Source organism: Geomonas oryzae (assembly GCF_004117875.1).
GTDB lineage: Bacteria > Desulfobacterota > Desulfuromonadia > Geobacterales > Geobacteraceae > Geomonas > Geomonas oryzae.
Window position 1 is genome coordinate 114,811 of the sequence record NZ_RAHW01000003.1, and the last position, 56,573, is coordinate 171,383.

General features: G+C 62.5%; 50 protein-coding genes and 2 riboswitches (2 of these 52 only partly in view). Of the genes, 18 read left to right on the plus strand and 32 right to left on the minus strand.

Annotated elements, in window-relative coordinates; all coding sequences use genetic code 11:
* From D6Z24_RS08695 to D6Z24_RS08710, 4 genes are all read right to left on the minus strand, one after another.
* Positions 1–2,071, minus strand: partial view of a glycogen/starch/alpha-glucan phosphorylase gene (locus tag D6Z24_RS08695; protein WP_129126200.1) — the 5' portion only. 428 nt of this gene lie to the left of the window's left edge; only the first 2,071 of its 2,499 coding nucleotides appear in the window; its start codon is at positions 2,069–2,071; its stop codon lies beyond the left edge, outside the window.
* A gap of 215 nt (positions 2,072–2,286) precedes the next feature.
* On the minus strand, positions 2,287–4,266 hold the full coding sequence (locus tag D6Z24_RS08700) for a monovalent cation:proton antiporter family protein (protein WP_129126201.1): 1,980 nt from the start codon (positions 4,264–4,266) through the stop codon (positions 2,287–2,289).
* 125 nt (positions 4,267–4,391) lie between these two features.
* Entirely contained in the window at positions 4,392–7,133 is a 2,742-nt protein-coding gene (locus tag D6Z24_RS08705) for a cation-translocating P-type ATPase (RefSeq protein WP_246014615.1), read from the minus strand.
* 54 nt (positions 7,134–7,187) lie between these two features.
* Complete coding sequence (locus tag D6Z24_RS08710) at positions 7,188–7,667, minus strand: DUF3124 domain-containing protein (RefSeq protein WP_129126203.1); 480 nt, start codon at positions 7,665–7,667, stop codon at positions 7,188–7,190.
* Between the two features lie 485 nt (positions 7,668–8,152).
* Between D6Z24_RS08710 and D6Z24_RS08715 the strand changes: the two genes are divergently transcribed.
* From D6Z24_RS08715 to D6Z24_RS08725, 3 genes are read left to right on the plus strand one after another with little or no spacing between them, the layout of a single operon-like run.
* Positions 8,153–9,529, plus strand: coding sequence for a sigma-54-dependent transcriptional regulator (locus D6Z24_RS08715; protein ID WP_129126204.1), 1,377 nt, complete (start codon positions 8,153–8,155; stop codon positions 9,527–9,529).
* Positions 9,529–11,529 (plus strand): cache domain-containing protein, encoded by a 2,001-nt coding sequence (locus D6Z24_RS08720; protein ID WP_129126576.1) that lies wholly within the window; start codon positions 9,529–9,531, stop codon positions 11,527–11,529. The genes D6Z24_RS08715 and D6Z24_RS08720 overlap by 1 nt, the downstream gene beginning before the upstream one ends.
* 60 nt (positions 11,530–11,589) lie before the next feature.
* On the plus strand, positions 11,590–12,000 hold the full coding sequence (locus tag D6Z24_RS08725; protein ID WP_129126205.1) for a bacteriohemerythrin: 411 nt from the start codon (positions 11,590–11,592) through the stop codon (positions 11,998–12,000).
* Between the two features lie 121 nt (positions 12,001–12,121).
* Here D6Z24_RS08725 and D6Z24_RS08730 read toward each other — a convergent pair whose 3' ends face one another.
* Together D6Z24_RS08730 and D6Z24_RS08735 are read right to left on the minus strand one after the other, a co-directional pair.
* The gene (locus D6Z24_RS08730; protein WP_129126206.1) at positions 12,122–12,997 is read right to left on the minus strand and encodes a hypothetical protein; all 876 of its coding nucleotides are present in this window, start codon (positions 12,995–12,997) and stop codon (positions 12,122–12,124) included.
* A 429-nt stretch (positions 12,998–13,426) separates the two neighbouring features.
* Positions 13,427–13,783 (minus strand): response regulator, encoded by a 357-nt coding sequence (locus tag D6Z24_RS08735; protein WP_129126207.1) that lies wholly within the window; start codon positions 13,781–13,783, stop codon positions 13,427–13,429.
* 460 nt (positions 13,784–14,243) lie between these two features.
* Between D6Z24_RS08735 and D6Z24_RS08740 the strand changes: the two genes are divergently transcribed.
* Positions 14,244–14,423 carry a putative signal transducing protein gene (locus D6Z24_RS08740; protein ID WP_129126208.1) on the plus strand — a complete coding sequence of 60 codons (180 nt, stop codon included), beginning with the start codon at positions 14,244–14,246 and terminating at the stop codon, positions 14,421–14,423.
* A 15-nt stretch (positions 14,424–14,438) separates the two neighbouring features.
* On the opposite strand, the gene D6Z24_RS08745 is transcribed toward D6Z24_RS08740, so the two are convergent.
* Complete coding sequence (locus tag D6Z24_RS08745) at positions 14,439–14,972, minus strand: pyridoxamine 5'-phosphate oxidase family protein (protein ID WP_246014616.1); 534 nt, start codon at positions 14,970–14,972, stop codon at positions 14,439–14,441.
* A 124-nt stretch (positions 14,973–15,096) separates the two neighbouring features.
* Here D6Z24_RS08745 and D6Z24_RS08750 point away from each other — a divergent pair, with 124 nt between their 5' ends.
* Positions 15,097–16,137, plus strand: a complete 1,041-nt coding sequence (locus D6Z24_RS08750) for a rhomboid family intramembrane serine protease (RefSeq protein WP_246014617.1) — start codon at positions 15,097–15,099, stop codon at positions 16,135–16,137.
* Between the two features lie 4 nt (positions 16,138–16,141).
* Here the strand turns inward: D6Z24_RS08750 and D6Z24_RS08755 are convergent, their stop codons facing one another.
* From D6Z24_RS08755 to D6Z24_RS21500, 6 genes are all read right to left on the minus strand, one after another.
* Entirely contained in the window at positions 16,142–16,582 is a 441-nt protein-coding gene (locus D6Z24_RS08755) for a hypothetical protein (protein WP_129126209.1), read from the minus strand.
* A gap of 235 nt (positions 16,583–16,817) precedes the next feature.
* The gene (locus D6Z24_RS08760; protein ID WP_129126210.1) at positions 16,818–17,237 is read right to left on the minus strand and encodes a PaaI family thioesterase; all 420 of its coding nucleotides are present in this window, start codon (positions 17,235–17,237) and stop codon (positions 16,818–16,820) included.
* Positions 17,238–17,500: 263 nt separating this feature from the next.
* Positions 17,501–17,896, minus strand: coding sequence for a response regulator (locus tag D6Z24_RS08765; protein WP_129126211.1), 396 nt, complete (start codon positions 17,894–17,896; stop codon positions 17,501–17,503).
* A gap of 236 nt (positions 17,897–18,132) precedes the next feature.
* A complete protein-coding gene (locus tag D6Z24_RS08770) occupies positions 18,133–19,569 on the minus strand; it encodes a dihydrolipoamide acetyltransferase family protein (protein WP_129126212.1) in 1,437 nt (478 codons plus the stop codon).
* A gap of 9 nt (positions 19,570–19,578) precedes the next feature.
* Complete coding sequence (locus tag D6Z24_RS08775) at positions 19,579–20,565, minus strand: alpha-ketoacid dehydrogenase subunit beta (protein WP_129126213.1); 987 nt, start codon at positions 20,563–20,565, stop codon at positions 19,579–19,581.
* Positions 20,566–20,659: 94 nt separating this feature from the next.
* Positions 20,660–20,809, minus strand: a complete 150-nt coding sequence (locus D6Z24_RS21500) for a hypothetical protein (protein ID WP_162605099.1) — start codon at positions 20,807–20,809, stop codon at positions 20,660–20,662.
* A gap of 589 nt (positions 20,810–21,398) precedes the next feature.
* On the opposite strand from D6Z24_RS21500, the gene secF reads away from it, so the two are divergent.
* The 5 genes from secF (at position 21,399) to D6Z24_RS08800 (ending at position 28,347) form a co-directional block, all read left to right on the plus strand.
* Positions 21,399–22,340, plus strand: a complete 942-nt coding sequence (secF, locus tag D6Z24_RS08780) for a protein translocase subunit SecF (protein WP_129126214.1) — start codon at positions 21,399–21,401, stop codon at positions 22,338–22,340.
* A gap of 13 nt (positions 22,341–22,353) precedes the next feature.
* The gene (locus D6Z24_RS08785) at positions 22,354–24,111 is read left to right on the plus strand and encodes a cation:proton antiporter (RefSeq protein WP_129126215.1); all 1,758 of its coding nucleotides are present in this window, start codon (positions 22,354–22,356) and stop codon (positions 24,109–24,111) included.
* Between the two features lie 382 nt (positions 24,112–24,493).
* A riboswitch (cyclic di-GMP riboswitch) is annotated at positions 24,494–24,576 on the plus strand.
* Positions 24,577–24,700: 124 nt separating this feature from the next.
* On the plus strand, positions 24,701–25,291 hold the full coding sequence (locus tag D6Z24_RS08790) for a rhodanese-like domain-containing protein (protein WP_129126216.1): 591 nt from the start codon (positions 24,701–24,703) through the stop codon (positions 25,289–25,291).
* A 186-nt stretch (positions 25,292–25,477) separates the two neighbouring features.
* Positions 25,478–27,553 (plus strand): methyl-accepting chemotaxis protein, encoded by a 2,076-nt coding sequence (locus tag D6Z24_RS08795; RefSeq protein ID WP_129126217.1) that lies wholly within the window; start codon positions 25,478–25,480, stop codon positions 27,551–27,553.
* Between the two features lie 14 nt (positions 27,554–27,567).
* Positions 27,568–28,347 carry a rhodanese-like domain-containing protein gene (locus D6Z24_RS08800; protein ID WP_162605100.1) on the plus strand — a complete coding sequence of 260 codons (780 nt, stop codon included), beginning with the start codon at positions 27,568–27,570 and terminating at the stop codon, positions 28,345–28,347.
* Positions 28,348–28,449: 102 nt separating this feature from the next.
* Here the strand turns inward: D6Z24_RS08800 and pdhA are convergent, their stop codons facing one another.
* The 4 genes from pdhA to D6Z24_RS08820 are packed head-to-tail and all read right to left on the minus strand — an operon-like array spanning position 28,450 to position 32,605.
* The gene (pdhA, locus tag D6Z24_RS08805) at positions 28,450–29,427 is read right to left on the minus strand and encodes a pyruvate dehydrogenase (acetyl-transferring) E1 component subunit alpha (protein ID WP_129126219.1); all 978 of its coding nucleotides are present in this window, start codon (positions 29,425–29,427) and stop codon (positions 28,450–28,452) included.
* Entirely contained in the window at positions 29,411–31,357 is a 1,947-nt protein-coding gene (locus tag D6Z24_RS08810) for an aconitate hydratase (RefSeq protein WP_129126220.1), read from the minus strand. Before D6Z24_RS08810 ends, pdhA begins: the two co-directional genes overlap by 17 nt.
* Before the next feature lie 33 nt (positions 31,358–31,390).
* Positions 31,391–31,747 (minus strand): DUF488 domain-containing protein, encoded by a 357-nt coding sequence (locus tag D6Z24_RS08815; RefSeq protein ID WP_129126221.1) that lies wholly within the window; start codon positions 31,745–31,747, stop codon positions 31,391–31,393.
* A 3-nt stretch (positions 31,748–31,750) separates the two neighbouring features.
* The gene (locus D6Z24_RS08820) at positions 31,751–32,605 is read right to left on the minus strand and encodes an AtaL-like protein (RefSeq protein ID WP_129126222.1); all 855 of its coding nucleotides are present in this window, start codon (positions 32,603–32,605) and stop codon (positions 31,751–31,753) included.
* 260 nt (positions 32,606–32,865) lie between these two features.
* Here D6Z24_RS08820 and D6Z24_RS08825 point away from each other — a divergent pair, with 260 nt between their 5' ends.
* Complete coding sequence (locus tag D6Z24_RS08825) at positions 32,866–33,621, plus strand: SDR family oxidoreductase (protein ID WP_129126223.1); 756 nt, start codon at positions 32,866–32,868, stop codon at positions 33,619–33,621.
* 90 nt (positions 33,622–33,711) lie between these two features.
* On the opposite strand, the gene D6Z24_RS08830 is transcribed toward D6Z24_RS08825, so the two are convergent.
* The 6 genes from D6Z24_RS08830 to fdnG form a co-directional block, all read right to left on the minus strand.
* Positions 33,712–34,179: a bacteriohemerythrin gene (locus D6Z24_RS08830; RefSeq protein ID WP_129126224.1), complete on the minus strand. Its 468-nt coding sequence runs from the start codon at positions 34,177–34,179 to the stop codon at positions 33,712–33,714.
* Between the two features lie 171 nt (positions 34,180–34,350).
* Positions 34,351–34,524, minus strand: coding sequence for a twin-arginine translocase TatA/TatE family subunit (gene tatA / locus D6Z24_RS08835; RefSeq protein ID WP_129126225.1), 174 nt, complete (start codon positions 34,522–34,524; stop codon positions 34,351–34,353).
* 41 nt (positions 34,525–34,565) lie between these two features.
* Positions 34,566–35,966, minus strand: coding sequence for a formate dehydrogenase accessory sulfurtransferase FdhD (gene fdhD / locus D6Z24_RS08840; RefSeq protein WP_129126226.1), 1,401 nt, complete (start codon positions 35,964–35,966; stop codon positions 34,566–34,568).
* 135 nt (positions 35,967–36,101) lie between these two features.
* Positions 36,102–37,304, minus strand: a complete 1,203-nt coding sequence (gene nrfD / locus D6Z24_RS08845) for an NrfD/PsrC family molybdoenzyme membrane anchor subunit (protein WP_129126227.1) — start codon at positions 37,302–37,304, stop codon at positions 36,102–36,104.
* Complete coding sequence (locus tag D6Z24_RS08850; protein WP_129126228.1) at positions 37,305–38,144, minus strand: 4Fe-4S dicluster domain-containing protein; 840 nt, start codon at positions 38,142–38,144, stop codon at positions 37,305–37,307. It lies immediately after the preceding gene.
* Positions 38,141–41,170: a formate dehydrogenase-N subunit alpha gene (gene fdnG, locus D6Z24_RS08855; RefSeq protein WP_129126229.1), complete on the minus strand. Its 3,030-nt coding sequence runs from the start codon at positions 41,168–41,170 to the stop codon at positions 38,141–38,143. The genes D6Z24_RS08850 and fdnG overlap by 4 nt, the downstream gene beginning before the upstream one ends.
* Positions 41,171–41,438: 268 nt before the next feature.
* Here fdnG and D6Z24_RS08860 point away from each other — a divergent pair, with 268 nt between their 5' ends.
* Positions 41,439–42,806: a sigma-54-dependent transcriptional regulator gene (locus D6Z24_RS08860; protein WP_129126230.1), complete on the plus strand. Its 1,368-nt coding sequence runs from the start codon at positions 41,439–41,441 to the stop codon at positions 42,804–42,806.
* Positions 42,803–44,791, plus strand: coding sequence for a cache domain-containing protein (locus D6Z24_RS08865; protein WP_129126231.1), 1,989 nt, complete (start codon positions 42,803–42,805; stop codon positions 44,789–44,791). Before D6Z24_RS08860 ends, D6Z24_RS08865 begins: the two co-directional genes overlap by 4 nt.
* A 147-nt stretch (positions 44,792–44,938) precedes the next feature.
* Here the strand turns inward: D6Z24_RS08865 and D6Z24_RS08870 are convergent, their stop codons facing one another.
* Both D6Z24_RS08870 and moaA read right to left on the minus strand, forming a co-directional pair.
* Entirely contained in the window at positions 44,939–45,373 is a 435-nt protein-coding gene (locus D6Z24_RS08870; protein ID WP_129126232.1) for an MOSC domain-containing protein, read from the minus strand.
* Positions 45,374–45,388: 15 nt separating this feature from the next.
* A complete protein-coding gene (gene moaA / locus D6Z24_RS08875) occupies positions 45,389–46,369 on the minus strand; it encodes a GTP 3',8-cyclase MoaA (protein ID WP_129126233.1) in 981 nt (326 codons plus the stop codon).
* Positions 46,370–46,703: 334 nt separating this feature from the next.
* Positions 46,704–46,822, plus strand: a riboswitch (molybdenum cofactor riboswitch).
* Positions 46,823–46,895: 73 nt separating this feature from the next.
* Between moaA and D6Z24_RS08880 the strand changes: the two genes are divergently transcribed.
* The 4 genes from D6Z24_RS08880 (at position 46,896) to pta (ending at position 50,207) form a co-directional block, all read left to right on the plus strand.
* Positions 46,896–48,107: a molybdopterin molybdotransferase MoeA gene (locus tag D6Z24_RS08880; protein WP_129126234.1), complete on the plus strand. Its 1,212-nt coding sequence runs from the start codon at positions 46,896–46,898 to the stop codon at positions 48,105–48,107.
* 1 nt (position 48,108) lies between these two features.
* Entirely contained in the window at positions 48,109–48,585 is a 477-nt protein-coding gene (moaC, locus tag D6Z24_RS08885) for a cyclic pyranopterin monophosphate synthase MoaC (protein ID WP_129126235.1), read from the plus strand.
* 32 nt (positions 48,586–48,617) lie between these two features.
* The gene (gene mog, locus D6Z24_RS08890; protein WP_129126236.1) at positions 48,618–49,115 is read left to right on the plus strand and encodes a molybdopterin adenylyltransferase; all 498 of its coding nucleotides are present in this window, start codon (positions 48,618–48,620) and stop codon (positions 49,113–49,115) included.
* Positions 49,116–49,205: 90 nt separating this feature from the next.
* Entirely contained in the window at positions 49,206–50,207 is a 1,002-nt protein-coding gene (gene pta, locus D6Z24_RS08895) for a phosphate acetyltransferase (protein WP_129126237.1), read from the plus strand.
* A gap of 118 nt (positions 50,208–50,325) precedes the next feature.
* Here pta and D6Z24_RS08900 read toward each other — a convergent pair whose 3' ends face one another.
* Positions 50,326–51,591, minus strand: coding sequence for an acetate kinase (locus D6Z24_RS08900; protein ID WP_129126238.1), 1,266 nt, complete (start codon positions 51,589–51,591; stop codon positions 50,326–50,328).
* 229 nt (positions 51,592–51,820) lie between these two features.
* Here D6Z24_RS08900 and D6Z24_RS08905 point away from each other — a divergent pair, with 229 nt between their 5' ends.
* A complete protein-coding gene (locus D6Z24_RS08905; RefSeq protein ID WP_129126239.1) occupies positions 51,821–51,991 on the plus strand; it encodes a DUF362 domain-containing protein in 171 nt (56 codons plus the stop codon).
* Between the two features lie 151 nt (positions 51,992–52,142).
* Here D6Z24_RS08905 and gltX read toward each other — a convergent pair whose 3' ends face one another.
* The 6 genes from gltX to D6Z24_RS08935 all read right to left on the minus strand — a co-directional run.
* Positions 52,143–53,549, minus strand: coding sequence for a glutamate--tRNA ligase (gene gltX, locus D6Z24_RS08910; RefSeq protein WP_129126240.1), 1,407 nt, complete (start codon positions 53,547–53,549; stop codon positions 52,143–52,145).
* A gap of 74 nt (positions 53,550–53,623) precedes the next feature.
* Positions 53,624–53,812: a DNA gyrase inhibitor YacG gene (locus D6Z24_RS08915; protein WP_129126241.1), complete on the minus strand. Its 189-nt coding sequence runs from the start codon at positions 53,810–53,812 to the stop codon at positions 53,624–53,626.
* Positions 53,813–53,893: 81 nt separating this feature from the next.
* Positions 53,894–54,679 (minus strand): SPOR domain-containing protein, encoded by a 786-nt coding sequence (locus D6Z24_RS08920; protein ID WP_129126242.1) that lies wholly within the window; start codon positions 54,677–54,679, stop codon positions 53,894–53,896.
* Positions 54,680–54,689: 10 nt separating this feature from the next.
* The gene (gene argS / locus D6Z24_RS08925; RefSeq protein WP_129126243.1) at positions 54,690–56,354 is read right to left on the minus strand and encodes an arginine--tRNA ligase; all 1,665 of its coding nucleotides are present in this window, start codon (positions 56,352–56,354) and stop codon (positions 54,690–54,692) included.
* Positions 56,351–56,521, minus strand: a complete 171-nt coding sequence (locus tag D6Z24_RS21625; RefSeq protein ID WP_129126244.1) for a hypothetical protein — start codon at positions 56,519–56,521, stop codon at positions 56,351–56,353. Before D6Z24_RS21625 ends, argS begins: the two co-directional genes overlap by 4 nt.
* A 49-nt stretch (positions 56,522–56,570) precedes the next feature.
* A protein-coding gene (locus D6Z24_RS08935; protein ID WP_129126245.1) for an FtsB family cell division protein crosses the window boundary here: on the minus strand, positions 56,571–56,573 show its end. It continues 402 nt past the right edge of the window; only the last 3 of its 405 coding nucleotides appear in the window; the start codon falls outside the window, past its right edge; it ends in the stop codon at positions 56,571–56,573.

The following is a 56,573-nucleotide window of genomic DNA, read 5'->3' on the forward strand; positions in this document are numbered from 1 at the left end:
CCAGGGTGCCGATGGTGATGGCCCCGTTCATCATGAACTTCATGTTGCCGGTGCCGGAGGCCTCCTTGCCTGCGGTGGAGATCTGTTCGGAGAGGTCGGTGCCCGGGCAGATCACCTCCATGGCGGTGACGCGGTAATTCGGGAGGAAGGCTACCTTCAGCCGGTCGCCCACCTCGGGGTCGTCGTTCACCACGCGCGCGACGTTGTTGACCAGCTTGATGATCAGCTTCGCCATGTAATAGCCGGGTGCGGCCTTCCCGCCGATCAGCACGCAGCGGTTGGTCCAGTCCGCGGTGTCGCCACGCTTGATCCGGTCGTAGAGGTGTATCACGTGCAGTACGTTCAAAAGCTGGCGCTTGTACTCGTGGATGCGCTTCACCTGGACGTCGAAGAGCCCTTCCGTGTTGAAGGCGACGCCGCACTGTTCACGCACGAGGGCGGCCAGCCGCTCCTTGTTTGCCTGCTTTACCGCGTGCCACGACGCGCGGAATTCAGGATCATCGGCAAGGGGAGCGGCCCCGGAGATTTTGGCAAGGTCGGCCACGAAGCCGTCACCGATTCGAGAGGAGAGGAGCGTGGTGAGGCCCGGGTTGCAGCGCGCAAGCCAGCGGCGCGGCGTGACCCCGTTGGTCTTGTTGTTGAACTTCTCGGGCCAGAGTTCGTGGAAGTCACGGAAGAGCCCCTGCACCAGCAGTTCCGAGTGCAGCGCGGCGACGCCGTTCACCGAGAAGCTCCCGACGATGGCGAGATAGGCCATGCGGACCTGCTGCACCTCCCCTTCCTCGATGATGGACATCCTGGCCAAACGTTCCCCGTCGCCCGGCCAGCGCGCCGCAACCTCGGCGAGGAACCGGGCGTTGATCTCGAGGATGATATCGAGAAGCCGAGGCATGAGCTGGCGGAAAAGCGGCACCGACCACTTCTCCAGCGCCTCTGGGAGCAGGGTGTGGTTCGTGTAGGCCATGGTGTGCGTTGTGATGTCCCAGGCCTCGTCCCAGCCGAGCCCCTGCTCGTCCATGAGTAGCCGCATAAGCTCGGGCACGGCGCAGCTTGGATGGGTGTCGTTCAATTGGAAGCAGTTGCGCTCGGCGAAGTGGTGGAAGACCTTCCCCTGCCGGTAAATCCAACGCTCCATGACGTCCTGCAGGCTCGCGGAGGCGAGGAAGTACTGCTGCCTCAGGCGCAGGGCCTTGCCGTTCTCGCTCGCGTCGTTTGGGTAGAGCACCATGGTGATGTTCTCAGCCTCGTTCTTCATCGCCACCGATTCGGTGTAGCTTCCCGCGTTGAATTCGTCGAGGTCGAAGACGTCGGTCGCCGCAGCCTTCCATAGTCTAAGCGTGTTGACGGTCCCGTTTCGGTACCCGGGAATCGGGATATCGTAGGGGACGGCGAGGACGTCGTGGGTGTCGAGCCAGCAGTAGCTCACCGTACCGTCCTCGTTGCGCCGTATCTCGCAGCGACCGCCGAAGCGCACCCGTTGTGTGTACTCGGGGCGTTCCATCTCCCAGGGGTTGCCGTCTCTAAGCCAGTGATCGGGCTCCTCGACCTGGCGGCCGTCCTTGATGTCCTGGCGGAACATGCCGTATTCGTAGCGTATGCCGTACCCCATTACCGGCAACTGCAGCGTGGCGCAACTGTCCAGGAAGCAGGCGGCGAGGCGCCCGAGGCCCCCGTTGCCGAGCCCCGCGTCCACCTCCTCTTCGGCAAGTTCCTCGAGATCCATCCCGAGTTGCTGCATCGCCTCGCCGGTCGGACCGCAGATGCCTAGGTTCAAGAGGGCGTTCCCCATGGCGCGCCCCATCAGGAACTCGAGGGACAGGTAATAACCGGTTTTGCAGTCGGCGTTTATGTAGGCGTAGCGCGTGTTGTTCCAGCGTTCGATGAGACGCTCTCGGATGGTGTGGGCTATGGCCTGGTAACGGTAGCGCATGCTGCTGCAGTACTTGTCGCGCCCCAGGTGATGGCAGTAGTGGTGTATGAAATCATCCACGAGCCCCTGCCGGTCCATTGAAAGAGGGGAAAGGTCGCAGAAATCTAGCGAAGAAAGCGCCTTGGATTTCTTCTGTTTCATGTTGGATACTCCTTTTGCTGAGAACGCTGGTCCGAAAAAACGGTCCGGCACGTGATACTTCATTCGGCTTTATGGGGACAAACTTGAAGTTGCCAGTCACCCCCTCCCTTGACGGGAGGGGGGCCGGGGGTGGGTGAAGCAGCAAGCCGACGGAAATAATGGCACCGTCCCCCATCCCCTACCCCCCTCCGGGGGGAGGAGATGGACCGACGGGATTACCCCGGTTCGAAGAGCCTCGCGGCGACGCGCATCTGCTCGGGAGTGGCAAGGAGCAGTGCGATGTCGTCCGCTTGGAACTCCCATATCGGATCGGGGTTGGCGGTGATCTGGTCTCCCCTCTTGATGGCGACCACGGTGGCACCGGAGTGGGTGCGCAACAGCCCTCCACGCAGGCTCTCTCCTTCAAGCGGGGCATTCTTGCGCACCCGGAAGCTGCCTATCTCGGCACCGGAGAGAAAGCCCGCAATGCCGACGGCGTGGCTGTGGCGCTTGGAAGCGCTGCGCAACATATCGTAGCCGTCGCGCCTCACGTCCGCAATGCACTCCTCGATGACATCCTGCGGAATCAGGAAACGTTTGAGCACGCGGGACAGGATCTCCACCGAGGTTTCGAACTCCTCCGGAATCACCTCGTTCGCCCCAAGTTTGAAGAGCGGCTCCATCTCGAGGAGGTAGCGCGTGCGCACGATGACGTGAATGGAAGGGTTCATCTGGCGGACCAGGGCGGCGATGCGTCGACTGGCGGCGGCGTCGGAGATGGCGATGACGACGATGCGGGCGTCCCCTATCGCTGCGTGCTCGAGGATCTCCGGCTTGGAGGCGTCGCCGAAGATGATCGATTCCCCCTGGTTGCGAAGCCTGCGCACCGTGAAGGGGTTGGTCTCAATGATGACGCGGGGTATCTCCAGGTTCTTAAGCACGCCCGCCAGGTTCTTGCCGTTCACGCCATAGCCTACGACGATGACGTGGTCTTGAAGAGCAACCTTGTCGCCGTTTTGCGCCAGGCTGCTCCGACCGCGGGTCCAGTGGTGCGGCAATACTCCGATGAGAAAGTCCGCGACCGGTCCGGAGATCTTAAGGCAGAGCGGAGTCAAGGCCATGGTGGCGATCGACGCCCCTAGAAAGAGCTGGTACGTCTCGCGGGTAAGCAGGCCGTAGGAGAGCCCGCTTCTGGAAAGAACAAAGGAGAACTCGCCGATCTGGGCGAGGGAAAGCCCGGCGATCACCGCGATGCGCATGGGAAGCCCGAGGGCGAAACCGACCGCCGTGGTGAGCACGGCCTTGATGAGGATGATCGAGACGACGAGGCCGATCAGTAGGAGCGGGAACTTGAGCAGGATGACCGGCTTCAAGAGCATCCCGACCGAGATGAAAAAGAGGCTCATGAAGGCTTCCCGGAACGGCATGATGTCGCTTAGCGCCTGGTGGCTGTACTCGGACTCAGAGATGGCGAGACCCGCGATGAAGGCACCAAGGGCGAGCGATAGCCCCACCTGGGCGGTGAGCCAGGCCGTCCCCATGCCGATGAAGATGATGGAGAGGACGAAGAGCTCCCGGCTTCTCGTCTTCACCACCTGTTCGAAGAGCCACGGCACCACGAAGCGGGAGCCGTAGTGGGCACCGAGGACGACGGCGCCCGCCTTGGCCGAAACGACGGCGATATCGGCAAGCCCTTCCCCACCTCCGGCCAGAAACGGGGTGAAGAGCATGAGCGGAACGATGCAGAGGTCCTGGAAGATGAGGATGCCGAGCGCCGCCTTGCCCTGCGGGGTGTCCATCTCGCCTGCGTCCATCATGAGTTTCATGACGATCGCGGTGGAGGAGAGCGCGACCAGAAAACCGAAGAAGATGGACTGCGACAGGGGGAAATGGTCCAGGGACCCGATGACGGCGACCGCGATGATGGTTAGGGCGAGCTGCAGCCCGCCGCCGATCAGCACCATGTGGCGGATGCGCATGAGCTCCTTCAGCGAGAACTCCATGCCGATGGTGAAGAGAAGGAGCACTACGCCGTACTCCGCCATCTGTTCGACCTGGTGCGTGTTCCTGATGAAGCCGAGGGCGTAGGGACCGGCGAGGAAACCGGTGATCAGAAAACCGATGATGGAGGGAAGCCTCAGCTTGCGCAGCACGACCACGGTGAAAAGGGCAAGCCCGAAGAGAACGACGATGTCGCGTAAAGCGTGAAAATCCATGAAACCTCACTATGTTAATACTATTACCGATGCCATGATTGCCCCCTCCCCTTGCGGGAGGGGCGGGGGTGGGGGAACATGCCATCATTCCAGCATTTGGCAGCTCCCCCCCCATCCCCCTCCCGTCAAGGGAGGGGGGGCGCATCAACCGGTGGAGCTTGCCCGGCGGTGAGCCCGGAGCGGCCGATCTCCCGGTGCCGCAGGAACCACTTCGCCAGCTCCAGCACCGGGAAGATCGAACCCGAGGCGAGAATAATGACGCCCCAGTCGCTCCCGGTCAAGGAGAAGGTGCCGAAGGGACGGTGCAAAATCGGCAGGTACACCACCACGAGAAGCAGCGCGAACTCCCAGAGGATGGCCCCGTTCAGCCATCGGTTGGCGAAGGGACGCCGGAAAACCGAGTGACGGTCCGAGCGGAAGTTGTACGCCTTGAAAAACTGGATGAGCACCAGTGAGACGAAGGTCATGGTCATCGCCTCGCGGTCGGAGCACCCGGAGCTGCGCGCCCAGGCGAAAAGGAGCAGGTTGACCAGCGTCGACCAGATCCCGCCTACGAGGATCAGCGCCACCACTCCCCTGGTGAAGATGCCGCCGGAGGCGTTGCGCGGGGGGCGGCGCATGATGTCCGCCTCGGCCGGGTCGACGGCGAGCGCGAGTGCGGGGAGGCCGTCGGTGGCGAGATTGACGTAGAGGATCTGCACCGCGCTCAGGGGAAGGGGCAGGCCAACGAGCATCGCACCGGCCATGAGGCCGATCTCCCCGATGTTCGAGGAGAGGAGGTACATAAGGTACTTCCTGATGTTGTCGAAGATGCCGCGCCCTTCCTCGACGGCAGCCACGATGGAGGCGAAGTTGTCGTCGGTGAGCGTCATGGCCGCGGCCTCCTTACTCACCTCGGTTCCGGTGATCCCCATGGCGATGCCGATGTCGGCCTTCTTGAGCGCGGGCGCATCGTTCACCCCGTCGCCGGTCATGGCGACCACGTGCCCACGCTTTTGCAGCGCGCTCACCACGCGAAGCTTGTGTTCAGGGGAGACCCGCGCGTAGACCCGGATCACCTGCGCCTCGCGCTCGAGGTGGTCGTCGTCCATGGCGGACAGTTCGGCGCCGGTGACCACGCGGCCGTCCTCGATGAGCCCCAGTTCCCGCGCCACCGCTGCCGCGGTGACCGGGTGATCGCCGGTGATCATGACAGGGATGATCCCCGCCTCCCTGCAGGTGGCGATCGCCGCACGCGCCTCGCTGCGCGGCGGGTCGATCATGCCGACAAGCCCCAAAAAGGTGAGGCCGCTTTCCGCGTCGCTTCGCCCCGCCACGTCCTTGCGCGCGACCGCCAGCACGCGCAGCGCACCTTCGGCCATGGCGCGCGCCGCTTCCAGGTGCCGCCGTCGTGATGCGTCATCGAGCGCTCGCTCACCGTCCTCGGCAAGCTCCGAGGCGCAGGCGGCGAGCACCACTTCCGGTGCACCTTTCATGCAGGCGATGAGTGCGGCTCCGTCCCGGTTCAGGGTGGTCATGCACTTTCGCTCGGAGGTGAAGGGAATCTCGTCGACGCGCGGGTAGCGCGCGTGGAGCGCGTCCCTCTTAAAGCCCGCCTTTTCGGCCGCCACCACCAGGGCCCCCTCGGTCGGGTCCCCCTGCACGCGGTAGCGACCGGTCTCCTCATCAAGGACAAGGCGCGCGTCGCAGGCAAGGACCCCGATCCTCAAAAGCTCGGCGAGCTCTATCGAAGGGGGCACCACCCTCCCCTCGCGCAGGAATTCCCCCTCGGGGGCGTACCCGGAGCCGGTGAGCTCGTACCAAGTGCCGGCGGCGTAGCAGTTGCGCACCGTCATCTCGTCGCGGGTGAGCGTGCCGGTCTTGTCGGAACAGATCACCGTGGTGCTTCCGAGCGTTTCCACCGCGGCAAGACGGCGCATGAGCGCATGACGCCGCACCATGCGCTGCACGCCCAGGGCAAGCGAGATGGTGACCACGGCTGGAAGCGCCTCTGGAACGGCGGCGACGCCCAGCGCCACGCCGAAGAGAAGCATCGCAACGAGCGGCTCGCCGCGCCACAACCCGAGTACGACGATGGCCGCCACCACGGCAAGAGCTGCGCGCGCAAGGAGGTTCCCGACCCGGTCGAGGTTCTCCTGCAGCGGCGTCCTGCCGGTCTCGATGTGGGTGAGCATCCGGGCGATGGAGCCGAACTCGGTCCCCATGGCGGTGGCGACGACGACGCCGCGTCCGCGCCCGCTGCTCACCACGGTCCCTGCGTAGGCCATGCATTTTCTTTCGGCCAGCGGAACGTCCGGGCCGGCAAGGGGCGCGGCATCTTTCTCGACCGGCACCGATTCACCGGTGAGCGCAGCCTCGTCGAGCTGGAGGTTCACCGCCTCGACAAGGCGCACGTCGGCGGCGACCCGGTCGCCGGGGCGGAGCATGAGCAGGTCGCCCGGCACCAGCTCGCGGGCGGGGACGGTCGTCAGCTTCCCTTCCCTGATGAGCAAGGCCTCGGGGGCCGCCATCAGGCGCAGCGCCTCCAGGGCGCGCTCGGCACGGTATTCCTGGATGAAACCGAGGAGGACGGCGAAAAGCACGATCACGGCGATCGCCGCGGCCTCCATGGCGTGGCCAAGGAAAGCGGACAACAGGGTGGAAACCAGCAGAATCAAGATGAGAACGTTCTTGAACTGCCGGATGAGGACGGACCAGGGCGAGACCGAACGGGGCGGCTCCAACTCGTTGGGGCCGTAGCGGACCAGGCGACGCGCGGCCTCGGCGGCCGCGAGCCCGTCTGGAGAGCTCTCGAGCAGAGATAACACCTCTCCCGACGCAAGGGTATGCCAGGAGGGATGTTGCGTGTCCCTTGCGGTTTCGCCCACGGCAACTCCTAGGTACGCCGTCATACGGCGCTTAGTCGTCCCGGCAGCGCCGGATCATCTCACCTCGCGTATCGCCTGCCCGGGGCTCACAAAGGAGATCCCCTGCCCGGAAGTGGCGCCGATCATGACGCATTCCACGATGGGGGCGTTGACGGCGCGGTCGGCCTGCCACCTGACGATGAAGTTGGCCCCGAAGCCGCCCGCGGTGTCCTTCTCCTCGATATGGACGTAGGTGGTGGCAAGCGGAGCGAGCGAGAGCGGTTTGTCCTTTTCCTGGTAGCGCCGGATCAGCTTTCCGCTCGTGTCGTAGTATTCGATAGAGGTGATGCGTATCCAGGAGTTGGGATCGGTGTTCCTGACGCCAAGGGTTGCCGCCAATTGAAACGGCAGGCTGCGCGGGCCGGTGAAGACGTTGGAGTAAACCGGGACGTACACCGTCTGCCCCTTTGAGAGGCGAATCTCCTGGGTGGCGGAGTAACCGCGCATTGGTAGTGCGAGAAGTGCAAACAGCAGTGCGGTGGCGATAAGACGCATGGGGACCCTCCGTTTAATAGCATGTGGCATGGCCACGACAGGTTTTATAAGCTGCGCTGCGACAGCGCTGCATCATAGGATAGCAAAAAAATAGCACAGCCGCTGCCGCGACAGGATATTTTGCTGCAGCAGATACTAAAAACATCACTACGCACAGGATATGTCAGCTGCTGCGTGATCTAGTTATATGGGCCAATACGTGGTATGATCACGCGCTCGAACAGTAGGTACCAAACCGCATCAGGCGAATGCCATCCTGCGAAGCGGCAACCGGGATAAAATAGCGGACCGCCCCGGTTTTCATCGTGAGCCGCCGCTCCCTTCACAGGGGCGTCGCGTGAAGGCAAATAGGGATTTTCCCTTGACAAAGCCGCCTTCGGCGAAAGATAGTGGTCAGATGTTTACAGGACCCTGCTCCCGGCTCTTACACGAGAGCGCGACGGGAAGGAATCGGGCGGAAAGGCAGCGGCAACAGGTGAAAGAACATGTATAACGGCAAGGTGATCATTTGCGACGACGAGGTCGAGATCCTCAGGTATCTCAGCAAGATACTTTCGGCCAAGGGACTAGAGCTCGAGGTCTTCAGTTCCGGCACTTCCCTGATGAGCGTCATGGAAAACCGCGGCATGGACGACGCCGACCTGATGCTGCTCGACGTGAAGATGCCGGACGTTGACGGCCTGGAGATCCTGCAGCGCGTGAAGAGGATGAAGCTCGATGTGCCGGTGGTGATGATGACCGCCTACGCCTCGATCAACTCGGCCATCGAAGCGATGAAACTGGGCGCCTACGACTACGTCACCAAGCCCTTTCCCAAGGAGAAGATCTTCGGGATACTGGAAAAGGTGCTGGAGCGCAGGGAGCTTCTCAAGGAGAACTCGGCGCTCAAGGACGAACTCGGCATACCGTCGGGCGCCACCCCGCTCATCTTCGCCTCGGAGACCTTCCGCCGCGTGCACGACATGGCGATGCTCGTGGCGCAGAGCGAGTCGAACGTGGTGATCCTCGGGGAATCCGGCACCGGCAAGGAACTCATCGCGAGCCTCATCCACAACAACAGCCCCCGCGCGAAGGAGCGCTTCCTCACCATAAACTGCGCGGCCCTTTCCGACACCCTGCTCGAGAGCCAGCTCTTCGGGCACGTGAAGGGGGCCTTCACCGGCGCGATCAACGCCCAAAAAGGGCTGCTCGAAGCCGCCAACCACGGCACCCTCTTCCTCGACGAGGTGGGTGACATGAGCCCGGCCATCCAGGCGAAGCTTCTGCGCGTGCTCCAGGAGGGGGACTTCATCCCGGTGGGGGACACTAAGGCCAAGAGCGTGGACATAAGGTTCGTAGCCGCGACGAACAAGGACCTCGAGGAGGAGGTGCGCGAAAAACGCTTCCGCGAGGACCTCTTCTTCCGGTTGAACGTCATCTCGCTCCACCTCCCCCCGCTGCGCGACCGCGGCGAGGACATCGAACTGCTCGCGCGCCACTTCCTCGCCAAATACGCGGCGCGCATGAAGCGCGAGATCACCGACTTCACCCGCGAGGCGATGCAGCTGCTCAAATCGTACAACTGGCCCGGCAACATCCGCGAACTGGAAAACGCCATCGAGCGCGCCGCCATCCTCACCCGCGGCAACACCATCACCGCCGAGACCCTGCCGGTCTGGCGCACGGCCCAGGTGCCCGAACCGAAACAAAACGGCGGCAAAAGGCTCGTTTCACTGGAAACCATCGAGCGCGAGCACATCCTGCACGTCCTCAAGGCCTCCGGCAACAACAAAAGCCGCGCCGCGAAGATCCTCGAGATCGCCAGGCGGACCCTGGACCGCAAGATCGAAGAGTACGGCCTTGAAGACGAGGGGATCCGATGATGCTGCGACGCTTCCCGATCCGGGCCAAGCTCACGGTAGGCTCCGTCGCGCCCCTCTTCGTCGCCTTTTTCATCTGCTCCCTGGCCGGACTCTACATCATCAACGACAAGATCGCCGGCCAGGCCCAGGAGAAGGTCAGGACCGACCTTAACTCCGCCCGCGAGATCTACCGCAACGAACTGGAGCGGATCCGCGAGCTCATGGATCTGACCGCCACCAACCCCTACAACTCCTCCTCCATCGTCGCCGGCGAGGAAAGCATCCGGCAGCTGCTGCGCACCCGTCTGCAGAACAAGCACCTGGACATCCTGACCGCGGTGGACGCAACCGGCAAGGTGCTCTACCGCGCCCATTCGCCGCAACTGCGCGGCGACCGGCAGTCCACCTACTTCGTCGAACAGGCGCTCAAGGGGGTCGCCGTCACGGGGACCTCGGTGCTCACCCCGGAACAGCTCTCCCAGGAGGGGATCACCCTCGTCAACCGCGCCACCATCCCGCTCATCAGTACGCCGCACGCACGCCCGCGCGCCGACAAGAGCGAGCGCTCCGGTATGGTCATGGTCTCCGCCTTTCCCCTGAAGAACCGTGACGGTAAGGTGATCGGCGCGCTTTACGGCGGCATCCTTTTGAACAACAACAACGCCCTCGTCGACAAGATCAAGGACATCGTCTACGAGGGGGTCAAGTTCCGCGGGACCGACGTCGGGAGCGCCACCATCTTTCTTGGGGACGCCCGCATCGCCACCAACGTGCGCACCACCGACGGAGCCCGGGCGATCGGCACGCGGGTGTCGCAGGAGGTGTACCAGCGCGTCATCGTCGAGAAGAAGAAGTGGATCCGGCGCGCCTTCGTCGTTAACGACTGGTACTTCACCGCCTACGAGCCGATCCTCGACCTGCAGGGGAAGGCGGTAGGTTCGCTCTACGTGGGTATGCTGGAAAAGCCGTACACCCACATGCAAAAGAGCGTGAACTCGATCCTCTACCTGGTGCTCTTCCTCACCTCGCTGATCGGCATCGCGGTCTCCGGCTTCATCGGCACCCTGCTCGCCCGCCCCATCAAGGAACTGGAAAAACTCGCGCACCGTGTGGCCCGGGGGGAGCGCAACCTGCAGATCGAGGTGCACTCAACCGACGAGGTGGGCGATCTCGCCGAGGCCTTCAACCTGATGACCCGCGCCCTGGGGCGCCAGGAGGCGGAGATCGGGCTCTTGCACCGCGCCCTCGAGCTCAAGATAGAGGAGCGCACCGCGCAGCTGTCGGACAAGACGCGGCTTCTCGCCCAGACGCAGGCCGACCTCGCCCGCGCCGAGAAACTCGCCGACCTGGGGATCGTCGCCGCCGGCGTCGCCCACGAAATCAACACGCCGCTCGCCATCATCCGGGGGAACACCGAGGTCCTCGAGATGTGCCTTCCAACGGAGCACCCGAACCGCGAGGAGGTCGAGATCATCAGCCAGCAGACCGAGCGGATGGCGAAGATCGTCGGGAACCTGCTCACCTTTGCGCGCCAGAAGTCTCTCAACCAGCGCCAGTTCATGGTGCACGAGGTGCTGGACGACATCGTCTCCCAGATCAGGCACCAGGTCCCGATGGACGCCATTTCCGTCAAGTGGGAGTACGATCTGAACCTGGGTCCGGTCACCGGAGACACGGACCAGTTGCGCCAGGTGTTCAGCAACATCATACTGAACGCCGTGCAGGCGATGCTCCCGGACGGCGGCACTTTGAGGCTCACCACCCGCCCCCACGGCCCCGGCAACGGCTGCATCATCCAGATAAGCGACACCGGCAAGGGGATCGACGCAGAGCACCTGGAAAAGATCTTCACCCCCTTCTTCACCACCAAGGACAGCGGTACCGGGCTGGGGCTCTCGGTCTCCTACGGCATCGTCAAGGACCACGGAGGCGACATCAGGGTCTCGAGCACCCCCGGCATGGGGACCTGCTTCGAGATCGAGCTCCCCGGGGTGGACCCGATGGAGCAGCACGAAGGATAGCGACGACCGCCCGGGCGGCATGAGGGCAAGCTGCCAACTACTACGAAAAGGAGCCATCAGATGCACATCGAATGGACCAGCGACCTCGCCATCGGCGTGGACGAAATCGACAATCAGCACAAGGAGATCTTCAGGAGGTTCGACAGCCTTTTCGAAGCCTGCGGCGAGGGAAGGGGCAAGGAGGAAGTGCTCAAACTGCTGCTTTTTCTCGACGATTACGTGAAGGAGCATTTCTCCGCAGAGGAGCGCCTGCAGATGCGCAGCGGCTACCCGGATTACCCCGCGCACAAGGCGGCACACCAGCAGTTCGTGGCTGACGTGGAGAAGCTGACCAGGGAGTTCCGCGACGAGGGGGCGACGCTGCCGCTCGTGATCCAGACGAACAAGACCCTATCCTCCTGGCTCATCCAGCACATCAAGAGGGTCGACACCGCCTTCGCCGGGTACCTGCGCGAGCAGAAAAAGATATAGCCGCAGACAGCCGAGAAGCTCGCCGCGTCGAGCCTCGTCGAGAAACAAAAAGGTCCTCCCTTTATCAAGGGGGGACCTTTTTTCGTCATTGGCCGGGTTGGAAAGAAGCAGGCGGTCAAAGCTAAGGCGCCTGAGGTTTCCTCGCCTCGGGGGACTGCCCTTCCTTGCGCGCGCCGTCCTTACCCTGGCGGAAGGACTTCCGGTGCCGTGAGCGGCGGCTCCGCTCTCCGGCAGGCTTCGCCTGCTGGGGCTGCTGCGCACCACCCTTCTCCTTGTCCCGTTCCTTCTCCTTCTGGGGCTGCCCTTTTTGCTGCTGGTCCTTCTGCTGTTCGGGGCGGTTGGGTGACTTAAGCCGCGCGATCAGGTCGCGGGCCCAGTCTACGTCGCCGTCGCAGCATTCCTTGGCGACATACTGCACGTCATCGGGTGTCGCCTTCATCGTCTTTATTTTGAAGAGCCGTTCGATCAGGTCGCGCGACCAGTAGTACTCCCTGATGTATTTCTTGCCGTCGATTTCGTCGTAGCTGTATTCGGTGCAGGGAATGACGCTCTTCAGCCACTGCGGGGTAACCTTGAGACGGGCCGCGGCAGCCTCCTTCTCGTGGTGGTCGTGATCGACCTTCTTCCGGACGATGACGCCCCCTTCCGCCTTCTCCTCGACCACGGGCGTTTCCTGGGCCAGATGCGCAAGGTAACGGGTGAGGTCCTCCAGCGCGGCTTCGGAAAGAGCGGAGACCCGGGTGTCGGCGCGGTAAATGACGCCGGGACGGTCAACCCTGAAATCCACGGTCGCCTCGCTATCCCCCTCCTGCACCCCTACGCTCACTTCGAGATCGAACCTGCCGTCGGAAAGCTGTTCGGCAAGATCCCCCTCTGCGGCATCGAGGATGATGCCGGTCAGGCACTCCTTGAGAGGACCGTCGGTGACCCGGAAATAGGCATGGCCGTGCAGGTTGTTGAGCTGGTTCGTTACGCTTTGCAGATACTGTGATGTCATGGTGAAATTCCGTCCCGCCGTCCTTGTATTTCGTATCGGCCCGGGCTCGAGGCGCCCTGCCGCGTACAGCGTCTCTACCCTAACATAAGCCGGCGCATCTCGCAAAAAAAATGGGAGCCGGAGGCTCCCATACACGGTGAATAAAACAAAACTAATCAGTCAGCACACGCGGCACGAGCTGCCGCTACATTGAAACTCCTGCGATCTCCATTCAAAACATAGCATCAAAAGACATTGCATTTAAAAGAACATTACATACAACAAATCACATCATAACATCGCAACACATAACACAACAATCATCAGCACATGATACAAAGCATTGCATTACAGGTTATCAAATCACAAGGCATAACATCAAATCGCATCTGCAGGCATAACAGAACAAAATCATTCATAGCAGAACACTAAAAGCATTACATCAGTACATTAGGCGGCCAGAGCCTGGAACAGTTGCGCGGGGAGGAAGGGCTTGCGCAGCAGCATGTTCCCTTCGGTGTGAAGCTCCTGCGGCGGCGTCTCGAACTTCGAGTAACCGCCGGTGCAGAATACGATCCTGGAGCTCCCCCCCATCGCGCGAATGACTCGGGCCGCTTCGACGCCGGTCATCACCGGCATATCGATGTCCATGATGGTGATGTCGGGGCTGTGCCGGCGGTACTGTTCCACCGCCTCCGCGCCGTTGGCGGCCTCAGCCACCACGTCATACCCCTCTCGCTCCATCATGAAACGCAGCATAAGCCTGATGTCTTCGACATCATCAACTATCAGGACCCTTCTTTTCATTTCACCCCTCATAACAACTGCATAAAACGAAAACCCTGACCGTTGCACGGCATTTGACAAAGTTATTTGCCGAAAACGTGCCCAAATTGTGCAACATTCGAACATTCTGCGACTGTTACGTCATGTTAGAGTCGGCCGGCGCGAAACCGCGTATACCAAATATCGGGAATCCTTGAGAGATTCGCGATATGGCGGCCGGGGCATCATTCCCTTCACACATGATGGCGCGTTAAAAATACCGTTTAAGGACGTGTCGTCACCTGGAGCGCACTGCGTCTTTTCACGGTGAAAAAACCAAGGCTGTGTGAAATGGCGTATAGCAGTGGCAAATGGCGCGCGACAAATGACGGGTGGGGAGGTGACGGAAGAGAGGACCGCAGGCAAGCCGTTTTTCTACGCGGCGTAAATCTGCTACGATGGTCTTTGAGGTATCGCACCACAGAAGAAGGAGGAAAAAGCGATGGTGAAATTCTACGATGCGAGAACTGAAGCGGATCTTTCGCGGGTCGAGGCGGTACTGAAACAGGCGGGGATCGAGTATAGCGTGAGCAGCCTGTCCGGGCGTGTCGTATCCGGAGAGATCGAGGTTGCGGAGGAGGACCTTCCCAAGGCGGAAGAACTCCTACTCAAGAACAGGTAAATAGAAACGGAAGCATCACCCAAGCGGCCGATCGGAGTGGGCATCGGCGCTGAATGCCATGACCTTCTCCACCCTGATCTCAAGCCTCCATTGCACCTGCGGCAACCCGGGAGGCTCGAGATCGGGGATGTAGCCGTCCAAAACCGCGGTATCCGCGCTCCTCTCCACCACCCCAACAAACTGGAAGCCGTTCCCCGTTTCGGGATCAGCAACCACCACCGCGACGTGCGGGTTGTCCTGCAGGTTGCGCATCGTGGTGGGGCAAAACCAGGCTTCGAAAACCAGCCGGTTCGGCTCGAAAAGCGCCACTCCCTTCCCCGCGGCAAGGTGCGGGTTTCCTCCCGCATCGGACGTCGCCACGAAAGCATGCCCTACCCTCTCGGCTAAGTCCTTGATCGTCTGAGTGATCATGTTGACGTACCTCCTCTTGCCGATGCGGATCAGCCGCCTATGCCAGCGCAGGCGTATCGGCCACCTGCGCGAGGGGTGGCGGTGCCGTCCCCCCTGGTTTTCCGTCTCCGCGTGCATCATCACGGGTTTCGATCGCATCGTGGACGCCCCCTTCCGGAACAATCCTTTGCCGCCCCCTTGATTTAACCGCGCGTCAGCATTACGTTCTTGTAGCACCGGGGGATGAATAGTCAAGTTTGGGGGCGCCTTAGTGGATGACGGGATGCAGCGGGATCATGAGACGGGGGGCGGCGCGCCCTCCCCTTTGGAGGTGACGGAGCAAGAAGGATCTGCCATACTGTCCGGCATGATTGGGGACGGGGATCAGGACAAGGAGCTCGACGACGGCTGGCGCATCGTGCCGGTGTGGCGGGTGGAGGAAAGGGGAAGGAGGCTTTCCCTGCGCCAGGCGCGGCTGTGGGCGCTCGTTTTGGAGTCTCGCTTCATCGAGTGCCGCTTGGAGCACGGCCAGAAGGGATGGCAGGTCTGGGTGCCGCCCGAGAGCTACGACACGGCGTGCCGCGAACTGAACCTCTACGCGCAGGAGAACCGCAACTGGCCCCCGTTCATGCCGCCGGTCCACCCGATGAAGGAGAACACCCTCCCCACCCTGTCTGTGCTGATCCTCCTGGCCACCTTCCACAACCTGACCAACCTGGACCTGAAGGTCATGGGGCACTACCCGGTCGACTGGCTCGAGATCGGCAACGCCCACGCCGGACTCATCCTGCATGGTGAGTGGTGGCGCCTCGTCACGGCCCTCACCCTGCACGCCGATGCGCTGCATCTCATCAGCAACCTCGCCATCGGCGGCGTTTTCATCCTCTACCTCTGCCGCGACTTGGGCTCGGGCCTTGCCTGGACCCTCATCCTCGCCTCTGGTATCTGCGGCAACCTCGCCAACGCCTGGTTCCAGCTGCCAAGCCACACCTCGGTCGGCGCCTCGACGGCGGTCTTCGGGGCCGTCGGGATCCTCGGCGCCATCAGCATGGTGCGTTACCGGCACCACCTGCGCAGGCGCTGGCCGCTTCCCATCGCCGCCGCGCTTTCGCTCCTGGTGCTTCTGGGCACGGAGGGGGAGCGGACCGACCTCGGGGCGCACCTCTTCGGTTTCGCGTTCGGGACGCTTGCCGGGCTCGTTGGGGAGATGCTCGTGGGTTGGCTCGGCAGGCCGAAACGGCTCTCCAACGCGCTCCTTGCGCTCTCAAGTGCCTCGGTCGTCGTCTGGGCCTGGTGGCTCGCCATCATGCACTCAGGGCAATGATGCCTCAGTCACCCCGGCCGTGCCCTCGCCCGTGTCCCTTACCCGGCCCATGCCCCATGCCGCGCCCGTGCTCCTTCTTCCACTGCCCGTAGGGGATGTGGTGCTCTCTGGCATAAACCTGCCGGTAATCGCCGGGGACGCGGTACACGGCGCGCGGTACGGCAGCGCGACGCACCACGTGCCACGGTCCGCCGTAATCGCTCGCGCGATACCACCTTTCGCCACGCGGCGACCACCAGTAACCGCCGTAGAAGAAGATGTCGACGTCGAAGCCGGGGGCGAAGTAGACGCTGCTGCCCGGGACCATCACCATCGCGGAGGGAGGCCCCACGACAACCGGCGGACCTATGTTGATGCTCAGGCTGACCTCGGCCGCCGCGTTACCGGCCATCATCCCGAAAAGCAGCGCGGCAGAGAAAAGACGATATACAAAGGTTCTCTTCATAACTCCTCCTCAACAGGCTCGGCTTTTTCCGTTTTCTCGCGCTACCGGGAAAGGACAACCGGACCTCACCTTCCCCACACGACAGGGCGACATCCCGCCCCCTCACCGCAAGAGAAACCAGAGTCGCGCCGAATGCGGACCGCGGAGCACAGTCATAAAAGGCGCCTGGTCTGGATGCCGAGACTGCACCCATTATATATCCGCGGCGTATTACTGTCAGCAGTTACGACATAACTCACATAAAGGGGAGCGGCTTGCCGGTCCGGTAGGCAACCGCCTGACATACGGCGATCAGCGTCCCTTTCCCGTCGTGCACCTTTATGTCATAGGTGGCGGTTCGCTTCGTTGCACTCACTTCGCGGGCCTCCGCCCGAAGTCTCGCGCCCGCTTCCGGACTGGCGACGTAGTTCACCGCCACGTTGAGGGCTACGGTGACGCTCCCCGCCGTCTGGCAGACGGTCTCGAAGGCCTCGTCGATGAGCGAAAAGATCGCGCCCCCATGCGCACGGCCGAACATGTTGTCCATCTCGGAGCGGTAGTCCATCTCCACGGCGGAGAACCCTTCCTCCAGCGCCACCAGTTCCATCTTCAGCGCCTGTGCATACGGCTCTATTTTCACCTGGCTGAAGATCGCTTCTTTTAATTGCGTATCCACGGTCGTCCCCCCGCTCGGCAGAAGTCGAAAACGGCAAGAGCCTAGCATGTCCGCGGGTCACGCTGCAAAGATAAATACTTGAATCAGGGAGGGGGGGATGAGTGCTGGGGCGCACGCACATTCGTGATGAGGCGGGCGAGGGTTCGAGAACGGGTGGTGCGGCAGCGGCAGAAGAGGCACGAAGCGCGCCCGGGGAGAAGAGCCCGAGACCGGGAGCGACAGCACCGGATGCACCGGCACCGCCGCTCCGCAGGGTTCGAGATCTAACGCTTCATCAATCCGAGCTTGGAGAGGACGTTGAAGAGCCCTTCCTTGGAGACCGGTTTCACCAGGTAGGCGGCCGATTGCGCGTTGCAGAAGGACTCCATGGCGTCGTTGGAGGAGTTGAGCGCGGTGAGCATGACGATGTTCACCCTCTTGGCCGGTTTTTGCTCCTTCTCGATGTGCCTGATGGCCTTTGCGGCGTCATGGCCGCTCATGCCGGGCATCATGATGTCCATGATCACCAGGTCGAAAGGTTCGCCGGCGGCAAGGGCGGCCTTGTATTTCTCGAGCGCCTCCATGCCGCTGCTCGCCTGGTGGCAATCCGCGGTCGCACTGAGTAAGGTGGCGACAAAGTCACGGCAAAAAGACTCGTCATCTACGATCAAGCACTTCATAGCTTCCCCCAGGTGTCTGTTGTGATATGCGATGACGCCGGGGGAGCCCGCAGCCGATAGCCGCGCCCCTGCGCTTTTAACCGTATCGGTTCATTGGAACGAGACTTTAGCGGCTTTATGAAACGGTGGGGCGATAGGAACGCGGGTAGGGAAGTGCTGCGGGAGGGGAGTGCCGCCGGGGCACCATCGCGACGTATGAGGCGGGGGCAGGCGTAACGCCCGCCCCCGCAGCGGTTTCAGATCAGGAGACGCACCGGGTTCTCCAGCACCTCCTTCAGGGCCTTCAGGAACTCGGCGGCATAGGCGCCGTCCGCCACGCGATGGTCGGCCGAGAGGGTCACCTTCATGACCTTGGCGCTGGTAAGCACCCCGGAGCGCACCACGGGGGCGTCGAGCACCGCGCCGACGGCAAGGACGCCCGCCTGGGCGGGATGGATGATGGCGCTGAAACAGTCCACACCGAACATGCCGAGGTTGGAAACGGAGAAGGTGCCGCCGTTCATCTCCTGTTCGGTCAGGGCGCCGGACCGGGCACGCTTCACGAGCCGCTCCGACTCCTGGGCGATTTCCAGCAGGGTCAATTCATGGCACCTGTGGACCACGGGCATGAGGACCCCCTCGGGCACGCCCACCGCGACGCTCACGTTGACGTCGCCGTGGTACGAGACCCCCTCCGGCGTGTAACGCGCGTTCAACTGCGGGTATTGCACGAGGGCCAGGGCCACCCCCTTTACGATGACGTCGTTCACCGTGACACGCATCCCTCCCTGTTTCAACTGGCGCCGAACCGCCTCCGCCTCGTCCATGAGGATGTCCATGGTGACGCTGAAGTGCGGGATGTGCTCCCACGAGTCGGCGACCGTCTTGGCCACGGCGGCACGCAGCCGGGACATGGTCCGCACCTCCTCGACGAGACGCGGCCCGGCGGGGGGCGCCGGTTCTTTGCTCGGCTGCGCTGGAGCAGCACCCCCTTGCGCCCCGGCGGCACCCTCGAGGTCCTGCAACAGGATGCGACCGTCGGGTCCGCTGCCGTGCACCTGAGCGAGATCCATCCCCAGCTCGCGGGCACGCCTGCGCACCACGGGAGCCGCGCGTTCGCGACCTGCCGCAGAGGGGATGAACTCCGGGGCCTCTTTGCCGGGGGCCGGAGCCCTCGTGTGGATGTATTCCGTAGGCCCCGCGGCCGCTTTTTCCGGCTGCTCCTGATCGGTACCCGGGACGGGAGGCGCGGCCGGAGCCTGCTTCTCCCCTTCCATGGGGAAAAGGTCGGCCTCTTTTGCTTCCTTCGTCCCTGTCTCCTGCGTCACCCTTTCCTTCTCAGGTTCCGGCTCAGCTGTTTTTTCCGGCTCGGTCACCGGCTCCGGTTCGGGCGCCTGCCCGGCAGACTGCGTCTCTTTTACAGGGGCCTGGCCCTGCGCTGCGGGGGCCCCCTTCTCCTCGGGCTTGCCTACGACGGCGATCACCGTCCCCACCTGGACCAGGTCCCCCGGTTGCGCCTTGAGCTCCAGGATCACTCCCGGGGCGTACGCCTCGAGTTCCATGTTCGCCTTGTCGGTCTCAACCTCCGCGATCACCTCGCCGCGGCGCACCTCATCCCCTACCCGCTTCTTCCAGGAGACGAGCCTCCCTTCGGTCATGGTATCGGAGAGCTTCGGCATCACGATATCGTTCATGGCGGCACCTCAGTACGGTTCGTTCAGAAGATCACGTACGCCCTGCACGATCCCATCGAGCTGCGGGATGCACAGCTTCTCGATCTTGCGTGAGTACGGCATGGGGACGTCGAGCCCGGAGATGCGGCGCACCGGGGCGAGCAGCGAATCGAAGCACCCCTCGTAGATGCGCGAAGCGATATCCCCCCCAAGCCCCGCGCTTTTCCAGCATTCCTCGATCACCACGGCGCGGCCGGTCTTCATAACCGACGCGATGACGGTATCCATGTCGAGCGGCACCAGGGTTCGCAGGTCGATCACCTCGCAGGACACCCCGTCCTTTTCAAGCTCAAGCGATGCCTGCAGCGCAAGGATCGCCATGCGGCCGTAGCCTACGAGGGTCACCTGCTCGCCGCTTTTGAGGAGGTTCGCCTTGCCGAAGGGGACCAGGAACTCTGGGTCCTCCGGGACCTCGCCCTTGCTGTTGTAGAGGAGCTCATGCTCGAGGAAGATGACCGGGTTGTCGTCCCTGATCGAGCTCTTCAAGAGCCCCTTCGCGTCGGCGGGCGTCGCCGGGTAGGCGACCAGCATGCCGGGGCAGTGCATGAAGTAGCTCTCGAGACTCTGCGAGTGCTGTGCGCCGAGCTGGCTCCCGCCCCCACCCGGCATGCGTACCACCATCGGGACCCTCGTCTGTCCGCCGAACATGTAGCGCACCTTCGCCATGTGGTTCACGATCTGATCCATGGCAAGCAGGGCGAAGTTGACCGTCATCAGCTCCGCCACCGGGCGAATCCCCCCCATGGCCGCCCCGACGGCGACGCCGACGATGGTATTCTCGGAGATCGGGCAGTCGCGCACGCGCAGTTCGCCGAATTCCGCCAACAGTCCGCGGGTCACCTTGAAGGCCCCCTCGTACTGTGCCACGTCCTCACCGTAGACCACGACGTTATTGTCGCGACGCATCTCCTCTTTAAGCGCCAGGTTGATGGCGTCACGGTAGGTCATCTCAGCCATACACCCTCTCCATTGATGCAGTTGTTGGTCTTTCGAGTGCACACAAGGTTCCAAGCTTAGCAAAGGAGACTTGGAAAACAACGTGACAGCGACATTAAAGAAATAATGCCGCCGTCATGCAGGGCACTGAGCAAATACCTTGCAACGGTCCGCCATTTACGGTACGGTCACAGGCCATGAAGCCTGCCGCGACACTGTCATCGATATCCAGAACAGCACTGCTGACATTGGTCGCTGTCTTCACCGTCGTCTTCCTCACCCAGGGGGCGGCGGTACCTGATCCCTGCCGCCTCCACACTCCGCTTATCAGTGCAAAGCACGTAACCGGCAACACCCAGGACGCCTTCCTTAAAAACGCCGGCAAAGGTGCACAGGTAAAGGCGGCCAAAACGTCGGCAGCCCCTGCTCTCGCCCCGACACCACCGGCGATCAGGCTTCTCTCGTCCCTTCCCGCTCACCCTACGCCCGTACGGAACCTCCTTTCTCCTGCGGACACCTCTGCCGTTTCGGCAAGAGCACCTCCGGCCTAGCCTCCAGCGTCACATCTCCAGACAGAGTCCGCCCGAACCGGGTACGGCCTGCACAGGTTCCCCGCAACCTGCCCCCTCGCCTTTTTCACGTTTACCGGAAAAGCGGCCGGCAACCTTCGTCGTGAAGCCTGCGGCTGCGGCCTTGGTGTGCCCGCAGCACCGGAAGACACCCGAAAAGCGTCGTCACCTTCTGCGTTGCAAAGAGGGTCTTGCGGGATTCGTGCAACCTGCGCCTGCGCCCCGGGGCGGACCGTTCATCCACCAAAAGACGGGGCCGGTTTTCGACCGGCTCAAGGAGCGCATATGGAACTGATCAAGAACACCAGCATAGACTTCATCGGAAAACGGAAAATAAGCTTCGCCATCTCGGCGTTGATTGCCATCATCGGCCTCATCGGGTCGCTGCAGATCGCAAGGAACAAGGCCAACATGGGGATCGACTTCTCCGGCGGAACCTCGGTGCAGGTGAGTTTCGCACGGCCGGTCCCTCTCGAGCGGGTGCAGCAGATCCTCTCGGAGAAGCTCGATAAGGAAGTGCACCTGCAGGAGATAACCGGTGCGAACCAGCTGATGATCAAGGTAGGCAGGTCGGCAACGGCCTCGCTGAACGTGGCCGACACGGTTACGGAACGACTGCAGCAGGAATTTCCCGACAATGCCCTCACCGTGGAAAGCTCCAACGAGGTGGGGCCGTCCATAGGGGACAAGCTCAAAAAGGATACCCTGAAGGCAGTGGCGCTCTCCATGGTCGGCATAGTGCTCTACATAGCGTGGCGCTTCGATTTCAATTTCGGCATAGGTGCGATAGCCGCCACCTTGCACGACGTCCTCTTCATGATCGCTCTCTTCTACCTGCTCGGCAAAGAGATAAACCTGCTCTTCGTCACTGCCGTTTTGACCATTGCAGGTTATTCTTTGACCGACACGGTGGTCATCTTCGACCGGATCAGGGAGAGCCTCGGCAAGTTCGGACCCGAAGAGAAGGATGTCCTCTTCAACAGAAGCATCAACGAGGTACTGCCAAGGACGGTGATCACCTCACTCACGACGTTTCTGGCCGCAGTCTCGCTCTACATCTTCGGCGGCGCCGCGATAAACGACTTCGCCCTGGCCCTGGTATCGGGGGTGGTCGTGGCCACCTATTCCTCCATCTTCATAGCGAGTCCCATCGTGCTGGAACTGGAGAAGAGGCAGGACGCGCGCCGGACGAAACGGGACGTGGCAGTACCCGGGTACGAGCCGTAACGGGAGGAGACTTATGCACGAGCTTAACCTGATCACGACGGTGACCGGCGGCTTTCTGGCCGCCCTCGTCTTCGGCTACCTGGCGCACCGCATCGGCCTTTCCTCGATCGTCGGCTTCCTGCTGGCCGGCATCGCGGTCGGTCCGCGCACCCCCGGCTTCGTGGCGGACCGGCACATGGCGGAGCAGTTCGCCGAGATCGGCGTCATCCTGCTGATGTTCGGCGTCGGGCTGCAGTTCCACTTCAAGGAACTGCTCGAGGTGCGGCGGGCCGCCATACCGGGGGCGCTGGGGCAGAGTGCGGTGGCCACCATGCTGAGCGCCCTGGTGGCGCTCGGGCTTGGCTGGAGCTGGCCGGCGGCGATCGTCTTCGGCTTCGCGGTCTCCGTTGCAAGTACCGTGGTCCTTCTGCGCGTGCTGGTGGACAACAACGAGCTGCACACCCAGGCAGGCCACATCGCGGTCGGCTGGCTCGTGGTGGAGGACATCCTGACCGTGTTCCTGCTGGTCATCCTCCCGGTCCTTTTCGGCACGCAGGGAACCGCCGGGACGGGCCTCGCCTCGGCGGTCGCCTTCGCCATTTTGAAGATCGCCCTCTTGGTCGCGGTCACCTTCCTCGTGGGGGGGAAACTGATCCCGCGCATCCTGGAGCATGTGGCCGCGACACATTCACGGGAGCTCTTCACGCTCGCCGTCCTGGTGCTGGCCCTAGGTATCGCCGTCGCCTCCGCCCGCTTCTTCGGGGTATCCATGGCGCTCGGCGCCTTTTTGGCGGGGATGGTGGTGAAGCAGTCGGATTTCAGCTTCCGGGCGGCCTCAGAGGCGCTCCCGATGCGGGACGCTTTCGCGGTGCTCTTCTTCGTCTCGGTCGGGATGCTCTTCGATCCCTCCCACCTGGTGCAGCACCCGGGTCTCGTCCTCGCAACACTCGGCATCATCATCATCGGCAAGCCGCTCGCCGCCCTGGTGATCGTGCTCGCCCTGCGCTACCCCCCGCGGGTCGCCCTGGCCGTTGCCGTGGCGCTCGCGCAGATCGGGGAGTTCTCCTTCATCCTCGCATCGGTGGGCAGGGACCTGAAAGTGCTAGGTGAGAGCGGCGCCAGCACCATAGTGGCCGCCGCGATCATATCGATCAGCCTGAACCCGCTTTTGTACCGCATGATCCCTGGGTTCGAGCGCCGGGCGAAGACGACCCGGTTTTGGCGTTACCTTGAAGAGCGCGCGCGACCCGGGCGGGACGGCGTCGAGGCGCCCGACGAGGTGCACGGCGCCGGCCGCGCCGTCGTCGTCGGCTACGGCCCGACGGGAAAGACCCTCGCCCGGCTGCTCGCGGAAAACGGCATCGAGCCGTTCGTGGTGGAGATGAACCTGCAGACCGTTCGCCGGCTGCAAAAGGAGGGGACCGCCGCCCTCTACGGCGACGTGACGCTCAGGGACACCCTCGAGGCCGCCGGGGTGGCCTCCGCCGTGGCGCTCGTTTTGACCTCGGCAGGGATGCAGGGGGAGGAGGACGTGATAAAGCTGGCAAGGGAGCTGAACCCGGAGGTGCGCATCCTCGCGCGCGCCACCTACTTGAGGGATGTCCCGGGACTCTACCGTGCCGGGGCCGACGCGGTGTTCTCGGGCGAAGGAGAAGTCGCCCTCAACATGACCGAGCACATGATGCGCGCTCTCGGGGCAACGGACGAACAGATCGAACGGGAGCGGGACCGGGTCAGGGGCGAACTGGCCGTAGCCGGCCGCCCCGCCGGTCCGATGCTCACTCACACGTAGATATCCTCCCAGACCTCCGAGTCCTCGGGCCAGGGGGACTCCTCGGCGAAGCGCACGCTCCATGTCCGCGGGTCCGGGCTGAAGGTCGAACAGCAAGACCAATAGTTCACCGACACGCCATTATTACTTTTACTGTTACGACTATAAATTTCTCGACACATACAGGTATAAGCCCGCCTTATCAAGTTTGATTTTTTAACTTATAAAGTAAAAAAGCACATCACCACTTATTCATTTTTATCGACACTATATATTGTCACTTTCAAACAGATACTTATCTTGTATCAACTATCAACGACCTTGAAGTTTAAGGTCGTTTTTTAAGTTTATACTTGCATTCGTGAATAATTTATTATAGTTATGTCGCCATATATTCGATATACCACCGAAAGGGTAACGCCAGGGTAACTTGGCCGCACAAAGCCACCTGTCCAGTACAGTACTTGGAAAGAGGGGCTTGTCGAAGTGGTGTTTCCTTGGACCCTTGCGTCCAAAAAACGCCCCCTTTTTACCAAGTGGGCGTTTTTTTGTTCCCGGTTGTGCCCGTTGTCGCTGCGACAACGGAAAAATACCTCCAGAAGGAGAGCTTATGAAATCAAGTTGCCGTCTCGTTTCCCTGTTGATCTGTGGTCTTTTGACCTGTGTTGCCCCTGCATTCGGCGAGGATGAAGGGCTTGGCGAGTGGGTGAGCCAGGCGGCTCCGAAAAAAGGGGCTGAGGTGATCCCTCCGGGCCAGTTCGCCACGCTGGCCAAGTACGCGGACCTCTTCCTGAGCACCGCACCCGGAGGTTCCAGGACCATATATGCCGAGACCCTCATGGACGGCATCGATGACCCGAACCAGGCAGACGAACTGGGTGATTTCTTTTTGGTCGACGTCCGGCCCAGCAACGAGTACTGCGCCGACACCGTTCCCGGCGCCATCAACATCCCGATGAACGATCTGGCGAAGGCGGAGAACCTCGCCAAGCTTCCGACCGACAAACCGATTCTTCTCATCTGCAACACCGGCCATACTGCCAGCATCAGTACCGCCGTACTCGGCGTGCTCGGTTACGACGTGTGGACCCTGCGTTTCGGCATGATGGGATGGCGCGCCTCGACCAAAGCGAAGCTGTGGTCCCCTAAATATTCGCAGATCGTGAACGGCGCGGGCTACCCTGTGCAGAAGTGCCAGTAACGCTTTTACTGGCGGGTCATGGCAGCATGGCGACCATGGCAACCGATATGCAGCCCCCTTTAGCGAGGGGGCTTTTTTTGCACGCCTACCCTCCGGCAAGTAGCGTGCGAAAGTCCCGCCGCAGCGCGCCGGCGATGTAATGCATCTGTTGCTCAGTTAAACGGAGTGGTAGCAGTGAAAGTCAACATGCAGAAATCAATCAGTATCAAAGTCGTCACCATCTTGCTGCTGGTGCTCGCGGTCGGCCAGGGCGTGGGGGCATACCTCTTTATTTCCTCGACGCGCAACGACTTCATGGAGGCTCTCCATGCCAGGATGAGACGGGGCGTCAAGCAAAACGCGGGGATTCTCGCCGAGCCGGTGGTCAACTACAACACGCCCCTCGTCGCCGCGTTTATCACTGAATCGTTGAAGGACGCGGATATCTCCGCGATGAAGGTCGTGGACAGGAACGGAAACACCGTCAAGGAAGGGATGGTGGACCGGGGGAATCGCGAACACTTCACGTTGAGCGAGCCGATCACGGCGGACGGTGAGCCTGTCGGCACCGTTACAGTCGTGTACACCGCCAAGACCATCGACGACAGCATGAGGATGAGCCGGATTCTCATCCCGTTCTACCAGCTCGGCATGCTCCTTGTCATGGCGTCGGTCCTGATCTGGTTGTTCCGCCTGTATGTCAAGCTGCCAGTGGAGCGGCTCAATCAGGCGATCTCAGGGATAACCGGCGGGGACTTAACCGTCCAAGTCCCGGTCTTTCGCGACGACGAAATCGGGACCATAGCAACCGGCGTGAAGTTCCTGGCCCAGCAGCTGTGCGGGACCGTGGAAAGGATAAACGCCAATTCGGACCGGGTGACCAAGGCGGTCCGGCAGCTAAACGCCGCGTTCGACCGGGTCAGGCAGGTCATTGACGACCAGAACGCCTCAACGGGGGAGGTCTCCTGCGCCGTGAGAGACGTCGCCGATTCACAGTTGCTGATCGCTACCAACACCGACGACCTGCTTTCGCTTTCCAACGAGAATCTCTCTTCGCTGCTGCAAATGCAGGGTAATTCCGAGGAAATCGCGGGGATCACCGACGATCTCAACAAGAACCTGCAGGACTCCTACTCCGCCCTGACGGAACTTGCCCAGTCGGCCAAGGGGATCACGCATCTGGCCGATGACGTCGCCTCTTTCATCTCTGCCACCTCCTCGTCGGCCGAAGAAGTGTACCGGTCCGTCAAGCACGCGGAGTCGCTGATAAACGAGTCCGCCAGGATAAGCACCGAGACCACGACCATCATTTCCGAAAAGGGGATCGTTGCCATAGCGGAGGTGACGGACGGTATGAAACGGATCGGCGTCTTCATCGATTCGCTCATGAGGGCCATCGAGAATCTCGGGGGCAGGTCGCGGGACATCGGCAAGATCCTCGGCGTCATGGAAGAGGTCACCGCGCAATCCCGGCTTCTCAGCCTGAACGCCCAGATAATCGCGGCCCAGGCCGGCGAAAACGGCAAGAGCTTCGCCGTGGTCGCGGAGGAAATGCGGCTTCTCTCCGACAAGGCGGCGCTCTCCACCCAGGAGATCGATACCATCGTCAAGGTCATTCAAAACGAGATCGAGCAGGTGGTCAAGGAGACGCACGACAGCGTCGACGTGGTCAGGGATGGGGAGACGGTGGTCGGGAAAACGGCCGGCGTCCTGATGGAAATCCTCGAAACCTCCCGCCAGGCGACCGACCTCGCCAAGGGTATCGAGCGTGCATCGATCGAGCAGACCGAGGGGCTAAAGCATGTGGTTCAATCGACGGAGCAGGTCCGGCAGAAGATAGACCAGGTGAACCGGGCCACCAGCGAACAGGAAAAGGGGACGGCCTTCCTGCTGCAGGCGCTCAATCCGATCAAGGACGCCATGGTGGTGACCAAGCGGGGGACCGAGGAGCAGGTAAAGAGCACCAGGTTCATATCGGCCAACATCGAGCTGGCAAACCAGAAAAATTACGACATCGCTCGCGCCTCGTCGAACCAGCAGGAACTCAACCAACGGGTGCTCGACGCCCTTGATGACGTCATGCATATGGGAAGCTCAACGGTTGGCGAGGTAAAGATGCTCATTCCCGTTGTCGCCGCCATGCTGGAAGACATGGATGCACTACGACAGGAGATGGCGGGCTTCACGGTAACAACAACCAGTGCCGGAGCATGCGAGATGGGAGAGGGGTGCCTGCATGAAGCGACGAGCACCCCGTCGGTCGCGCAGTTGGAAACGGCATGAAAAAGGAGAAGCGAATGAAGAAAAAAGTTCTTGTCATCTTGATGGGTCTCATCTGCTTCATGCTGGCCGCCGGAACGTCCTTCGCCGCCGAGGGTTATCCCCTGCGGGCCAAGTACGCGAAGCTGAAGTACATCAGCACGGCGGAGCTGAAAAAGGAATATGCCCGTGCGGTCATCGTCGACGTCCGCTCCAAGCTCGAGTTCGACGTCATCCACATCACCAAGGCGGTGAATGTCCCGGTGGCACAAAAGACTTTCGACAGGGAAGTCAAGGAACTGAGGGGGAGACACGAGACAGCCCCCCTTGTTTTTTACTGCAACGGCCACGCCTGTGAAAAGTCGTACGAAGCGGCGGAACAGGCGAGAGGCCTGGGGATAGAGAACATCATGGTCTATGACGCAGGCATCCACGACTGGGTCCTCGCCAACGCGGAAAAGACCACCCTCATGGGGGAAACTCCGGCGCAAAAGTCGAGGCTGATTCCGAGCGACAGACTGAAAAGCCACAAGATCAAGTACGCCGAGTTCTCCCAAAAGGTACAAGCGGCCGATGCGGTCTGCATCGACATCAGGGAGCCCTTCCAGCGCAAGGAGATCCCGAAACTGCCCCGCTTAAGGAACATCCCCTCCGACCGCCTGGTGCAACTTCTTGCCGGCAGCGAATTCAAAGGCAAGACCCTGTTGATAACGGACGCAGTCGGCAAGCAGGTGGAATGGATCCAGTACTACCTGGAAAAGTACGGCATCAAGAACTACTACTTCCTGGAAAACGGCGTGCTGAGTGCCCGGAATTAGCGGCCGCCGCAAGAGATGGCAGCGAGCTTGACGTAAAAAAAGCCCCATCAGGATCCCTGATGGGGCTTTGTCATGCCGGTTGTCACCTCACCCGTCGCATCCTCAGACGAAGATATCCTCCCAGACCTCCGAGTCCTCGGGCCAGGGGGACTCCTCGGCGAAGCGCACGCTCTCCTCGACCAGGGCGAGGCAGCGCCTGTCGATTTCCTCGAGCTGTTCCCGGGTCGCAAGCCCCTCTTCCAAAAGCCTGCGCGACAGGTTCGGGATCGGGTCGCGGCTTTTCCATACGTCGGTCTCCTGGACGCTCCGGTACTTGGCCGGGTCGGACATGGAGTGGCCGCGGAAGCGGTAGGTGACCGCCTCGATGAAGTAGGGGCGCTGCCGCTCGCGCACCCACTCGGCCGCCCTTTTCGTCGCCTGGTACATGGCGATCACGTCCATGCCGTCCACCTTCTCGCTCGGGATGTCGTAACCGCAGGTGCGCCGGTGCAGCGCCGCCTGGGCGGAGGCGCGGTGCACCTCGGTGCCGATGCCGTAGAAGTTGTTCTCGCACACGAACAGGACGGGGAGGTCCCAAAGGCGCGCCCAGTTGAGCGACTCGTGGAAGGTCCCCTGGTTCATCGAGCCGTCTCCGAAGAAGCAGGCGGTGACGCGGTCCTCGCCTAGGAGCTGGCTCGCCCAGGCGAGACCGGTGGCGATGGGGAACTGGCCTCCGACGATGGCGTACCCCCCCATGAAGTTGATGTCGGGCTGGAAAAGGTGCATGGAGCCACCCTTCCCGCGGCAAAGTCCGGTCGCCTTGCCGAAGAGCTCGGCCATCACCTTCTTCGGATCGGCGCCGCGGACGATGGCCTGGGCGTGGTCGCGGTACGCCGAGAGCATGTAGTCCGTCTTTTTAAGCCCCGCCGTGCACCCGACGGCGACCGCCTCCTGCCCTGTGTACAGGTGCAGGAACCCCGTGATGTGCCCCTTCGAGTACTGCTCGGCGCAACTCTCCTCGAACTCGCGGCAGAGCACCATCTGTTCGTAAAATCCAACCAGCTCCTCAGCCGGGAGCAGATCGCTAAGCTTTTCCGCCATGACTCTCCTCCTTCACCGCGTTCAAGAGCCCCCCTGCCAGCAGTTCGCGGCGCTCGCGCTCCGAGGCCTGCAGCAGGGTCACCACTTCTTGCCCGTTCACGAAGACCGGGATCTCGCTCGCCCCGCCCTGCACCAGTTCCCGAATCCTGGGAATGGAGATGCGGTCCCCCTGGCCGATCCGGTCGTAGTCCGCCGGGTCGCGAAAGACGAGGGGGAGGATGCCGAAGTTGATCAGGTTGGAGCGGTGTATCCTCGCGAAGCTCTTCGCGAGTTTGACCCGGATGCCCAGGTAGCGCGGGGCGAGCGCCGCGTGCTCACGCGACGAACCCTGTCCGTAGTTCTCCCCGCCGACCACGGCGCCGTCCCCTTTTTCCGTCGCCCGCAGGGAAAACTCGGGGTCGGCCTGCTCGAAGACGAACTTGCTGATCGCCGGGATGTTGCTTCTGAACGGGAGCACCTTGTTTCCCGCCGGCATAATGGTGTCGGTGGAGACGTTGTCCCCCACCTTGATGATCACCTCGACCTCGAGGCTGTCCGGCAGCGCCTCGAATTCTGGGAACGGGACGATGTTCGGGCCGGTCACGATCTCGACGCCGCTGCCGTCCTCGGGCGGGGTCTCGATCCCTGAATCGTCCACCAGGTAGCGCTCCGGGTTCTTCACGTCGGGCCAGGGGAGCAGTTCCTCCAGCTTGCGCGGATCGGTGACCACGCCGAAAACGCCTGCGGCCGCCGCGGTCTCCGGCGAGCAGAGGTAGACGCGGTCCTCCTTGGTGCCGCTTCTCCCCGGGAAGTTGCGCGGGAAGGTCCTGAGCGACACCTGGTTCGTCCCCGGCGCCTGCCCCATGCCGATGCAGCCCAAGCAACCGGGCTGGTGCACCTGCCCTCCGGCCAGGAGGAGCATCATGAAGCCCCCCTGGGCGACCACGTTCTCCAGCACCTGACGGCTTCCCGGGTTGATGTGGAAGGAGAGCCCCTGGGCGATCCTGCGCCCGTCCAGGATGCGGCAGACCGTCATGAGGTCGCGGAAAGAAGAGTTGACCGAGCTTCCGACGATGACCTGGTCCACCTTGAGCCCTTCGATCTCGGAGACCGGGACGACGTTGTCGGGCGACGAGGGGCAGGCGATCAGCGGGACCACCCGGGCGAGGTCGATCTCGTCATGCTCGTCGTAGTCGGCGTCCGGGTCGGGCATGAGTTCGCGCCAGAGCTCGCCGCGTCCCTGCGCCTCCAGGAAGAGACGTGTGTTTTCGTCGCTTTGGAAGACGGTACTGGTGGCGCCCAGTTCCGCCCCCATGTTCCCGATGGTCGCCCGGTCGGTAGCGGAGAGGGTCGCCACCCCTGGGCCGTAGTACTCGATGATCTTCCCCACCCCTCCCTTCACGCTGTGGCGCCTTAGCATCTCGAGGATGACGTCCTTTCCCGACACCCAGGGCTGCAGCTGGTTTACGAGCTTCACCCCGAAGATCTTCGGGCAGGTGAGATGGAACGGGTACCCCGCCATGGCGAGGGCCACGTCGAGCCCCCCCGCGCCGATGGCGAGCTGCCCCATCCCCGCCGCGGTCGGCGTGTGGGAGTCGGCGCCCAGAAGCGTGGTTCCGGGAACCCCGAAACGCTCGAGGTGCACCTGGTGCGACACGCCGTTACCCGGCTTTGAGAGGTGGACGCCGAACCTTGCCGCGACGCTCGCAAGAAAGGCGTGGTCGTCGGCGTTCTTGTTGTCGGTCTGCAGCAGGTTGTGGTCCACGTACTGTGCGGCGAGCCCCACCTTCACCCGGGGGATTCCGGTGGCGAGGAATTCGAGCATCGCCATGGTGCCGGTCGCGTCCTGCAAAAGGGTCTGGTCGATCCTGATCGCGATCTCCCTCCCTGGCACCAGTTCGCCTTCCACGAGGTGTTCCTTCAGTATCTTGATGGACAGACTGTCGCCCATATCAAACCTCCTTCGCGCGACCGCGGCCGCGCCCTACCCGCCGTGCCCCTCTTGCTCCAAAAGCTCCTTCAGGACCACGGCGTTGTTGTGCTCCTCGTCCTTCGCCGCGTAGAGCAGGGTCACCCTCCCCGTTTCTCCCTGCCGGGCGAGTTCGTGCAGCAGCGCCCCCTTGTCGGCGAGCTCCTCGCGGAAGCGGCGCTTAAACTCGTTCCACTTCTCCGGGTCGTGGGCGAACCAGCGCCTCAAGTCGTCGCTCGGGGCCAGGTCCTTCACCCACCGGTCCAGGTGCGCCGCGTCCTTTTTGATACCGCGCGGCCAGAGCCGGTCGACCAAGATGCGCAGGCCGTCACCCGGATCAGGTTCTTCGTACACCCTTTTCAGCGCGATCATGGCTTACACCGGCTGCTGCAGGGCGGAAAGCACCCGTTTCAGGCTGTCCTGCACCGTGTGGGAAAGCTCGGTCAGCTGCGGGTTGCCGACCAGGGCGAGCCCCGCCACCGGGTCCATCATCATCACGACGGTGCGGGTCTCGCTCGCCGAGTAGACCGCGACGTTGCAGGGAAGCAGGGTCCCGATGTCAAGTTCCACGCCGAAGGCCTGGTAGGCGAGCCCCGGGTTGCAGGCGCCCAGGATGTGGTAGTTGCGGAACTCCTTGTCCAGCTTCTCCTTGAACTTTTGCCTGACGTCGATCTCGAAGAGGACGCCAACCCCCTCCTTCTGCAGCTCCTGGTGCACCCTCGGCAGCGCTTCGGCGAAGGGAAGCATCACGGTGGCCCCGAAGGCGTACGGGGTGGCAAGGGGCATCGCTTCCTGCTTTTCCAGTGTTTCGGCTGTCTCTTTCAAGGCCATCACCTCTCTTTGTATCTGTTCCGGCAGATCCCTGCGGATCATCCGCTCCGCCTCATCATCCTTGGGAACCCAGTCCACCTCGATGGTCAGGACCAGGGGGGCCACCGGACTCTGCACCGACGACGGAACGACCCGGTTGATGACGCGTCCGCTGAAAAGGGGGTGCTCGATGAGGAAGTACTGCACCTCACCGCGCGGCTTGTCGAGCACCACCTTTTCCTTGATCACCACCCCTTCCGCCCTGATCTCGCGTAAAAGCCCGTTGCCGTAATGCTGCAGGACGCGCGCATGGGTCACCCCCGGCAGGTAGGAGTGCGGCTGCTCCACCTTGTCGACGAGTAGCGTCCATACCGTGTCCAGCGCAGCGTGAACCTCGCAGCTAAAAGATATCTTGCGCATGGCGTGCACCTCCGCTCGCTTGCCCAACGGTTCATTAGATAAATGCCCCGCTCCGAAGACACAACTCGACAACTTTACCCGATTGTGGAAACCGGGCAATGGCCTCGCCGGCATTTTCATGGGAAAATGCGCAGCGGCGGGGGGCAGCCTTCCCGATGCCCGAAGCAACGGGGAAGGCCCAGGTAGCGCTTGTCTTGACGGGCGTTGTGGACTAAGATGGCCGCCTTGGCAGGCGAATCTGGATCGGGAGGATTTTCAGCATGAAGAAGACCGCACTGATAACCGGGGCATCCTCGGGCTTTGGCGCCGCCTGCGCGCGCACGCTGGCGGAAAAGGGATGGCAACTGGTGCTGACGGCCCGCAGGGCCGAAAGGCTCGCCGCTCTGCAGCGGGAACTCTCGGCGCTGACACCCGTGCACACGCTCGCCCTGGACGTAAGGGACGCGGAGGCGGTGGCCGCTTCCTTCGCCTCGCTGCCGCCCGAGTTCGCCGAGGTGGACCTCCTGGTTAACAACGCGGGGCTCGCCCTCGGCCTCGAGCCCGCCCAAGAGGCGTCGCTTGAGGACTGGGACACCATGGTGGACACCAACGTGAAGGGGGTGATGTACTGCACCCGCGCCATGCTCCCCGGGATGGTGGCGCGAAACCGCGGGCACGTCGTCAACATAGGTTCGGTGGCCGGCAGTTGGCCCTACCCCGGCGGCAACGTGTACGGCGCGACCAAGGCATTCGTGCAGCAGTTCTCCCGCAACCTGCGCGCGGACCTGCTCGGCACCGCAGTCAGGGTGACCAACATCGAGCCCGGCATGGCCGAGACCGAATTCTCCAGGGTGCGCTTCAAGGGGGATGACGAGAAGGCGGGGCGCGTCTACACCGGCACCGAGGCGCTGCAGGCCGAGGATATCGCGGACATCGTCGCCTGGGTCGCTTCTGTCCCGGCAAGGGTCAACGTGAACGCCGTCGAGGTGATGTCTGTGCACCAGGCCTGGGGCCCCCTGGCGGTGGACCGCTCCTGAGGCGGAGAAACAAGCGGTGGTAAATAAAAAAGGGGAGCCCGTCAAACCGGAAGCTCCCCTTCAGCTTTTCTCGTCAGCGCCCTGCCCGGCTCAGCGCAGCTCGCCGTCGCCGTTGCCGTTACCGTTGTCGTCACTTCCGCCGCCACCCTGATCCTGCCCGGTCGCCTTCAGGAAGTCGATGAACTCCTTGTCCAGCTTGTTGAAGTGCGAACGAAGCCACTCGCACATGGCGGTGATCACCGCCACGATCATGAGGGTGTTGTCACCCTGCTCGGTATGCAGGCTCTCCAGTCGGAGCACCTCCCGGAAGAAGATCTCGTGCTGGTGCTTGTGGGCCTGGTACCCGGGAAAACCGGATTCGAGCTGCAACTTCTCCTCGTCGCGGAAATGCCACCTTACGTATTTCTTCAAAAACCACATGAGTCTGCCGATCTCCTCGGCCCCCTTCCTGCTCTTGGCCCCCTTCAGCAGATCATCGACACGGCGCAGCAGCTCCTGGTGCTGCCTGTCTATCGCCTCGCTCCCTGTTGCCATGTCGTCACGCCACTGCGTCAACATCAAGTACTCTCCTTTACCTGCCGGGCCGCTGCTGCCGGCCTTCCCCGGTTTTTTTCCGGTTATCGTACCCATCGGCATCGTACCCCGTTGGCTTGAGAACTTTCGTTAAAAAAAAAGCGCCCCGGCTGGATCCCGGGGCGCTGCAGGGGCACGAATGGCATTGCAGGGCTTTTAAGCCTTTTTCTCCTCGTTCAGCTGCACAACGTCTTCGCCGGCCGAGGCCTTCTTGAAGTTCTTGATGCTGCTCCCAAGCGCCTGCCCAAGCTGCGGGAGCTTGGCGGGGCCTACTACCACGAGTGCTATTACGAGTACGATGATCATTTCCGGCATACCGAATCCAAACATTTACCTTCTCCTTTGAACGCCCCTTTGAGGGCGGCCTGGGCTTAGGCCTGGGCTTTATGAGCTGTTTCGTTGGCGGCCTGGATCGCACCTTCGCTCCTGGCCTTGTCGTTGTTTCTGAGTTCGTAGTACTCCTGCGGCGTGTTGATGTTGCTGAAGGAGTCGAAGCGTGGATCGAAGCGCGCCACCTCGCTTGCCGGGACTTCGTTCACCTTGAGCTTAGGCAGTATCGATACGATGCGCCGCTTCCCCTCCTCGAGGCAGGACTCCATGGCGGGCAGGGCGCTCTTGTTGTAGAGCGCGTGCAGCGGCTCGAAGCCGTGTTCGCTCATGGGAAGGACCAGATCGCAGTCCCCGCGGTGGCTCACGATGTGCCTTATGAGCGCCGGATCGAGGTGCGGCATGTCGCAGGCCACGGTGAAGACGCTCGGGTTGTTCGCCTGGGCAAGCCCGGCGTGGATCCCGGCCAGGGCTCCCATCCCGACGTAGAGGTCGGGCACCTTGCGGCACGGGAGGAATTGGTACTGCTCCGGGGTGTTCGTCACCAGGATCACCTCGGTGAAGAGCTCGGAAAGCTCCCGGTAGATGCTCTCGATGAAGCGCCCCCCCTTGTGCGGCAGGAGGGCCTTGTTGCTCCCCATGCGGCTCGAAGCGCCGCCGGCCAAAATCACGCCGGTAACCCCGGCGATTTTCGCTTCGTCCCCCATGCTGAGTGCTTCCGGATGGGTGTAGACCTTGAAGCTGTCGGCGCGGACGTAGCCTACCAGGGTGATGCCCGCCTCTTCGGCCATTTTCACCGCCATGTCGGTCGGCGAGGTGCGCGAGGCGATCACGTCGATGCCTAAAAGCGAGGCCTTGGCGACCAGTTCGGTGGAGACGCGCCCCGAGGTCACCAGTATGGTTCCAGCCAGGGAGATCCCCTTCAGGAGGGCCTCCCCGGCGATTCTGTCGATGGTATTGTGGCGGCCGATGTCTTCCGCGTGCAGAAGGAGCGTGTCGCTCCCGACGCCTGCGGAGTGCATGCCGCCGTGGTTTTTGTAGCCTTCGCTCTTCGATGCGAGCTGCTGCATCAGGGCAAAGATGGTCTCGGGCGCGTGCACCCGGGACGGCCCGCTTTTCTTTTCGGGCTTGGGCATGTTGAAGGTGATGCCGGTGCCGCAGCCGGAGGTGAGCACCGGTTTCAGGCGCTCGGGGAGTTCGCCGCGGATGGTGACGCTGGCGGCGCCGAAGTCCTGGCAGATGGCGAGGGCGAGAAAGTCGTCCACGCTGGAGACGAACCCCTGCAGGCGCAAAAAGCCCGCGACCAGGAAGCGCAGGTCGTGCGGTGAAGCGATCAGGGTCGCCATCTCGCGCCCGTTCACCACCAGCTGCAGGGGGTATTCGTGCACCACCCCGCCATCCACCTGCTCCACTACGCCCTTCTTGAAACTGTAAATGGTTGCCACCTGCGGACTCCTTGAAAGCTTGTTTTGCCTTTGCCCCACCCGTCCCTCCCCCGCTCGCGCGGGAGAGGGACCTTGGAGGGTTTCCTCGTACTTCTTTGTTACCCGGCCTGAAGGGCCGGCACTGCGTTTTACTGCTTAGGCCTTGGCGGCACCGTGTGCGTGCCCCTTCTCGTTTTTGCGGAAGTGGTCCGGGATGGAGTAATCAACCGTTTCCGGATGGTGCTCGAAGATCGGGAAGTACTTGGCGATCAGCACGAAGAACAGGATGTGCGCCGCGATGATGCCGATGGTGACCACGGACTCCAGGAAAGAGGGGTAGTAGAAGGTTCCCGGAGCCTCCATGCCGAACATGGAGACGTTGAAGCGGTTAAGGATGACGCCCGCGATCACGAGCCATGCGGCGGTAGCGCGCAGGCGGCTGCTCTCGCGTACGTTGCGGCTCATCAACATGACGAGCGGGAGGATGACGCCGCAGAGCACCTCGACCGCAAAGAGCACCAGCAGGCCAGGGCGGTTGAAGAGCGGCCCCTGGGTCAGGGCGACCAGGGAGAAGATCTTCACGCTGAGGTACACGGTGATGACCCAGGGAAGGATCTTGGCCAGGGTCTCCAGGAGCTCGCCCTCGTCCGGCTGCCCCATGTACTTGTGGCTCATGGTGGCTTCCACGATGATGATGGAGATGCCGGCGCACATCGCGGAGAGCCAGAACAGAAGCGGCAGGAGCGGGTTGTACCAGAGGCTGTGCAGCTTGTCGACGGCGATCAGGAAGAACGTGCCGAGCGACGACTGGTGCAGGGTGGAGATGGAAGCCGCGGCGATGACCAGCGGCATCTCAATGGTGCGCAAAAGACGCAGCGGCACGTGGTAGCCGAACTTCTCGCACACCGGAGAGAGGAACTCGAGGAAGAGCACCGTGGTGTAGGCGGCGATGCACATGGAAACCTCGAACATCGGGGAGTGCGGGTTCCAGTACACCATGGTGTGCCAGCAGCGCTGCGGCTGGCCCAGGTCGAGCAGAAGCCCAACACAGACGAGCGAGTAGCCCAGAAAGCCGGTCACGATGGCCGGACGCACGAGCGGCTCGAGCTTCTTGATGTGGAAGCAGTGCACGATGGCCCCGAGGGTGAAGGCGCCCGCCGCGAGAGGTACCGCGGTGACGACGTCGAAGGAGATCCAGAGACCCCAGGGGAAGGTGTCGTTCAGGTTGGTGGTGACGCCCAGGCCGAAGACGAAGCGGGCCAGGGAGGCGAGCGCGCCCAGCGCCACCAGGACGATCAGGAACTGCACGAAGCGGTGGTAGCCCTTGATCTCGTTAGCGATTATCTTTGCAGCGGTCATCTAGCTCTCCTCCTTCGGCGTGGCGCCGGATTTTCTCATTTCCTCTTCCTTGGCGATCCTCTCCTTCCTGTGGTTGAACCAGGAAAGCAGGGAGAGCGAGGAGCCTACGGTCAGGAAGATGCCCGGCACGAGGCGCAGCGCCTGCCAGGTGTAGGACGGGAGCGGACGCTTGGTGACCGGTTTGAAACCGAGCTCGTCGAACGGGAGCGCGGTCAGGTAGATGACGGAGGTGCCGCCGGCCTCTTCGGAGCCGTAGAGCTTCTTCAGGTACTTCTCCGGACGGGCGGCGATGCGCTTGTTGGCTTCCTTGATCATGTCCTCGCGGTTGCCGTAGGTGATGGCCGAGACGCAGGTGGTGGCGCAGGCCGGCTTCAGCCCTTCCTTCACCCTGGAGTAGCAGCCGGTGCACTTTCTCACCAGCGGCAGCGCCTTGCTCCACTCGTACTTGGGCACCCCGAACGGGCAGGCGACCATGCAGAAGCGGCAGCCGATGCAGCGGTCCGCGTCATAGGTGACCGGGCCTTCCTTGGTCTTCTTGAAGGCGCCTACAGGGCAGACCGATGCGCAGGCCGGCTCGTTGCAGTGCATGCACATCTCTTTGTAGAAGGCGAACTCGTTCTGCCCGTTCTTCTCGTAGTCGCGGAACTTGATGCGGGTGAAGGTGTACTCCGACATGAGCGGCGGGTTCTGGTAACCCTCGCCGGTGAAGAACTCGGTCTTCTCGGCGCCCAGCTGGTTCCACTGCTTGCAGGCGACCTGGCAGCCGCGGCAGCCGGTGCACTTGGTCATGTCGATCAAAAATGCCTTGGTTTTGTTGAAGTCCTTGTTTTCGCTGCTCATGCGCGTTTACCCCCTTTCTCGATGTTGCAGAGGAATGCCTTGAATTCGGGGATGCTCGTGTTCGCGCAACCGACCGACGGCGTAAGGACGTTGCCGGAGTCGCCGGTAGCCATACCTGCATAACCGAAGTGCCAGGGGAGACCCACCTGCTCTATCTCTTTCCCCTGCACGTTGAACGGCTTCAGCCTGGAAGTGACCAGGGCCTTCGCCTCGATGGAACCGCGCTCGCTGGTGACCTTCACCATGTCGCCGTTGGAGATCCCTTTTGCGCGTGCAAGCGTCTGGGAGATCTCGACGAACATGGTCGGGACCAGTTCGACGAGCCACGGCAGCGAACGGGTCATCGCACCCGCCTGCCAGTGCTCGGTCATCCTGTAGGTGGTGCCGACGTACGGGAACTTCGCGGCGTCGCTGGAAACGTTGGCCGGAACCTTCACCGCCGGGTTCGTCTGGGTCTTGGAAAGGAGGTTCTTCGCCGGGCTCTCGATCGGCTCGTAGTGCTCCGGGAACGGGCCGTCCTTCATGTCCAGGGCGTAGAGACGACCATGACCTTCAGGGACCATGATGAAGGGGTACTTCCCTTCCTTGGCGTCGTTCATCGGCGGCCACGGACCGTCGGGCACGTCGCCTTTCCACTTCTTCTCAAGGGCATCCCAGGCGATGACGACGCGCTTCGGGTTGAACGGCACGCCGTCCGGGTTGACCGAGGCGCGGTTGTAGATGATGCGGCGGTTCACCGGCCAGCACCAGGACCACTTCGGGTACATGCCGAGGCCGGTCGGATCGGCGAGGTCGCGGCGCGCCATCTGGTTGCCGTCCTTGGTGTAGGAGCCGCAGTAGATCCAGCAGCCGGAGACGGTGGAGCCGTCGTCCTGGAGGTACTTGAACATCGGGACCTGGTCGCCCGCCTTGAACTCGAGGGTCTTGTCCTTGTCGACGATGGTCATGTCCTTGGTGAAGTAGCCGTTGATCTCCTTGGCTACGATGTGCACTTCCGGCTCCTCGCCGTGGCCGTAGTTCCAGGAGAGCTTGGTGATCGGCTCGGGGAAGGCTCCCCCCTTCTCGTACGCCTTCTTCACGCGCTTGTGGAACTGATCGATGATCCAGAGGTCGCTCTTCGCGTCCCCGCACGGCTCGGCGGCCTTGTAGCGCCACTGGGCCCAGCGGCCGGAGTTGGAGATGGAACCTTCCTTTTCCACGGAGGAAGCCGCCGGCAGCATGAAGACCTCGGTCTTGATGTCCTTGGGGTTCACGCCCGGGCGCTTCCAGAAAATGGAGGTCTCGGTCTCCCAGAGGTCGACGGTGACGAGCCAGTCGAGCTTGCCGAGCGCCTCGCGGGTCTTAAGGGAGTCCGGGCCGCCCACGGCCGGGTTCTGCCCCATGCAGACCAGACCCTGCAGCTCGCCCTTGCCCATCTTCTCCATCAGCTTGGTGAAGGAGTAGTTGCCGCTTCTCTTCGGGAGGTAGTCGTAGCAGAAGCCGTTTTCCTTGGTGGCGTTGTCGCCGTACCAGGCCTTCAGGAGGCTCACGGTGTACTTCGGGGTGTTGCCCCACCAGTTGGCGCTCTTCGCATCCTTGGTCTTGGGGGTCCACTTCTCGAGGTAGGCCTTCAGGTCGACGTTGTCGAACTCCGGGGACTTCAGGTAGCCCGGCAGCAGGTGGAAGAGCAGACCGTAGTCGGAGGAACCCTGGACGTTGGACTCGCCGCGCAGCGCGTTGACGCCGCCGCCGGCTACGCCGATGTTACCGAGCAGCATCTGCAGCATCGCGGTGGCGCGGACGTTCTGGGTGCCGTGGGTGGACTGGGTGATGCCCATCGCGTAGAGGATGGTCCCCGCCTTGTCGGCGCGCCCGGTGGAGCAGAAGGCCTTGGCGACGGCGATGTAGTCATCCTTCTTGGTGCCGGTGATGTTGCAGACCATGTCCACGGTGTAACGGGAGTAGTGCTTCTTAAGGAGCTGGTACACGCAGCGCGGGTCCTTCAAGGACTTGTCGCGCTTGGGGTTGCCCGCGCCGTCGACCGCGTAGGCCCAGGCCTTCGGGTCGTAGGTCTTCTCCTGGTCGTCGAAGGAGCAGAAGATCCCTTCGTTGAAGTCGTACTTCTCGTTCACGATGAAGGAGGCGTTGGTGTACTCGCGAACGTACTCCTCGTGAATCATGTTGTTCTGCAGCGCGAAGTTGATCATGCCGCCCAAAAAGGCGATGTCGGTGCCGGGACGGATCTGCGCGTAGTGGTCCGCCTTGGAGGCGGTCCGGGTGAAGCGGGGATCGACGGCGATGAGCTTCCCGCCCTGATCCATGGCCGCCTCGATCCATTTCATGGAAATCGGGTGGTTTTCGGCCGGGTTGCAGCCGATGGCGAGGATCGCGTCAGCGTTTCTCAGGTCGATCCAGTGGTTGGTCATTGCCCCACGTCCAAACGAAGCCGCCAGACCGGCGACTGTAGCGGAGTGTCATATTCGGGCCTGGTGTTCGAGGTTCGCGACCCCCATGGAGCGTGCGAACTTGCTCCAGAGGTAGCACTCCTCGTTGTCGAGACCGGCGCCGCCCAGGAAGGCCATCCCCTCGGTGCGGTTGACCACGTATTCCTTGTTGTCCTTCTTGTTGATCTCCTTGGCCTTGAAAGACTTGTCGCGCGCCTCCTTCATCTTCTGCGCGATGCGGTCCAGGGCCCAGTCCCACGACTTCTCTTCGAACTTGTCGCTGCCGGGTGCACGGTACATCACCTTCTGCAGACGACGCTCGTTGTTCGCCACCTGGAACAGCGCGCTACCCTTCGAGCAGAGGGCACCCTGGTTGATCGGGTGCTGCGTGTCCCCCTCGATGTTCACGATCTTGCCGTTCTTGGTATGCACCACAAGCCCGCAACCTACCGCGCAGAAAGGACAGATGGTGGTCGAGCTTTTCAGCCCCTTGGTGCGCAGTTGCGTGCCGTCTGCGCCGCCCGCTTCTGCTTTTTTGCCGGAGAGGATCAGCGCTGCCGCGGCCGCCCCCCCCTGCAGAAACTCCCGTCGTGAAACTGCCATGTTGAATCTCTCCTTTTTCCATGATAAACGTCGTGCCACCGTTTTATAACTCCGCGTATACGGCAATTGCCATGCCAGCGTGTTTACGTTCACCAGAAAAATAGTTGTGTACCGTAAACCTCCGAAATGATAATGTTGTCCGCGCCGCTCGGGAATCTTCAGCAGATTAACTTTAATTAACAATTGCGTCGTTTTGTCAAAATGTGTGACATTTTGTCCAAGGCAAGAGTCGAGCAACGGCGCGGAAAAGATCGAGGCACGCCCCAAAATGACACAGGAAAGAATTCTCATCTGCGACGACGAGGAAGGTATCCTCATCTACCTGAAGAAGCTTTTGCAGACCCAGGGGTACCTCGTTGAGACCTTCAACGGCGGTGCGCAGCTTTTGCGCCGGCTGCGTGAGGGGGACCCTTCCGACGCCGACCTCATCCTGCAGGACGTGAGGATGCCCGACATGGACGGCATCACCGTGCTGCAGGAGGTGAAGAAACTGAGGCCGTCGCTGCCGGTGATCATCATGACCGCCTTCGGCACCATCGACGCCGCGGTCGAGGCGATCAAGCTCGGCGCCTACGACTACGTCACCAAGCCCTTCCCGAAGGAAAAGATCCTGAGCGTTTTGAAAAACGCCCTGGAGAAAGAACAGCTCTTGCAGGAAAACCGGGCGCTCAAGACCGAGCTCGGCAAACCGATCCTGCAGGACGCCATCATCTTCAGAAGCGCCGTCTTCCAGGAGACCTACGACCTCACCCTGCAGGTGGCGGCGAGCGAGGCGAACATCCTCGTGCTGGGCGAGTCCGGGACCGGCAAGGAGCTCATCGCCGGGGCCATCCACTACAACAGCCCACGGCGCGAGCGCCGGTTTCTGTCCATCAACTGCGCGGCGCTTACCGAGACCCTTTTGGAGAGCCAGCTCTTCGGACACGTGCGCGGGGCCTTTACCGGCGCCATCACGCACCAGAAGGGGCTTTTGGAGGAGGCCGACGGCGGCACCCTCTTCATGGACGAGATCGGCGACATGAGCCTCCCGATCCAGGCGAAGCTTTTGCGCGTGATCCAGGAGCGCGACTTCATCCCGGTGGGGGCGACCCGGGCGAAAAGCGCCGACATCCGGTTCGTGGCCGCCACCAACAAGGACCTCGAGGAGGAGGTGCGCGTCGGCCGCTTCCGTGAGGACCTTTACTACCGGCTGAACGTGATCAACATCCCCCTCCCCCCGCTGCGCGAGAGAAAGGACGACATCGAGCCCTTGGCCGAACACTTTTTGAAGAAGTACAGCGTGAAGATGAAGAAAGAGGTCACCGGGGTGACCCCCGAGGCGCTCATGCTGCTTTGCGGCTACGACTGGCCCGGCAACATCCGCGAGCTCGAGAACGTGATGGAGCGCGCCGTGATTCTCGCGAGGACTCATCTGGTAACCCCGAAGGAGCTTCCCATCTGGCGCAAGACGCCGCAAAAGGCGGAGACGCAGCTCCAGCCGCAGCTCGTCTCGCTTGAGAACATGGAGAAGGCGCACATCGAGCGGACCCTCGCCGGCACCGGCTACCACAAGAGCAGATCCGCCGAGATCCTCGGCATTTCCAGAAAGACGCTGGACCGCAAGATCGCGGAATACGGCATCGCCATACCCTCATGAATTTCCCCAGGCTCCGCTTCCCCATCAAGACCAAGCTCACCGTCGCCACGCTGATCCCGCTGGCGATCGCCATCCTCATCTGCTGGATGGCCGGCGTCTTCATCCTGAGCGCCAAGGTGGCGGCCCAGGCGCAGGAGAAGGTCCGCTACGACCTCTCCGTCGCACGCGAGGCCTACCTGAACGAGCTGACACGCCTCTACGACGCGGTGAAGCTCTCCGCCTCCTTCGGCCGCACCGGTGAGACGATCGCCGCGGGCGACCTGCGCGCCCTCGAGGCGACCCTTGCGCCGGTCCGCAGGAGCGAGCACCTCGACATCCTCGCCGCCGTGGACGCCTCGGGCAAGGTCATCTTCCGCGCCAACAACCCGCGCCAGTTCGGCGACGACAAGCTGCGCAACCAGTTCGTGGCGCGCGCCCTCAAGGGGGAGCTCGTAAGCGGCACCACCATCATCCCGACCTCCGAGCTCGTGCTCGAGGGGGAGGCGCTCGTGCGGCAGGCGCACGTCCAGGTGACCGGGACGAAGGCCGACCCCGCCCCTCCGGCCCCCCTGAACGGCGCCATGTTCCTCTTCACCGCCGCCCCGGTGCGAGACCAGGCAGGCAACGTCCTCGGCGCGCTCTACGGCGGGGTGATGCTGAACAACAACCGAAAGCTCGTCGACAAGATCAAGGCGGTGGTTTACGAAGGGGCGAAATCAAACGGCAGGGACGTGGGGAACGCCACCATCTTCCAGGGTGGGGTGAGGATCGCCACCAACGTCCCCAACTCGGACGGCCGCCGCGCCACCGGGACCAAGCTCTCCGCCCCGGTTTACGAGCGCGTTCTCCTGAAGGGGGCCAAGTGGGTCGGGCGGGCCTTCGTCGTCAGCGACTGGTACCTGACCGCCTACGAACCGATCCTGTCGCTGCAGGGGGTCCCGATCGGCGCCCTCTACGTCGGCATGCTCGAGAGCCACTATTCCGCGGTGAAGACCGACATGGCGGTCCTTTTGAGCTTCGTCCTCCTTTTGAGCGGACTGACCGGCGTCTCCATGTCCGGTTTTCTTGGAAAGAAGCTCGCCCAGCCGATCAAGGAGCTCGAGCTCCTGACCCGGCGCGTGGCCGCCGGCGAGCGGGACGTGAAGAGCAGCATCGATTCCCGGGACGAGATCGGCGACCTGGCCGAGCGCTTCAACGACATGAGCCACTCCCTTGCCGAGCGCGAGAGCAACATCATCGAGCTGAACCGGAACCTCGAAGAGAAGGTCCAGCAAAGAACGGCGGAACTGGAGGAGAAGAACCGTCTCCTAGTGCAGACGCGTGAGGAGCTTCTACGCGTAGAGAAGCTGGCTGCGATCGGCGAGCTGGCCGCGGGGGTCGCCCACGAGATCAACAACCCGATGGCGATCATCCGCGGCAACACGGAACTTTTGCAGCTCACCATCGACGAGGGGGCTCCGAACCGCGAGGAGGTGGACACCATCTTCCAGCAGGTGAAGAGGGTCGAGCGTATCGTGTCGAACCTGTTGAAGTTCGCTAGGCGCGAGCAGATGGAGCATCACAGCGTGCGCTTGAACGAGCTCCTGCACGAGATCGTCGGGCAGATCGGGCACCAGGTTTCCCTGGCGAAGATAGAAGTGATCGAGCTTTACGCGGAGGATATGGCCGTCGTGGAAGGCGATGGCGACCAGTTGCGGCAGGTTTTCACCAACCTGATTTTGAACGCGGTCCAGGCCATGCCGCAGGGAGGCGTGCTAGGCATCAGGAGTGCGCCGGTCGGAAGTGGGGATCATTACGAGGTGAAGATATCCGACACCGGAGTCGGCATCGAGCTGGAGAATCTGAGGCAGGTATTCAACCCCTTTTACACCACCAAGTCGAACGGTACCGGTCTGGGGCTCTCCGTGAGTTACGGCATCATCAGGGAGCATGGCGGCTGCATCGACGTGGAGAGCATCCCCGGTCAGGGGAGCAGTTTCACCGTGCTGCTGCCCCGCGAGCGCTAACCGCAAGCCCCCCGCGGGTTAAAGCAAAGAAGGGCCGTCGGCGCAAAATGCGCCCCGGCCCTTTTTTTTTCAATCAGTATCAAGTCCACCGGGTCCATGTGGTCCACAAGAAGCAAGCACGCCAGTCCTCAGCAGCCGCCCCGGTCCTTAGCAGCCGGTAGTTACCCGGTCCCCCGGTCTGACCACGCCACCCTTCAGCACCCTGGCGAAGATCCCCTCCTTGGGCATGACGCAGTCGCCGGCCTGGTAGTAGATGGCGCAGCGGGTGTGACATTCCTTGCCGATCTGGGTCACCTCGAGGAGCGTCTCCCCGAGCTCGATCTTCGCGCCGATCGGGAGGCTGACAAGGTCCACCCCTTCGGTGGTGATGTTCTCGGCGAAATCCCCCTCTTTCACGTCCAGCCCGAGCGCCTGCATCTTGGCGATGCTCTCCTGGGCCAGAAGGCTGATCTGGCGGTGCCAGTCGCCGGCGTGACCGTCCCCCACGATGCCGTGCTCCTCGCGCAGCGTCACCTCGGGTACCGGTGTCTTTCTCTCCCCTTTGTTGGTGCTGATGTTAACCGCGACGACCTTTCCGATCATGTTATCTCCTTGTGGCTAGCCCCCGACACGGGACATGGCAAATGGTTTCGTTTCGACACCCTCGTCGGTCACCTCGTGGCGCCCAGGCTTCGCCGCGACGATGCGCTGGATCTCCTGTCGCAAGAGCTCGGGATCACCCGTGGCAAGTACCGGCTTCAAGTCCACGCCGGTGCCGGAGAAAAGGCATCCCTTGGCAACCCCGGCGGCCGTGACGCGCAGCCGGTTGCACCCCTCGCAGAAATGTCCGGTCATGGCGGTGATGATCCCCAGGGAACCGGGCGCCCCCTTGATCCGGAAGTTCCTCGCGGGGCCGGAGCGTTCGGTGCTCCCCCCCTCCTCGATGGTGTACCTCTGCGCGATCCGCTCCCGGATCTCCGCGCCTGGTACGGTAAGGTCGCGCCAATCGGCGTCACCGCAGGTGGGCATGTATTCGATGAAACGGACCGCGTAGGGGCGCTTCAGGGTCAGCTCGGCGAAGTCCAGGATCTCGTCGTCGTTCACCCCGCGCATCACCACCACGTTGATCTTGTGCGGCGGGAAGCCGACCCGCTCCGCCTCCTCGATCCCGTCCAGCACGCGCTGCAGGTCGCCGCCGCGGGTGATCGCCGCGAAGGTCTCGGGTTTTAGCGAGTCGAGGCTGATGTTCAGGCGCTGCACCCCGGCGTCCTTCAGCCCCTGCGCCATCTCCTTCAAAAGGAGGCCGTTCGTCGTAAGCACGAGTTCCTTGAGCCCGGGAAGTGCAGCGAGGCTCGCGAGGAAGTCGAGGATCCCCTTCCGTACCAGCGGCTCGCCGCCGGTCACCCGGATCTTCTCGATCCCGGCGGCGACGGCTTCGGCCGACACGCGTAGCAGATCCTCGTAGGAGAGCACATCGCAGTGGCCTAGCTTCTCCACCCCCTCTTCGGGCATGCAGTAGCTGCAGCGCAGGTTGCAGCGGTCCGTCACAGAAAGACGCAGATAGTTGATGCGCCTGCCGTAGGTATCGATGAGCGACATATTTTCCCTTGATGCTTTAACTGTTTGCGCGACGTCCCGGACACGGCTGCCATGGTCCGTTACCGGGACCGCGCCGTGCAAATGCGGGGACACGTTCAAAACCATACTCTGTTTGTCGAATGGAAATCAACCCATTTAATGAGGGATCCCCCCCACCCGCAAGCGGGCCTTGAAAAAGTATACGGCCATGCCTGCGCCTTGAGCGTGGTGCGGAAAAGCGCACGTGGATGGGCACTTACCGCCCTGCGCCGTGCAGCCCGCGGCACCACGCTGACGGACGCTTAAGGCAAAATAATTGTTTATTTTCTCGGGAATATGCTATGGAAACCAGAATAAGCAGATCTGTCTCCGAGCCGCGGCCGTCTAAAGGGAGCTTCCCCACGGTGCCGCGGCCGATGGGTGTTGCCGGAAACGGCGCCGCCTCCCTTATGGAAAGGAGAAAGCCGCCGCTTGCGCGCAGGGGGGCCCTTTCCTTTTCACGGGAATCGGGCCTTTTTCTTTATCAAACAGCAATGACGAGGTAACGATGACAAACTACGAGCAGGCCAGACGGATGGTCGTCGAACATGTCGCCCCGGCCGGGGTGGAAAAGGTCCTTCTTCTCGAGGCGGCCGGGCGCGTCCTCGCCGAAGATTACGTCGCTCCGAGGGACATGCCGCGCTGGGACAACTCCGCCATGGACGGCTTCGCGGTACGCAGCGCGGACTGCGCGATCGGCACCGTGCTCAAGGTGACCGACTACATCCCCGCCGGCGTAAGCTCAGACGAGGCCATTGCACCCGGATGCGCCGCGAGGATCATGACCGGAGCCCCGATCCCCCCCGGTGCCGATGCCGTGGTTCCCATCGAGGAGACCGAGGCGACCGTCGAGACGGTCAAACTGCTGCAGCAGGTGAAAAAGCACGACCATATCCGCTTCAAGGGCGAGGACGTCCCTTGCGGCGACACCGTCATCACGAAAGGAACGCTGCTCGGGCCGCCCCAGGTGAGCCTTCTCGCGTCGTTCTCCGCGGTGCTCGTCCCGGTGTACCGCAAGGTGCGGGTCGCCATCCTTTCCACCGGCGACGAACTGGTCGACGTCGGCACCGAGCCGACCGCGAGCCAGATCGTGAACAGCAACACCCTGGCGCTCGCCACCGCGATCAAGCTGTGCGGCGCCGAGCCCGTCATACTGGGAATCGCACGTGACGACCGGGAGAGCCATCGTGCGCTTCTTGCCGAGGGGCTGAAGGCGGACGTCCTGATCACCTCCGCCGGTGTCTCCGCCGGCGACCGGGACCTCGTGCGCGAGGTCCTTGCCGAGCTCGGCGTCGAGGAGAAGTTCTGGAAGCCCGGCATCAAGCCTGGTGGCCCGACCGCCTTCGGCATGAAGGAGAGCGTCCCGGTTTTCTCGCTTCCCGGCAACCCGGTCTCCACCATGATCACCTTCGAGGAGTTCGCCCGCCCTGCCCTTTTGCGGATGATGGGTCACGAGAAGGTCTTCCGCCGCACCGTTGCCGGCGTGCTCAAGGAGGGTGCCCGCAAGAAGGCAGGAAAGCTCAACTTCCTGCGCGTGCACGTGACCCTGGAAAACGGCCGCTACGTCGCCGGCACCTCCGGGGACCAGAACACCGGCATACTGAAGACCATGTTGCGCTGCAACGCCCTCGCCCTTCTTCCCGCCGACCGGACCGAGTTCGCCGCCGGCGAGGAAGTGGACCTGCATCTGCTCGATCCCACCCTGGAACTGGAGGTATAGCATGTCATTCAACCATTTCGACGCGAGCGGCAACGCCATCATGGTGGACGTGAGCCAGAAGACCCCGACCATGCGCACCGCGGTAGCGGGCGCCGTGTTGACCCTCAAGCCCGAGACGGTGCAGTCCATCGTCTCCGGCAGGATGGCCAAAGGTGACGTCCTCGGCGTCGCGCGGCTCTCGGGCATCGCCGGAGCCAAGAAGACCCCCGACCTGATCCCCCTTTCCCACCCTCTCGCCATCCATCACGTGGCCATAGAGTTCGAGGTGAACGAGGCCGAAGGCACCATAGGCGTCATGGCGACCGTCCGGGCCTTCGAGCGGACCGGCGTGGAAATGGAAGCGATGACCGCTGCCACGATAGCCGCCCTCACCGTGTATGACATGTGCAAGGGGAGCGACAAGGGGATCGTCATTTCCGACGTCAAGCTGCACTACAAGGAAGGCGGCAAGAGCGGCGTCTACAAGCGCGAGGCGTAGTCGGCCGGGCCAGAAAAAGGAGAATCAGCACCATGAAAGCAGCCATCCTCACCCTCAGCGATCGCTGTTCCACCGGGGAGCGCGCCGACGGCAGCGGCCCGGCACTGAAGAGCTGGCTCGAAGAGCGCGGCGTCAGCGTCACCTGCACCGAAGTGATCCCCGACGAGGCCCCACTCATCTCGGAGAAGCTCATCGAGTGGTCCGATTCCGGCGCTTACGATCTCATCCTCACCACCGGCGGGACCGGCGTCTCCCCGCGAGACGTCACCCCGGAGGCGACCGAACGCGTGGTGGACCGCCTGCTTCCCGGCTTCGGCGAGGTCATGCGCATGGAAAGCCTCAAGAAGACCCCGCACGCCATCATCTCCCGGGCCGTCGCCGGCATCAGGAAAAACACCCTGATCATAAACCTCCCCGGCAGCCCCAAGGGCGCCACCGAGAACATCGGCTTCGTCTGGACGGCGGTGCCGCACGCGATCGCCAAACTGCAGGGTGACCCGGAGGAATGCGGCACGCCCATGCCCGGCTAGCCCGGCAACCCGGCTTTTCTATTGACCGATCCCTCCCGCTGGGTTATATATCCTAACACGGTTTTATAATACACTTACGGAGGGGAAAACATGCCGTTGGTAAAGCAGATTCACGAGAAGGCAAAATCCAACCTTAAGACGGTGGTCTTGCCGGAGAGCTATGACGAGAGGATGCTTTTCGCCGCCCAGCAGATCGTGGAACAGGGTTTGGCGAAGATCGTGCTACTTGGAAAGCCCGAGACAGTGCTGGCGGCGGCAGCCGCCAAGGGTGTGAACCTCTCCGGTGTCGAGATCGTAGATCCCGCCACCTCTCCCAAACTCGACACCTACGTCGGGAAACTCGTGGAACTGAGGAAAGCAAAAGGGCTTACCCCGCAGCAGGCCCAGCAGATGCTGACCGCCGACGACAACCTGTACTTTGCCGGCATGATGGTGCGTGAAGGAGACGCCGACGGCGAGGTGGCCGGTGCAACCGGGACCACCGGCGACGTGCTCCGTGCCGCCTTCCAGACCGTCGGCCCCTCCCCCGGCATCAAGACCGTCTCCTCGTTCTTCCTGATGGCCACCCAGACACCGAACTTCGGCGAGAACGGCGTGATCCTCTTCGCCGACTGCGCGGTGAACCCGAACCCGGACGCCCAGGCCTTGGCCGAGATCGCCATCGCCACCGCAAGGAACTGCAAGTCGTTCCTCGACGTCCCGGCCCGCGTCGCCATGCTCTCCTTCTCCACCAAGGGAAGCGCCAGCCACGCCGATGCGGACAAGGTACTGAAGGCGCTGGAAATCGCCAAGGGGATGGATCCCGAACTCTCCGTCGACGGCGAACTGCAGGCGGATGCCGCCCTCATTCCGGCCGTCGGCGCGAAAAAAGCACCGGGGAGCGGTGTCGCCGGCAAGGCGAACGTGCTCGTGTTCCCCGACCTCGATGCCGGCAACATCGCGTACAAGCTCGTTGAGCGTCTAGCAGGCGCCAAGGCCATCGGGCCTGTGATCCAGGGGCTCGCGAAGCCGGTGAACGACCTCTCCCGCGGCTGCTCGGTGCAGGACATCATCGACGTTACCGCGATCACCGCGGTGCAGGCGCAGGGCTAGCAGCGCCCAGAGCCGGACCAGTCGGCAGCTGCTAGCTGGCAGCAGCCGATTCAAAACACAAAAAGGCCGGCGGGAACTCATCCCGCCGGCCTTTTTATTTTCTTTGCCTGCCGCGCCGCTACTTCCTCACGAAGTCGGACTTGGAGAAGCTGTACTCGAAGCTCATGTGATCGGTGTAGGTGCCGTCCAGAATCGCCGCCACGTCCTCGGTGAAGACGAGTTCCTCGTCGGTCGGGATGACGTACACCTTCACCTTGGAGTCGTCGGTGGTGATCAGCGTCTCGCGCTTCCTGGTCATGGCGGAGGCGTTTCTCTCCGGATCGAGGATGATCCCCAGGTGATCCAGCCCGGACAGGGCGCGTGCCCTGATCGGCGCACCCATCTCCCCTACCCCGGCGGTGAACACTACGGCGTCGAGCCTTCCGACGACGGCCATGTAGGAGCCGATGTACTTCTTGAGGCGGTAGGCCTCGATGTCGAGGGCGAGCGAACAGAGACGGTCCCCTGCGTTCGCGTTTTCGATGACGTCACGACGGTCGGTGAAGCGACCGGTGATGCCGATGACGCCGCTTTTCTTGTTCAGGATGGAGTCGATCTCCTTGGCGGAGAGGTTCTCCTTCTGCATCATGAACGCCGGGATGGCCGGATCGATGTCACCGCAGCGGGTCCCCATCATGGCGCCTTCAAGCGGGGTGAGCCCCATGCTCGTGTCGACGGAGACGCCATTTTTTATGGCGCAGTGGGACACGCCGTTGCCGATGTGCATGGTGATCACGTTGCACTCGCTGGCAGGCTTGCCGAGGATCGCGGCAATACGCTTGGAGACGTAGAGGTGCGAGGTCCCGTGGAAGCCGTAGCGCCTCACGCCGTACTTCTCGTACCACTCATAGGGGAGCGGATAGAGGTAAGCCTGCTCGGGCATGGTCTGATGAAACGCCGTATCGAAAATGGCAACCTGGGGAACGCCCGGGAGGACGGCCATGGCGCCTTCGATGCCGGCGATGTTGGGCGGGTTGTGCAGCGGCGCAAGATGCTGCACCTCGGTGACCGCCGCGAGCACCTCGTCGTCGATGAGGACCGACTTGGTGAACTTCTCGCCGCCATGCACCACGCGGTGGCCTACTGCGGCGATCTGCTTGATGTCTTTAAGCACACCGCACTCGGGGGAGGTGAGCGTCCTGAGGATCAGGTCAACTGCGGTCTTGTGGTCGGGACAATCCGAGTCCTCCCGGTAGGTTTCGCGCCCCGGGACCTCATGCAGGATGAAGGAGTCGCCGATCACCACGCGCTCCACCATACCCTTGGCAACCACCATTTTTTTATCCCAGTCAAACAACTGGTATTTTACCGAAGAACTACCGCAGTTAAGTGCCAATATATCCATCAGTTAGCATCCCCCGTACGTGTAATTTGCCCATGGGAACATGGTACAACCCTCAAGGGCAAAAAGTGCACAAATAAAACCTTTTTTTATATATACAGTAGAGTCGTCCTCAGTTCAAGATTTTTCTCCTGATTAGCAGTTTATTGTCTACAGCTTTATGGTGGACTTTTTGCGAGCGCTGTGCTAGTTTCCTCCTGACTTTTTACCCTAGGTAGAGGAGGTGAACACTTTGGCACATACCATTAGCGACGAATGCATCAACTGCGGCGCCTGCGACGATTCCTGCCCGGTCAACGCCATTAGCGAGGCTGGCAGCAAAAGGGCCATCGCTGCGGATACCTGCATCGACTGCGGCGCTTGCGTAGACACCTGCCCGGTGAGCGCAATCTCCCCGGCCTAAGCCACAAAAAAGAAGCATGTAATGCCATGGCCTGCAGCCGGCTCGTCCGCTGCAGGCCTTCTTTTGTTCAGGTTTTAAACTGCTTTATAAGAAAAGGAGGGCGCCCGCGGGGCGCCCTCCTTTTTTACGGCCTATCCCTTACTTATCCCGACTAGCGGCAGAGCACCGCGATGGCACGCTCGATGCGCTTTTTCGTCTCGGCAAGGCCCAGCACCTCGATCATCTCGTAGATGCCCGGGGACGCTGTGGTACCGGAAAGCGAGAGGCGTACGGCAGGGCCGACCTGTCCGAGCTTGATCCCTTTCTCGGCCATAAGCTCCTTGAACGCCTGCTCGATCTGCCCCGCGTCAAGCGCGGGAAGTGCCGCGAGCTTCTCCACCAGCGCGTTGAGCAGCCCCGGGGTGTCGGCGTTGAACGCCTTCGCCACCCCCTGCTCGTCGTAGGAGAGCTCGTCCCTGTAGTAGAAGAGCGCGCCGTCGGCGAGTTCCAGCATGGTCTTGGCGCGCTCCTGGAGGGTCTTAACCACGGCGACGAGGTCGGGTCCCCCCTGTGCGGGGTCCACGCCGCGCTCCTTGAGGAACGGGATGAGCAGGTCCGCCAGACGTACCGGGTCGCCGGTCTTGATGTAGTGCGCGTTCAGCCACAAGAGCTTGTCAGGGTTGAAGACACCGGCGGAACGGCCGACGTTCTCGATGGAGAACTTCTCGATCAGGTCGGTGAGGGAGAAGATCTCCTCGTCGCCGTAGCTCCAGCCGAGGCGCACCAGGTAGTTCACCATCGCCTCGGGGAGAAAGCCCATGTCGCGGTAGGCCATGACCGAGGTGGCGCCGTGGCGCTTGGACAGGCGCGCTTTGTCGGCGCCGAGGATCATCGGCACGTGGGCGAATACCGGAACCGGCGCACCGAGGGCCTCGTAGATGAGGATCTGGCGCGGCGTGTTGTTCACGTGGTCGTCGCCGCGGATGACGGTGGTCATCCTCATGGTGACGTCGTCGACGACGACGACGAAGTTGTAGGTCGGAGTACCGTCGGTGCGCTGGATGATCAGGTCATCGAGCTCGGCGTTTTCGAAGGATACCTTCCCCTTGATCAGGTCGTTCCAGGAGGTGACCCCTTCCTTCGGGGTCCTGAAGCGGATCACGTAGGGGCGGCCGTCGTCCTCCTGCGGCGGAAGATCGCGGCAGGTGCCGTCGTACTTCGGCTTGCCACCTTCCTTGAGCGCCTTCTCGCGCTTGGCCTCCAGTTCCTCCACGGTGCAGTAGCACTTGTACGCCTTACCCTCGGCGACGAGCCTGTCGATGTACTCCTTGTAAACCGGGAAGTAGTCGGACTGGAAGAAGGGACCCTCGTCCCAGTCCAGCCCCAGCCACTTCATCCCTTCGAAGATCGCGTCAACCGATTCCTGGGTGGAGCGGGTGACGTCGGTATCCTCGATCCTGAGAACGAAGGTGCCGTGCTGCTTCCTGGCCAAAAGCCAGTTGAAAAGCGCCGTGCGCGCCCCTCCGACATGAAGGTACCCGGTCGGGCTCGGGGCGAAACGGAGACGTACTTCTGACATGAAAGGCTCCTTTGCTGCTTTGATCATTGCATGGCTGCAATAAAATTGGGTGTCACGAAATAGGTGCGGACCTGCTAGTTCTCGTCCTCGTCGCCGTCGTCATGCTGCGGCGCCTTCTCCCCGGGGATGCGGTAACCTTCGCTGGCCCAGGTCCCGAGGTCGATCATCTTGCACCGCTCGGAGCAAAACGGACGGTACGGATTACCGGCCAGTTCCGTCTCTTTCCTGCAGTGCGGGCACTTGATGGTTGTTACGGCGCACATCGGTGTTGGTCCTCAAATGAAGAACTCCAGCGCCCTTCGGAGCTGGAGGTGAAAGGTTCGGAAACTGTCTGTCTCGAAGGGTTATTCGGTGACAACGGCCGCGCCGCTACCCACCTTGCCGGCCAGTTGCTGGGCCTCCTGTCTGGAGAGGTGCTTGCCCACCCTGATCCGGTACCAGACCCCCTTGTCCTTCAGCTTCGACTCGACGACGTAGGCGGCGACCCCTTTCGCGGCGAGCTTCGTGCGCGCCGCTTCAGCCTCCTGCCTGTCCTTGTAGGATGCCACCTGGACGAGGTAGCGTGGCTCGGCCGCCTGCTTCTCGTCTCCCGTCTGCTTCTCCGTCTGCTTTTCGGCGGAGGGGGCGGAAGCCTTCTCAGCGGGCTTTGCTTCCCCTCCCTTGCCTGCGGGGGGAGCGCTCTGGGCCGCCTTCTGCTCCGGTGCCCCACCCTGTGCCGCGGCAGGCGCAGACTTCGGAAGGACCTCGGGAAGCTTCGTGTTGATGCCGCTGCCGATGGCCCCCTTCCCCCCGGAGGGAAGCGTCTTGTAGAAGGTAAGCGGCACATCCGGCGCGGGCTGGGCCGGCTGCCCCGGCTGACCGGGCACGGCTCCCGCGGGCTGGGACGTCTGTGTTGCGGCCGCCGCCTTCGCCTGCTGGGCGGCAGGCGGCACGGCGGCCTGCGGGTTCTTCCCGTGGAAGAGGAACCATCCCGTGAGCACCCCGCCCCCGTACCCTATGACCAGCAGCACCAAGGCGACCAGCAGGAAGCCGCCGATCGGCTCCCGCCGGGGGCGGTTCTTCTGCACGGGACGGTTTCGCTCCGCACTGTCCCTGACCGCCGTCATCTTTTCGCTGTAGTCAAGCCGCATGGGACCCCTCCTACATCCTCTCGGGGGCGGAAATCCCCAGTACCGTCAGCGCGTTTTTCAGCGTGATGGCGACGCAGTGCAAGAGGAACAGGCGTGCCTGGGTCAGTTCCGGCTCTTCGGGGGTGATGACCCGGCTCTTGTTGTAGAAACTGTGGAACTCTCCCGCCAGATCCTGCAGGTAGTAGGTGATCCGGTGCGGCTCGAAGTTCACCGCGGCACCCTCGAGGATCTCCGGGTAGAGGGAGAGCTTCTTGATGAGGCTCATGTCGTCGGCGGTCTGCAAAAGCTCCAGGCGGACGTTGTCGAAGCAGGGCGCCACGCCGCGCTCTTTAGCCGTGTCGAAGATGCTCCTGATCCGCGCGTGGGCGTACTGCACGTAGTACACCGGGTTGTCGTTGCTCTGGCGCTTGGCGAGCTCGAGGTCGAAGTCGAGCTGGCTGTCCGAGCGGCGCATGAGGAAGAAGAAGCGTGCCGCGTCGCACCCGACCTCGTCGACGACCTCCTTCAAGGTCACGAACTCGCCGCTTCTGGTGGACATGGCGACCGGCTGGCCGTCGCGCAAAAGGGAAACGAGCTGCACGAGGATGATGCCGAGATCGTCGGCCTTCCTGCCGAGACCCTGCACCACGCTCTTTAGCCTCGGGACGTAGCCGTGGTGGTCCGCACCCCAGACGTCGATGACCCAGTCGAAGCCGCGCGCGAACTTGTCGCGGTGATAGGCGATGTCGGAGGCGAAGTAGGTGGTCACGCCGTTGCTTCTGACCACGACGCGGTCCTTGTCGTCGCCGAACTCGGTGGTTTTGAACCAGAGCGCGCCGTCCTGCTCGTAGATATGCCCCTTCTCCTGCATCTCGGCGATCGCCGTGGGGACCTTCCCCTCGTCGAAGAGCGACTGCTCGGAGAACCAGTTGTCGAAGCGGATGCCGAAGTCCTGCAGGTCCTGGTCGATCCCCTTCAGGATCAGGTCGCCGCCCATCTTGGCGAAGAAGGCGACCCCCTCCTCCTGGGGCGCGTTCAGGAAACGGTCGCCGTGCTTCGCGATGGCGTCGCGGGCGATGTCCTTGATGTAGTCCCCCTGGTAGCAGTTCTCCGGGAAGTCGATCTTCTCGCCCAAGAGCTCCTTGTAGCGCAGAAGCCCCGAGAGGCCGAGGGTGTTCATCTGGTTCCCGGCGTCGTTAATGTAGTACTCGCGCTGCACATCGAAACCTGCCGCGCGAAGAAGCGATGCGACGGCGTCGCCGGTCGCGGCGCCGCGACCATGCCCTATGTGCAGGGGGCCGGTGGGGTTCGCGCTCACGAACTCGACCTGGACCTTCTTACCAGCGCCGACGCGGCTCTTGCCGTACTGGTCACCGGCCCGGTCGATGTCGGAGAGCACCTTTCTCCAGGCGGAATCCTTGATGAAGAAGTTGATGAAACCGGGTCCCGCGATCTCGACCGACCCGATCAGGTCCGAGGCCTCGGCGAGTTTTTTGACCAGCACCTCGGCGACGGCGCGGGGCGCCTTGCGCTCCTGCTTGGCCATCTGCATGGCGACGTTGGTTGCGAAATCTCCGTGCTCGGCGTGCGCCGGTTTCTCCACGCTGATGGCCGGAACCGCGCCAGAGGTGAGCGTGCCGTCGGCGAAACACCCCTCGATTCCCTTCAGGATGCATGCGCGCAGCTGCTCCTTCATATCTTCTCCTCCCTTTCCTTTTCCTGTTCCGTGTCGGGCACGGCTTTTATCGTAACGTCACGCGTGAAATCGGGGCAGCGGGCGCCGCCGTCGGGCACGCAGAATTTCTTGGAGCAGTGTTCGCGCCAGGCGCAGACCACGCAATGCTGTTTTCCTGCCTGAATCATCGTCATCCCCTTTCGCCCTTATCGGGCGGCCTTACTTCCCTGCCCCGTCCTA

What these genes read in the sequence shown, in the direction of transcription:
- D6Z24_RS08810 (WP_129126220.1), bottom strand. Translation starts at nt 31,357, where the DNA reads ATGGGCGACAGTCTGTCCATCAAGATACTGAAGGAACACCTCGTGGAA.
- pta (WP_129126237.1), top strand. Translation starts at nt 49,206, where the DNA reads ATGCCGTTGGTAAAGCAGATTCACGAGAAGGCAAAATCCAACCTTAAG.
- D6Z24_RS08920 (WP_129126242.1), bottom strand. Translation starts at nt 54,679, where the DNA reads ATGCGGCTTGACTACAGCGAAAAGATGACGGCGGTCAGGGACAGTGCG.
- D6Z24_RS08765 (WP_129126211.1), bottom strand. Translation starts at nt 17,896, where the DNA reads ATGAAGTGCTTGATCGTAGATGACGAGTCTTTTTGCCGTGACTTTGTC.
- moaC (WP_129126235.1), top strand. Translation starts at nt 48,109, where the DNA reads ATGTCATTCAACCATTTCGACGCGAGCGGCAACGCCATCATGGTGGAC.
- D6Z24_RS08775 (WP_129126213.1), bottom strand. Translation starts at nt 20,565, where the DNA reads ATGGCTGAGATGACCTACCGTGACGCCATCAACCTGGCGCTTAAAGAG.
- D6Z24_RS08790 (WP_129126216.1), top strand. Translation starts at nt 24,701, where the DNA reads ATGAAATCAAGTTGCCGTCTCGTTTCCCTGTTGATCTGTGGTCTTTTG.
- mog (WP_129126236.1), top strand. Translation starts at nt 48,618, where the DNA reads ATGAAAGCAGCCATCCTCACCCTCAGCGATCGCTGTTCCACCGGGGAG.
- D6Z24_RS08865 (WP_129126231.1), top strand. Translation starts at nt 42,803, where the DNA reads ATGAATTTCCCCAGGCTCCGCTTCCCCATCAAGACCAAGCTCACCGTC.
- pdhA (WP_129126219.1), bottom strand. Translation starts at nt 29,427, where the DNA reads ATGGCGGAAAAGCTTAGCGATCTGCTCCCGGCTGAGGAGCTGGTTGGA.
- D6Z24_RS08740 (WP_129126208.1), top strand. Translation starts at nt 14,244, where the DNA reads ATGGTGAAATTCTACGATGCGAGAACTGAAGCGGATCTTTCGCGGGTC.
- D6Z24_RS08870 (WP_129126232.1), bottom strand. Translation starts at nt 45,373, where the DNA reads ATGATCGGAAAGGTCGTCGCGGTTAACATCAGCACCAACAAAGGGGAG.
- D6Z24_RS08795 (WP_129126217.1), top strand. Translation starts at nt 25,478, where the DNA reads ATGCAGAAATCAATCAGTATCAAAGTCGTCACCATCTTGCTGCTGGTG.
- moaA (WP_129126233.1), bottom strand. Translation starts at nt 46,369, where the DNA reads ATGTCGCTCATCGATACCTACGGCAGGCGCATCAACTATCTGCGTCTT.
- D6Z24_RS08915 (WP_129126241.1), bottom strand. Translation starts at nt 53,812, where the DNA reads ATGTGCGCCGTAACAACCATCAAGTGCCCGCACTGCAGGAAAGAGACG.
- D6Z24_RS08715 (WP_129126204.1), top strand. Translation starts at nt 8,153, where the DNA reads ATGTATAACGGCAAGGTGATCATTTGCGACGACGAGGTCGAGATCCTC.
- D6Z24_RS08750 (WP_246014617.1), top strand. Translation starts at nt 15,097, where the DNA reads ATGCAGCGGGATCATGAGACGGGGGGCGGCGCGCCCTCCCCTTTGGAG.
- D6Z24_RS08745 (WP_246014616.1), bottom strand. Translation starts at nt 14,972, where the DNA reads ATGCGATCGAAACCCGTGATGATGCACGCGGAGACGGAAAACCAGGGG.
- D6Z24_RS08720 (WP_129126576.1), top strand. Translation starts at nt 9,529, where the DNA reads ATGCTGCGACGCTTCCCGATCCGGGCCAAGCTCACGGTAGGCTCCGTC.
- D6Z24_RS08700 (WP_129126201.1), bottom strand. Translation starts at nt 4,266, where the DNA reads ATGGATTTTCACGCTTTACGCGACATCGTCGTTCTCTTCGGGCTTGCC.
- D6Z24_RS08735 (WP_129126207.1), bottom strand. Translation starts at nt 13,783, where the DNA reads ATGAAAAGAAGGGTCCTGATAGTTGATGATGTCGAAGACATCAGGCTT.
- argS (WP_129126243.1), bottom strand. Translation starts at nt 56,354, where the DNA reads ATGAAGGAGCAGCTGCGCGCATGCATCCTGAAGGGAATCGAGGGGTGT.
- D6Z24_RS08825 (WP_129126223.1), top strand. Translation starts at nt 32,866, where the DNA reads ATGAAGAAGACCGCACTGATAACCGGGGCATCCTCGGGCTTTGGCGCC.
- D6Z24_RS08900 (WP_129126238.1), bottom strand. Translation starts at nt 51,591, where the DNA reads ATGGATATATTGGCACTTAACTGCGGTAGTTCTTCGGTAAAATACCAG.
- D6Z24_RS08800 (WP_162605100.1), top strand. Translation starts at nt 27,568, where the DNA reads ATGAAGAAAAAAGTTCTTGTCATCTTGATGGGTCTCATCTGCTTCATG.
- D6Z24_RS08815 (WP_129126221.1), bottom strand. Translation starts at nt 31,747, where the DNA reads ATGATCGCGCTGAAAAGGGTGTACGAAGAACCTGATCCGGGTGACGGC.
- D6Z24_RS08770 (WP_129126212.1), bottom strand. Translation starts at nt 19,569, where the DNA reads ATGAACGATATCGTGATGCCGAAGCTCTCCGATACCATGACCGAAGGG.
- nrfD (WP_129126227.1), bottom strand. Translation starts at nt 37,304, where the DNA reads ATGACCGCTGCAAAGATAATCGCTAACGAGATCAAGGGCTACCACCGC.
- D6Z24_RS08880 (WP_129126234.1), top strand. Translation starts at nt 46,896, where the DNA reads ATGACAAACTACGAGCAGGCCAGACGGATGGTCGTCGAACATGTCGCC.
- secF (WP_129126214.1), top strand. Translation starts at nt 21,399, where the DNA reads ATGGAACTGATCAAGAACACCAGCATAGACTTCATCGGAAAACGGAAA.
- D6Z24_RS21625 (WP_129126244.1), bottom strand. Translation starts at nt 56,521, where the DNA reads ATGATTCAGGCAGGAAAACAGCATTGCGTGGTCTGCGCCTGGCGCGAA.
- D6Z24_RS08820 (WP_129126222.1), bottom strand. Translation starts at nt 32,605, where the DNA reads ATGCGCAAGATATCTTTTAGCTGCGAGGTTCACGCTGCGCTGGACACG.
- D6Z24_RS08755 (WP_129126209.1), bottom strand. Translation starts at nt 16,582, where the DNA reads ATGAAGAGAACCTTTGTATATCGTCTTTTCTCTGCCGCGCTGCTTTTC.
- D6Z24_RS08860 (WP_129126230.1), top strand. Translation starts at nt 41,439, where the DNA reads ATGACACAGGAAAGAATTCTCATCTGCGACGACGAGGAAGGTATCCTC.
- D6Z24_RS08830 (WP_129126224.1), bottom strand. Translation starts at nt 34,179, where the DNA reads ATGTTGACGCAGTGGCGTGACGACATGGCAACAGGGAGCGAGGCGATA.
- D6Z24_RS08730 (WP_129126206.1), bottom strand. Translation starts at nt 12,997, where the DNA reads ATGACATCACAGTATCTGCAAAGCGTAACGAACCAGCTCAACAACCTG.
- D6Z24_RS08725 (WP_129126205.1), top strand. Translation starts at nt 11,590, where the DNA reads ATGCACATCGAATGGACCAGCGACCTCGCCATCGGCGTGGACGAAATC.
- D6Z24_RS08710 (WP_129126203.1), bottom strand. Translation starts at nt 7,667, where the DNA reads ATGCGTCTTATCGCCACCGCACTGCTGTTTGCACTTCTCGCACTACCA.
- tatA (WP_129126225.1), bottom strand. Translation starts at nt 34,524, where the DNA reads ATGTTTGGATTCGGTATGCCGGAAATGATCATCGTACTCGTAATAGCA.
- D6Z24_RS08785 (WP_129126215.1), top strand. Translation starts at nt 22,354, where the DNA reads ATGCACGAGCTTAACCTGATCACGACGGTGACCGGCGGCTTTCTGGCC.
- gltX (WP_129126240.1), bottom strand. Translation starts at nt 53,549, where the DNA reads ATGTCAGAAGTACGTCTCCGTTTCGCCCCGAGCCCGACCGGGTACCTT.
- D6Z24_RS08850 (WP_129126228.1), bottom strand. Translation starts at nt 38,144, where the DNA reads ATGAGCAGCGAAAACAAGGACTTCAACAAAACCAAGGCATTTTTGATC.